The organism is Streptomyces sp. NPDC090032 (assembly GCF_044748025.1).
GTDB lineage: Bacteria > Actinomycetota > Actinomycetes > Streptomycetales > Streptomycetaceae > Streptomyces.
This window is the reverse complement of the sequence record NZ_JBIVFF010000010.1, coordinates 316,761-373,471: the sequence shown is the minus strand read 5'-3', so window position 1 is coordinate 373,471 and position 56,711 is coordinate 316,761. Positions and strand designations below refer to the sequence as shown.

The 56,711-nt window shown below is 71.2% G+C and carries 52 protein-coding genes and 1 tRNA gene (2 of these 53 cut by a window edge); 28 read left to right on the top strand and 25 right to left on the bottom strand.

The genetic code is table 11. The annotated features are described in order from the left end of the window. The 7 genes in view from ACIPWY_RS26195 to ACIPWY_RS26165 are tightly spaced (at most 35 nt apart) and all read left to right on the top strand, a layout consistent with a single transcriptional unit that may run on beyond the window. Positions 1 to 142 carry the 3' portion of an ROK family protein gene (locus ACIPWY_RS26195; protein ID WP_393703861.1) on the top strand. 725 nt of this gene lie to the left of the window's left edge, so the window shows 142 of its 867 coding nt (coding positions 726–867); its start codon lies beyond the left edge, outside the window; the stop codon is at positions 140 to 142. Between the two features lie 35 nt (positions 143 to 177). Continuing rightward, complete coding sequence (locus ACIPWY_RS26190; RefSeq protein WP_393703863.1) at positions 178 to 1,872, top strand: ABC transporter substrate-binding protein; 1,695 nt, start codon at positions 178 to 180, stop codon at positions 1,870 to 1,872. 10 nt (positions 1,873 to 1,882) lie between these two features. Beyond that, positions 1,883 to 2,872 (top strand): ABC transporter permease, encoded by a 990-nt coding sequence (locus tag ACIPWY_RS26185; RefSeq protein WP_362910904.1) that lies wholly within the window; start codon positions 1,883 to 1,885, stop codon positions 2,870 to 2,872. 7 nt (positions 2,873 to 2,879) lie between these two features. Continuing rightward, the gene (locus tag ACIPWY_RS26180; protein WP_362910902.1) at positions 2,880 to 3,803 is read left to right on the top strand and encodes an ABC transporter permease; all 924 of its coding nucleotides are present in this window, start codon (positions 2,880 to 2,882) and stop codon (positions 3,801 to 3,803) included. Then, the gene (locus ACIPWY_RS26175) at positions 3,796 to 4,767 is read left to right on the top strand and encodes an ABC transporter ATP-binding protein (protein ID WP_362910901.1); all 972 of its coding nucleotides are present in this window, start codon (positions 3,796 to 3,798) and stop codon (positions 4,765 to 4,767) included. Before ACIPWY_RS26180 ends, ACIPWY_RS26175 begins: the two co-directional genes overlap by 8 nt. Beyond that, positions 4,764 to 5,750 (top strand): ABC transporter ATP-binding protein, encoded by a 987-nt coding sequence (locus ACIPWY_RS26170; protein ID WP_393703866.1) that lies wholly within the window; start codon positions 4,764 to 4,766, stop codon positions 5,748 to 5,750. The genes ACIPWY_RS26175 and ACIPWY_RS26170 overlap by 4 nt, the downstream gene beginning before the upstream one ends. Continuing rightward, positions 5,747 to 6,961, top strand: a complete 1,215-nt coding sequence (locus ACIPWY_RS26165) for an ROK family protein (protein ID WP_393703868.1) — start codon at positions 5,747 to 5,749, stop codon at positions 6,959 to 6,961. Before ACIPWY_RS26170 ends, ACIPWY_RS26165 begins: the two co-directional genes overlap by 4 nt. A gap of 13 nt (positions 6,962 to 6,974) precedes the next feature. Here the strand turns inward: ACIPWY_RS26165 and ACIPWY_RS26160 are convergent. Further along, positions 6,975 to 7,062, bottom strand: a tRNA-Leu gene (locus ACIPWY_RS26160). Between the two features lie 188 nt (positions 7,063 to 7,250). Here ACIPWY_RS26160 and ACIPWY_RS26155 point away from each other — a divergent pair. The 3 genes from ACIPWY_RS26155 to ACIPWY_RS26145 all read left to right on the top strand — a co-directional run bounded on the left by ACIPWY_RS26155 (position 7,251) and on the right by ACIPWY_RS26145 (position 9,795). Next, on the top strand, positions 7,251 to 8,576 hold the full coding sequence (locus tag ACIPWY_RS26155) for a M20/M25/M40 family metallo-hydrolase (RefSeq protein ID WP_362910895.1): 1,326 nt from the start codon (positions 7,251 to 7,253) through the stop codon (positions 8,574 to 8,576). Between the two features lie 152 nt (positions 8,577 to 8,728). Continuing rightward, on the top strand, positions 8,729 to 8,962 hold the full coding sequence (locus ACIPWY_RS26150) for a chaplin (protein WP_362910893.1): 234 nt from the start codon (positions 8,729 to 8,731) through the stop codon (positions 8,960 to 8,962). 140 nt (positions 8,963 to 9,102) lie between these two features. After that, positions 9,103 to 9,795: a chaplin gene (locus ACIPWY_RS26145; protein ID WP_362910891.1), complete on the top strand. Its 693-nt coding sequence runs from the start codon at positions 9,103 to 9,105 to the stop codon at positions 9,793 to 9,795. Between the two features lie 76 nt (positions 9,796 to 9,871). Here ACIPWY_RS26145 and ACIPWY_RS26140 read toward each other — a convergent pair whose 3' ends face one another. Next, on the bottom strand, positions 9,872 to 10,060 hold the full coding sequence (locus tag ACIPWY_RS26140; protein WP_067429589.1) for a DUF5703 family protein: 189 nt from the start codon (positions 10,058 to 10,060) through the stop codon (positions 9,872 to 9,874). Positions 10,061 to 10,107: 47 nt separating this feature from the next. Between ACIPWY_RS26140 and ACIPWY_RS26135 the strand changes: the two genes are divergently transcribed. After that, a complete protein-coding gene (locus ACIPWY_RS26135; RefSeq protein ID WP_393703871.1) occupies positions 10,108 to 10,809 on the top strand; it encodes a hypothetical protein in 702 nt (233 codons plus the stop codon). A gap of 85 nt (positions 10,810 to 10,894) precedes the next feature. On the opposite strand, the gene ACIPWY_RS26130 is transcribed toward ACIPWY_RS26135, so the two are convergent. Then, positions 10,895 to 13,207, bottom strand: coding sequence for a helix-hairpin-helix domain-containing protein (locus tag ACIPWY_RS26130; protein WP_393703873.1), 2,313 nt, complete (start codon positions 13,205 to 13,207; stop codon positions 10,895 to 10,897). Beyond that, positions 13,204 to 14,187 carry an aldo/keto reductase gene (locus tag ACIPWY_RS26125; protein ID WP_362905752.1) on the bottom strand — a complete coding sequence of 328 codons (984 nt, stop codon included), beginning with the start codon at positions 14,185 to 14,187 and terminating at the stop codon, positions 13,204 to 13,206. Before ACIPWY_RS26125 ends, ACIPWY_RS26130 begins: the two co-directional genes overlap by 4 nt. A 128-nt stretch (positions 14,188 to 14,315) precedes the next feature. Between ACIPWY_RS26125 and ACIPWY_RS26120 the strand changes: the two genes are divergently transcribed. After that, entirely contained in the window at positions 14,316 to 15,371 is a 1,056-nt protein-coding gene (locus tag ACIPWY_RS26120; RefSeq protein ID WP_356289381.1) for an LLM class F420-dependent oxidoreductase, read from the top strand. A gap of 234 nt (positions 15,372 to 15,605) precedes the next feature. Then, a complete protein-coding gene (locus ACIPWY_RS26115; protein ID WP_393703876.1) occupies positions 15,606 to 16,394 on the top strand; it encodes a ferritin-like domain-containing protein in 789 nt (262 codons plus the stop codon). A 17-nt stretch (positions 16,395 to 16,411) separates the two neighbouring features. Here ACIPWY_RS26115 and corA read toward each other — a convergent pair whose 3' ends face one another. Continuing rightward, positions 16,412 to 17,410, bottom strand: a complete 999-nt coding sequence (corA, locus tag ACIPWY_RS26110; protein ID WP_393703878.1) for a magnesium/cobalt transporter CorA — start codon at positions 17,408 to 17,410, stop codon at positions 16,412 to 16,414. Positions 17,411 to 17,472: 62 nt separating this feature from the next. On the opposite strand from corA, the gene ACIPWY_RS26105 reads away from it, so the two are divergent. The 5 genes from ACIPWY_RS26105 (at position 17,473) to mshC (ending at position 21,562) form a co-directional block, all read left to right on the top strand. Next, entirely contained in the window at positions 17,473 to 18,159 is a 687-nt protein-coding gene (locus tag ACIPWY_RS26105; protein WP_362905759.1) for a histidine phosphatase family protein, read from the top strand. Between the two features lie 100 nt (positions 18,160 to 18,259). After that, on the top strand, positions 18,260 to 18,850 hold the full coding sequence (locus ACIPWY_RS26100; protein ID WP_362905761.1) for a DUF3090 domain-containing protein: 591 nt from the start codon (positions 18,260 to 18,262) through the stop codon (positions 18,848 to 18,850). Then, a complete protein-coding gene (locus tag ACIPWY_RS26095; protein ID WP_362905763.1) occupies positions 18,814 to 19,650 on the top strand; it encodes an SCO1664 family protein in 837 nt (278 codons plus the stop codon). Before ACIPWY_RS26100 ends, ACIPWY_RS26095 begins: the two co-directional genes overlap by 37 nt. 149 nt (positions 19,651 to 19,799) lie before the next feature. Then, positions 19,800 to 20,240 (top strand): SRPBCC domain-containing protein, encoded by a 441-nt coding sequence (locus tag ACIPWY_RS26090; RefSeq protein WP_362905765.1) that lies wholly within the window; start codon positions 19,800 to 19,802, stop codon positions 20,238 to 20,240. Between the two features lie 92 nt (positions 20,241 to 20,332). Next, positions 20,333 to 21,562 (top strand): cysteine--1-D-myo-inosityl 2-amino-2-deoxy-alpha-D-glucopyranoside ligase, encoded by a 1,230-nt coding sequence (mshC, locus tag ACIPWY_RS26085; RefSeq protein WP_383887963.1) that lies wholly within the window; start codon positions 20,333 to 20,335, stop codon positions 21,560 to 21,562. A gap of 170 nt (positions 21,563 to 21,732) precedes the next feature. Here the strand turns inward: mshC and ACIPWY_RS26080 are convergent, their stop codons facing one another. From ACIPWY_RS26080 to ACIPWY_RS26020, 13 genes are all read right to left on the bottom strand, one after another. Continuing rightward, positions 21,733 to 22,815: a PAC2 family protein gene (locus tag ACIPWY_RS26080; RefSeq protein ID WP_393703882.1), complete on the bottom strand. Its 1,083-nt coding sequence runs from the start codon at positions 22,813 to 22,815 to the stop codon at positions 21,733 to 21,735. Between the two features lie 183 nt (positions 22,816 to 22,998). Beyond that, positions 22,999 to 23,670: a FadR/GntR family transcriptional regulator gene (locus tag ACIPWY_RS26075; protein WP_362905771.1), complete on the bottom strand. Its 672-nt coding sequence runs from the start codon at positions 23,668 to 23,670 to the stop codon at positions 22,999 to 23,001. A gap of 136 nt (positions 23,671 to 23,806) precedes the next feature. Beyond that, positions 23,807 to 24,835, bottom strand: coding sequence for an aromatic ring-hydroxylating dioxygenase subunit alpha (locus ACIPWY_RS26070; RefSeq protein ID WP_362905773.1), 1,029 nt, complete (start codon positions 24,833 to 24,835; stop codon positions 23,807 to 23,809). A gap of 4 nt (positions 24,836 to 24,839) precedes the next feature. Continuing rightward, entirely contained in the window at positions 24,840 to 25,064 is a 225-nt protein-coding gene (locus ACIPWY_RS26065; protein ID WP_362905775.1) for a recombinase-like helix-turn-helix domain-containing protein, read from the bottom strand. Positions 25,065 to 25,084: 20 nt separating this feature from the next. Continuing rightward, a complete protein-coding gene (locus tag ACIPWY_RS26060; RefSeq protein ID WP_393703885.1) occupies positions 25,085 to 26,029 on the bottom strand; it encodes a PDR/VanB family oxidoreductase in 945 nt (314 codons plus the stop codon). A gap of 15 nt (positions 26,030 to 26,044) precedes the next feature. Beyond that, positions 26,045 to 27,673 carry a thiamine pyrophosphate-binding protein gene (locus ACIPWY_RS26055; RefSeq protein WP_393703887.1) on the bottom strand — a complete coding sequence of 543 codons (1,629 nt, stop codon included), beginning with the start codon at positions 27,671 to 27,673 and terminating at the stop codon, positions 26,045 to 26,047. Positions 27,674 to 27,683: 10 nt separating this feature from the next. Further along, a complete protein-coding gene (locus ACIPWY_RS26050) occupies positions 27,684 to 28,466 on the bottom strand; it encodes an SDR family oxidoreductase (RefSeq protein ID WP_393703889.1) in 783 nt (260 codons plus the stop codon). Positions 28,467 to 28,530: 64 nt separating this feature from the next. After that, on the bottom strand, positions 28,531 to 29,283 hold the full coding sequence (locus ACIPWY_RS26045; RefSeq protein WP_393703891.1) for an SDR family oxidoreductase: 753 nt from the start codon (positions 29,281 to 29,283) through the stop codon (positions 28,531 to 28,533). Then, positions 29,276 to 29,797, bottom strand: coding sequence for a cupin domain-containing protein (locus ACIPWY_RS26040; protein ID WP_362905785.1), 522 nt, complete (start codon positions 29,795 to 29,797; stop codon positions 29,276 to 29,278). Before ACIPWY_RS26040 ends, ACIPWY_RS26045 begins: the two co-directional genes overlap by 8 nt. An 11-nt stretch (positions 29,798 to 29,808) precedes the next feature. After that, on the bottom strand, positions 29,809 to 30,588 hold the full coding sequence (locus tag ACIPWY_RS26035; protein WP_362905787.1) for an alpha/beta fold hydrolase: 780 nt from the start codon (positions 30,586 to 30,588) through the stop codon (positions 29,809 to 29,811). Further along, complete coding sequence (locus ACIPWY_RS26030; protein ID WP_362905789.1) at positions 30,585 to 31,382, bottom strand: aspartate dehydrogenase domain-containing protein; 798 nt, start codon at positions 31,380 to 31,382, stop codon at positions 30,585 to 30,587. The genes ACIPWY_RS26035 and ACIPWY_RS26030 overlap by 4 nt, the downstream gene beginning before the upstream one ends. Next, positions 31,379 to 32,323, bottom strand: a complete 945-nt coding sequence (locus tag ACIPWY_RS26025; RefSeq protein WP_393703894.1) for a VOC family protein — start codon at positions 32,321 to 32,323, stop codon at positions 31,379 to 31,381. The genes ACIPWY_RS26030 and ACIPWY_RS26025 overlap by 4 nt, the downstream gene beginning before the upstream one ends. A gap of 51 nt (positions 32,324 to 32,374) precedes the next feature. Beyond that, positions 32,375 to 33,859 (bottom strand): aldehyde dehydrogenase, encoded by a 1,485-nt coding sequence (locus ACIPWY_RS26020; protein ID WP_393703896.1) that lies wholly within the window; start codon positions 33,857 to 33,859, stop codon positions 32,375 to 32,377. 294 nt (positions 33,860 to 34,153) lie between these two features. Here ACIPWY_RS26020 and ACIPWY_RS26015 point away from each other — a divergent pair, with 294 nt between their 5' ends. Then, positions 34,154 to 35,518, top strand: coding sequence for an MFS transporter (locus tag ACIPWY_RS26015; RefSeq protein WP_362905795.1), 1,365 nt, complete (start codon positions 34,154 to 34,156; stop codon positions 35,516 to 35,518). Between the two features lie 106 nt (positions 35,519 to 35,624). Here ACIPWY_RS26015 and ACIPWY_RS26010 read toward each other — a convergent pair whose 3' ends face one another. Both ACIPWY_RS26010 and ACIPWY_RS26005 read right to left on the bottom strand, forming a co-directional pair. Then, complete coding sequence (locus ACIPWY_RS26010; RefSeq protein WP_393703898.1) at positions 35,625 to 36,755, bottom strand: TetR family transcriptional regulator; 1,131 nt, start codon at positions 36,753 to 36,755, stop codon at positions 35,625 to 35,627. 164 nt (positions 36,756 to 36,919) lie between these two features. Continuing rightward, entirely contained in the window at positions 36,920 to 37,984 is a 1,065-nt protein-coding gene (locus ACIPWY_RS26005) for an XdhC family protein (RefSeq protein ID WP_401535218.1), read from the bottom strand. Positions 37,985 to 38,130: 146 nt separating this feature from the next. On the opposite strand from ACIPWY_RS26005, the gene ACIPWY_RS26000 reads away from it, so the two are divergent. From ACIPWY_RS26000 to ACIPWY_RS25980, 5 genes are read left to right on the top strand one after another with little or no spacing between them, the layout of a single operon-like run. Then, a complete protein-coding gene (locus tag ACIPWY_RS26000; RefSeq protein WP_362905801.1) occupies positions 38,131 to 39,000 on the top strand; it encodes a xanthine dehydrogenase family protein subunit M in 870 nt (289 codons plus the stop codon). Beyond that, positions 38,997 to 39,569 (top strand): (2Fe-2S)-binding protein, encoded by a 573-nt coding sequence (locus tag ACIPWY_RS25995; RefSeq protein WP_393703901.1) that lies wholly within the window; start codon positions 38,997 to 38,999, stop codon positions 39,567 to 39,569. The genes ACIPWY_RS26000 and ACIPWY_RS25995 overlap by 4 nt, the downstream gene beginning before the upstream one ends. A 5-nt stretch (positions 39,570 to 39,574) precedes the next feature. Continuing rightward, entirely contained in the window at positions 39,575 to 41,986 is a 2,412-nt protein-coding gene (locus ACIPWY_RS25990) for a xanthine dehydrogenase family protein molybdopterin-binding subunit (RefSeq protein WP_401535213.1), read from the top strand. A 38-nt stretch (positions 41,987 to 42,024) separates the two neighbouring features. After that, complete coding sequence (locus ACIPWY_RS25985; RefSeq protein WP_401535210.1) at positions 42,025 to 42,654, top strand: SRPBCC family protein; 630 nt, start codon at positions 42,025 to 42,027, stop codon at positions 42,652 to 42,654. Between the two features lie 56 nt (positions 42,655 to 42,710). Continuing rightward, positions 42,711 to 43,247, top strand: a complete 537-nt coding sequence (locus ACIPWY_RS25980) for a MarR family winged helix-turn-helix transcriptional regulator (protein ID WP_401535207.1) — start codon at positions 42,711 to 42,713, stop codon at positions 43,245 to 43,247. Between the two features lie 40 nt (positions 43,248 to 43,287). Here ACIPWY_RS25980 and ACIPWY_RS25975 read toward each other — a convergent pair whose 3' ends face one another. From ACIPWY_RS25975 to ACIPWY_RS25955, 5 genes are all read right to left on the bottom strand, one after another. Next, positions 43,288 to 44,346 carry an LLM class flavin-dependent oxidoreductase gene (locus ACIPWY_RS25975; RefSeq protein ID WP_362905810.1) on the bottom strand — a complete coding sequence of 353 codons (1,059 nt, stop codon included), beginning with the start codon at positions 44,344 to 44,346 and terminating at the stop codon, positions 43,288 to 43,290. Positions 44,347 to 44,470: 124 nt separating this feature from the next. Continuing rightward, the gene (locus tag ACIPWY_RS25970; RefSeq protein ID WP_362905812.1) at positions 44,471 to 46,093 is read right to left on the bottom strand and encodes a glycerol-3-phosphate dehydrogenase/oxidase; all 1,623 of its coding nucleotides are present in this window, start codon (positions 46,091 to 46,093) and stop codon (positions 44,471 to 44,473) included. Between the two features lie 3 nt (positions 46,094 to 46,096). Next, positions 46,097 to 47,641, bottom strand: a complete 1,545-nt coding sequence (gene glpK / locus ACIPWY_RS25965; RefSeq protein ID WP_362905814.1) for a glycerol kinase GlpK — start codon at positions 47,639 to 47,641, stop codon at positions 46,097 to 46,099. Between the two features lie 60 nt (positions 47,642 to 47,701). Continuing rightward, positions 47,702 to 48,493, bottom strand: a complete 792-nt coding sequence (locus ACIPWY_RS25960; RefSeq protein ID WP_401535202.1) for an MIP/aquaporin family protein — start codon at positions 48,491 to 48,493, stop codon at positions 47,702 to 47,704. Positions 48,494 to 48,860: 367 nt separating this feature from the next. Further along, positions 48,861 to 49,625, bottom strand: a complete 765-nt coding sequence (locus ACIPWY_RS25955) for an IclR family transcriptional regulator (protein WP_362905818.1) — start codon at positions 49,623 to 49,625, stop codon at positions 48,861 to 48,863. Positions 49,626 to 49,903: 278 nt separating this feature from the next. Between ACIPWY_RS25955 and metH the strand changes: the two genes are divergently transcribed. The 4 genes from metH to ACIPWY_RS25935 all read left to right on the top strand — a co-directional run. Further along, complete coding sequence (gene metH, locus ACIPWY_RS25950; protein WP_362905820.1) at positions 49,904 to 53,425, top strand: methionine synthase; 3,522 nt, start codon at positions 49,904 to 49,906, stop codon at positions 53,423 to 53,425. A gap of 99 nt (positions 53,426 to 53,524) precedes the next feature. Continuing rightward, a complete protein-coding gene (locus tag ACIPWY_RS25945; RefSeq protein WP_362905822.1) occupies positions 53,525 to 54,220 on the top strand; it encodes an HAD family phosphatase in 696 nt (231 codons plus the stop codon). Positions 54,221 to 54,592: 372 nt separating this feature from the next. After that, complete coding sequence (locus ACIPWY_RS25940; protein ID WP_362905824.1) at positions 54,593 to 56,197, top strand: ABC transporter substrate-binding protein; 1,605 nt, start codon at positions 54,593 to 54,595, stop codon at positions 56,195 to 56,197. A 77-nt stretch (positions 56,198 to 56,274) separates the two neighbouring features. After that, on the top strand, positions 56,275 to 56,711 hold the 5' end (the start) of the coding sequence (locus tag ACIPWY_RS25935; protein WP_362905826.1) for an ABC transporter substrate-binding protein. The gene runs 1,153 nt beyond the window's last position; the window shows 437 of its 1,590 coding nt (coding positions 1–437); its start codon is at positions 56,275 to 56,277; its stop codon lies off the right edge, out of view.

Below are 56,711 nucleotides of genomic sequence, written 5' to 3'. Positions count from 1 at the left end.
CGCGCTGCACGCACCGCTGCGCACCGCCCTGGACGCGGCCGTGCCCTACCCGCCGCAGCTCGCAGTCGCGGCGCACCCGTACGACGCGCCCCTGCTCGGGGCACTCGCGCTGGCCGTCGAGGCCGCGCGCACCGGAACCTGACGCACCCACCCGGCCCACGAAGGGACTGGCAGGACATGAGGCCCACGCGCATCCTCGCCGCAGCGGTCATCGGCGCGCTCGCCGTGACGGCGACGGCCTGTTCGGAGACCAAGCACAAAGGCGGCTCCGACGGGAACGACGCCACACAGAACAGCGGCCCGAAGAAGAAGGGCGGCACGGTCACCATCGCCAACACGGCGGGGCAGACCTGGACCTGCAACTTCAACCCGTTCAACCCGGCCGTCTACAACACCTCCATCGGCTTCGTCTACGAACCCCTGATCTTCGTCAACACCCTCAAGGACCAGGCCGAGACACCGATGCTCGCCAAGAGCTACAAGTGGAACGCGGACAAGACGCAGATCGACTTCACCATCCGCTCCGGCGTGAAGTGGAACGACGGCAAGCCGTTCACCGCCAAGGACGTCGCCTTCACCTTCAACCTCATGAAGCGCGTCAAGTCCACCGACCTGTACGCCCTGTGGACCACGGCCGGACTCCAGTCGGCCACCGCCTCCGGCGACAAGGTCACCCTGAAGTTCGAGAAGGCGGCGCAGCCCTACTTCTACGCGTTCGCCCACCAGGTCGCCATCGTGCCCGAGCACGTCTTCGGTGCCGGCGCCGCCGCCGCGCACCCCGACACCTGGGTGGACAAGAAGCCCGTCGGCACGGGCCCGTTCGAGGTCAACCCCTGCTCGCCGAACAACATCCAGTACACGGCCAATCCCGGCTACTGGCAGCCCGGCAGGCCGTACATCCAGAAGGTCGAGTACCCGGCCTACCTGGACAACGGTCCCGCCAACCTCGACCTCGCCAACGGCAAGGCGCAGTGGGGCAGCCAGTTCATCCCGGGGATCAAGCAGTTCTACCTGGACAAGTCGGCCGACAACCACACCTGGTCGCCGCCCGTCCTGAACGTCAGCATCCACCCGAACCTCGACCCGTCCCACAAGATGACCAGCAACCTCAAGGTCCGCCAGGCGATCTCGCTGGCCATCGACCGGGACAAGGTCTCCAAGATCGGTGTGGGCGGCCAGGAACCGGCCGCGAACCAGTCGGGCATCGTCACGCCGACGTTCGACAAGTATTACGACAAGGCGGCCGTGGAAAAGGCCGGCTTCGACAAGCCCGACCCGGCGCGTGCCAAGAAGCTCCTCGGCGAACTCGGCTACTCCCCGTCCAAGCCGCTCAAGCTGAAGATCATCACGATCACCGGCTATACCGACTGGGACGCCTCCCTCAACGTCATCAAGCAGAACCTGAAGGCCGTCGGCATCGACCTCACGGTCCAGGACCTTGCGCAGCAGACCATGATCGGCCGCCTCTACACAGGCGACTACGACCTCGCGTACTACGCCCAGCAGACCAGCGGCCCCAGCCCGTACTACGAGCTGCGCCAGATGCTGCACTCGGGGAACACCGCCCCGCTCGGCAAGAACGCGACCAGCAACTGGGAGCGCTACAAGAACCCGAAGGTCGACCAGCTCCTCAACGAGTACGCGACGGCGAACGAGACCCAGCAGGTCGACATCGTCAAGAAGGTCGCCCAGTACATGATCGACGACGTCCCGCTGATCCCCGTCGTGGAGTCGGTGGACTGGTTCCAGTACAACACCAAGGACATCGCCGGCTGGCCCACCGAGGACAACCCCTACGCCCAGCCCTCGGCCTACAACTTCCCCGACACGGGCCAGGTGCTCACCCACCTGTACTCCAAGTCGGCCCAGTAGGCGGTGACCTGTGCGGTTCATCCTGCGCCGCCTGGGGTTCTTTCTCCTCACGCTCTGGGCGGCCCTCACCCTGAACTTCTTCATCCCGCGCTTCATGCCGGGCGACCCGGTCGACGCGCTCACCGTGCGCACCCGCGGCCGGGTCTCCCGGGACGCGCTCGAACAGATGCTGACGTCGTTCGGCTTCAAGCCCGACCAGAACATCGCGGTCCAGTACGTCGACTACCTGGGCCACATGTTCACCGGGAACTGGGGGCGCTCCATCGGCCAGACGCTGGGCGAGCCGGTCACCAAGCTGATCGGCGGCGCCCTGCCCTGGACCCTCGGCCTCGTCGGCATCACCACGGTCCTCGCGTTCGTGCTGGGCACGCTCATCGGCACGGTCTCGGGCTGGCGCCGCGGCGGTGCCCTCGACGCGATCCTTCCGCCGATCTTCGTGATCACGTCGGCGCTGCCGTACTTCTGGGTGGGTCTGCTGCTGATCCTGGTCTTCTCACAGGGCACCGGCGGCTGGCTCCCCGCCAACTTCAACTACGACACCACGATCGTGCCCGGCTTCTCCCCGGGCTTCGTCGGGAGCGTGCTCTCCCACGCCGTCCTGCCGGCAGCGACGCTGCTCATCACGACGATCGGCGGCTGGATCCTCACCATGCGCAACAACATGATCACCACCCTGGCCGAGGACTACGTCCGGATGGCCCGCGCGAAGGGCCTGGGGTCCCGCCGCATCATGTACGGCTACGCGGCCCGCAACGCGATCCTGCCCAACCTGGCCGGCTTCGCCATGTCACTCGGCTTCGTCATCTCGGGCGCGATCCTCATCGAGTACGTCTTCAACTACCCCGGCGTCGGCTACCTCCTCTACAACGCCGTCCAGAACGTCGACTACCCGCTGATGCAGGCCCTGTTCATGCTGTTCACCGTCGCGGTGCTGGTGGCTCTGCTGGCGGTGGACATCGCGACCGTATGGCTCGATCCACGAGCCAGGGCGAAGGGGTGAGCCGCCGATGACCACCACCGCCATCACCGCACCGCCCCCCGAGAAGGCCCCCGCCCGCAACCGGACGGGAGGCGGCCTGTGGAAGGCGATCCGCGGCAACCGGAAAGCCATGGCCGGCTCCGTGATCCTGCTCGTGTTCACCGTCGTCTCCGCGTTCCCGGGCCTGTTCACCTCCGTCGACCACCCCGACGAGGCGAACTTCGCCCCCCGCCTCGCCCCGTCCACCGCCCACCTCCTCGGCACCACGGCCCTCGGCCAGGACATCTACTCCCAACTCATCTACGGCACACGGGAGTCACTCGTCATCGCGGTCGTCGCCGGCGCGCTGGCCACTGTCCTGTCCGTGATCATCGGCGTCTCCGCCGCCTACCTCGGCGGCCTCGCCGACGACCTCCTGTCGCTCCTGACGAACGTCGTCCTCGTCATCCCGGCGTTCCCCCTGGTGATCATCCTCGCCAAGTACGCCGGCAAGGGCTCGCTCACCGTGATCCTCGCCGTCCTCGTCTTCACCGGCTGGTCCTACGGCGCCAACCAGCTACGCGCCCAGGCCCTGTCGCTGCGCAACCGGGACTTCCTGGAATCGGCCCGGGTGCGCGGCGAGCGGCGCTCGTACATCGTCGTCTGCGAAGTCCTGCCGACGATGACCTCACTGATCGTCGCCAACTTCCTCGGGGCCGCGCTCTACTCGGTGCTGAGCGCGGCCGGCCTGCAGTTCCTCGGCCTCGGCGACCCGAACTCGCAGAGCTGGGGCACGATGCTCTACTGGGCCCAGAACCAGCAGGCCCTGCAGACCGGCACCCCGCTGTGGTCCATCGCCCCCGGCCTCTGCGTCGCCCTGCTCGGCGTCGCGTTCGCCCTCGTCAACTACGCCTTCGACGAGATCGGCAACCCGGCCCTGCGGCCGGCACGAAGGAGGCGCAGAGATGCCTGAACCCCTGCTGAGCGTCACCGACCTGACCGTCGTCTACGACACCGCGCGCGGCCCCGTCACGGCCGTCGACCACGTCGAACTCTCCGTGGAGAAAGGCCAGTTCACCGCCATCGTCGGCGAATCCGGCTGCGGCAAGTCCACCTTGATGTTCGCCGTCGCGCGGCTGCTCAACCCGCCCGCCCGCATCGCCGGCGGCGCCGTCCGCTTCCGCGGCGAGAACCTCGTCACCCTCGGCGAGCGCGAACTCAACGCCCTGCGCTGGCGCGACTACTCCGTCGTCCTGCAGTCCGCCATGAACGCCCTGAACCCGGTGACGACCCTCGCCGCCCAGTACAAGGACGCCATGGCCGCTCACGGGGCGTACTCGAACGACGAGATCCGCGCCCGCTCCACCGAGGTCCTCGACCTCGTCGGCATCGACCCGGTCCATCTCCACAGCTACCCGCACCAGCTCTCCGGCGGCATGCGCCAACGCGCCATGATCGCCATGGCGCTGCTCCTCACCCCGGACCTGGTCATCATGGACGAGCCGACCTCCGCACTCGACGTCGTCGCCCAGCGCTCCCTCATGGTGCAGATCAAGGAACTCCAGCAACTCCTCGGCTTCGCCGTCGTGTTCGTCACCCACGACATGTCGCTGGTGAGCCACTTCTCCGACCAGCTCCTCGTCATGTACGCGGGCCAGGTCGTCGAACAGGGCCCCACCCGCACCGTCTTCGACCACCCCTCCCACCCCTACAGTCGCGGCCTCCTCGAAGCGTTCCCCTCGATCCGCGGCCCCCGCGTCCCCCTGAAGGGCATCCCCGGCAGCCCACCCGACCTCGCCGCACCCCCGGCCGGCTGCCGCTTCACCCCACGCTGCCCCCTCGTCCACGAGCAGTGCCACGTCACCGAGCCCACCCTGTACGAAGTCGGCGCGGCCCGCTCCCGCTGCCTGCTGCACCTCACGGAGGCCGCGTCATGAGCCCTCTCCTCGAAACGATCGGCCTCACCCGCCACTTCAAGGTCGGCACCGGGCTCACCCGCCGCGTCCTGCACGCCGTCGACGACGTCGACCTCGCCATCGGCGCACGCGAGATCGTCGCCCTCGTCGGCGAGAGCGGCAGCGGCAAGTCCACGCTCGCCCGCCTCGTCGCCCAGGTCCACAAGCCCACCCGAGGCGAAATCCGGTACCAGGGAGAGCCGTTGACCGCCCAGCGCGGCCGCAGGGCCAAGCTCGCCTACCGCGGCGACGTCCCCATGGTCTTCCAGGACCCCTTCGCCTCCCTCAACCCCGCCTACCGCGTGTCCCACGGAATCCTGCGCGGTCTCAGACTCCACCGCCCCGAACTCAGCGCCACGGAGCGGCAGTCGGAGGCCGAACGGGTCGTCGAGGCGGTCGGCCTCACCCCCGCCGCCGACGTCCTGTCCCGCTTCCCGTACGAACTCTCCGGCGGCCAGCGCCAGCGCATCGGCTTCGCCCAGGCCCTCGCCCACCGCCCCAAACTGATCCTCGCCGACGAACCCGTCTCCATGCTCGACGTCTCCATCCGCATCGGCCTGCTCAACGTCATGGCCGACCTGCGCGAGACCGAGGGCGTCTCCATCCTCTACATCACCCACGACATCGCCGGCGCCCGCTACCTCTCCGACCGGATCGCCGTCATGTACGGCGGCCACGTCGTCGAGACCGGCCCCACCGAGGACGTCCTCGCCCACCCCCGCCACCCCTACACCGAGCTGCTCCTGTCCGCCGTCCCCGACCCGCGCGCGCCCCTCGACGTCGACGCGGCCGCCGCCAAGACCGACCCGCCCGTCGTCATCGACCCCACCCCCAGCTGCCGCTTCCGAGCCCGCTGCCCGCTCGCCGTCGACCGGTGCCACCACGTCACCCCCCGCCTGCAACCGGTCGCCGAGGGGCACACGGCGGCCTGCCATGTCACCGCCCCGCCCGAGGGCGCCCGGTGACCACACCCCCCTGGAACCGCCGGCGCCTGCGCAGCAACAACGAATGGCTGCTCCTCGAACGCCTGCGCCTCGAGGGCCCCGCGTCCCGCGCCCAACTCGCCCGTGACAGCGGCCTGTCCAAGCCCACCGTCTCCTCCGCCCTCGCCGCCCTGGAACGCGCCGGCCTCGTCCGCGAGGCCGGCACCCACGCCCAGAGCAGGGGACGCGTCGCCGTCCTCTACGAACCCGACCCGCGTGCCGGCCACGTCCTCGGCATCGACATCGGACGCGCCCGGCTGCGCACGGCGGTGGCCGACCTGACGGGCACGATCGTCTCCCGTACGGAGGTACGCAACCGGGGCCGCAGCGCGGGAGCCGTCGCCGACGCCGCCGTCACCTGCGCCGAACAGGCCCTCGCGGACGCCGGGTTGAGCCGGCTCGACGTCGTGCACACGGCCGTCGGCACCCCCGGCGTCTTCGACCGGCACACCGGCCGGGTCCGCTACGCCGTCAATCTGCCCGGCTGGGGCCGGGCCGGCCTCGTCGAGCGCATGCGCGACCGGCTCGGCACCTCGCTCTCCGTCCACAACGACGCCAACCTCGCCGCCCTCGGCGAGTACACCTTCGGCGCGGGCGCCGACAGCCACCTCTTCGTCTACGTACTGATCGGCACGGGCCTCGGCATGGGCGTCGTCGCCGACGGTGAACTCTTCCTCGGCGCACACGGCGCCGCGGGCGAGATCGGCTTCCTGCCCCTGGACGGCGTACCTGCGTCGGGTGCGGCCCCCCGACGCGGCATGCTGGAGGACGCGGTCTCCGCCGACGCCGTCGTCCGCGCCGCCCGCGCCCTGGGCATGACCGGACCTCTCACCGCCAAGCGCGTCTTCGACGCCGCCCGCACCGGCGACACCGCCGCCCTCGCCGCCGTACGCCAGGAAGGCGAGCGCCTCGCCCTCGCCGTCGCCTCCGTGACCGCCGTGCTCGACCCCGATCTGGTGGTCCTCGGCGGCGGCGTCGGCCGTGGCGCGGACCTCCTGCTGGCCACGGTCGCCGAGACCCTGCACCGCCTCACCCCGCTGCGCCCCCGCGTCGAGCCCAGCAGGACGGGTGCGGACGCGGTCCTGTTCGGAGCGATCACCACGGCCGTGCGCGTCGCCCGCCCGCTGCTCTTCGAGCGCCTGACGGAGAGGGGGCCGACGGAAGGGCCGGAAATGCAAAAAACCCCAGGTTGACTGGGGTTCCTGCTGGTGTCCGAGGGGGGACTTGAACCCCCACGCCCGATAAAGGGCACTAGCACCTCAAGCTAGCGCGTCTGCCATTCCGCCACCCGGACAAGGTGTCTGTCTTCGCGGTGTGTTCCCCGCGGCGACAGAGAGAACATTACCAGGCCCGAAGGGGTGCCCGATCCGGCCACCCCCTCGCTGTGAACGGCGGATGACGACACCCGCCCGCCCTTGGGCGGAGGCCCCCGGGGAGAGAGGATGAGGGGGACCACCAGCAACGACAGTGGAAGGAACAGGCGTGAGCGAGTCGAGCACGGGCAGGACGGTCTCGGGCGAGGACGAGGTCGTCGACCTCTGTCGTGAGCTGATCCAGATCGACACCAGCAACTACGGCGACCACTCGGGCCCCGGCGAGCGCAAGGCAGCCGAGTACGTCGCGGAGAAGCTCGCCGAGGTGGGCCTCGAGCCCAAGATCTTCGAGTCGCACCCGGGCCGGGCCTCGACGGTCGCCCGGATCCAGGGCGAGGACCCCTCGCGGCCCGCGCTCCTGATCCACGGCCACACCGACGTCGTACCGGCCAACGCGGCGGACTGGACCCACCACCCGTTCTCCGGCGAGATCGCCGACGGGTGCGTGTGGGGCCGCGGCGCCGTCGACATGAAGGACATGGACGCGATGACCCTCGCGGTCGTCCGCGACCGGCTGCGCAGCGGCCGCAAGCCCCCGCGCGATATCGTCCTGGCCTTCCTCGCCGACGAGGAGGCCGGCGGCACGTACGGCGCGCGGCACCTCGTCGACAAGCACCCGGACCTCTTCGAGGGGTGCACGGAGGCGATCAGCGAGGTCGGCGGCTTCTCCTTCACCGTCAACGAGAAGCTGCGGCTCTACCTCGTCGAGACGGCCCAGAAGGGCATGCACTGGATGAAGCTGACCGTGGACGGCACCGCCGGCCACGGTTCGATGATCCACAAGGACAACGCGATCACCGAGCTGTCGGAGGCCGTCGGGCGTCTGGGGCGGCACAAGTTCCCGGTGCGGGTCACCAAGACGCTGCGGCACTTCCTCGACGAGCTCGGCGACGCGCTCGGCACCGAGCTCGACCCGGAGAACATGGACGAGACGCTCGCCAAGCTCGGCGGCATCGCCAAGCTGATCGGCGCTTCGCTGCAGAACACCGCCAACCCGACCCAGCTCGGCGCCGGCTACAAGGTGAACGTGATCCCCGGGCAGGCCACCGCGCACGTCGACGGCCGCTATCTGCCGGGCTACGAGGAGGAGTTCCTCGCCGACCTGGACCGGATCCTCGGCCCGAACGTGAAGCGCGAGGACGTGCACGCGGACAAGGCCCTGGAGACCTCCTTCGACGGCGCGCTCGTCGACGCCATGCAGACGGCGCTCCAGGCCGAGGACCCGATCGCCCGCGCGGTGCCGTACATGCTCTCCGCCGGCACCGACGCCAAGTCCTTCGACGACCTCGGCATCCGCGGGTTCGGCTTCGCTCCGCTGAAGCTGCCGCCGGAGCTGGACTTCGCGGGCATGTTCCACGGCGTGGACGAGCGGGTTCCGGTCGACGGGCTCAAGTTCGGTGTGCGCGTGCTCGACCGGTTCATCGACGCCTCCTGACCCGCCGGGCCCGCGCCGCCGGATATTCGGGCGCGCGTACGTACCGGACTGAGAAGAGTGAAAGGAAACATAGGCTCGTAGCCTCATCAGTCCCTCCTCGTTACAGGGGGTGCAGTCCGCGGCTGGGATTGCATTGCCAACAAGGAGGAATAATGATCAAGAAGGTCGTCGCTGCTGCGGCTGCCACTGGTGGCCTCGTGCTCGCGGGTGCGGGCCTCGCCGCTGCCGACGCCGGGGCTCAGGGTGCCGCCGTGAAGTCTCCCGGTGTCATCTCGGGCAACGTCATCCAGGTTCCGGTCCACATCCCGGTGAACGCCTGTGGCAACACGGTGTCCGTGATCGGGCTGCTGAACCCCACCTTCGGCAACGCCTGCGTCAACAAGTGACGTTGTTGTGCATCGCCCCTTGAGGGTCTGAGTCCGTCGGCCCCGGAGTGCGCGCCATGCGCTCCGGGGCCGATTGGGCATTCCGCGCACGCGTATGGATGCCCGTGCGCATTCTGCAAGGCATAAGGCAGGTTAAAGCTATGCGACAGGTCACGCGTAAAGGCCTGATCACCGTGGCGGCCGCGACCGGCGTACTCGCCGTGTCCGGGGGCTACGCACACGCAGACTCCGGTGCCGAAGGAGGCTCGTCGGGATCGCCCGGCGTCCTCTCCGGCAACACGATCCAGCTTCCCGTGGACATCCCGGTCAACGCGTGCGGCAACACCGTCAACGTCGTCGGGCTGCTCAACCCCGCGTTGGGCAACGACTGTGCCAACACGTCGAAGCCCGGAGGCGGCCAGTCCGGCGGAAGCCACCATCACGGCGGCGCCACGGCCGAGGGGGGCACGAGCGATTCGCCCGGTGTCGGCTCCGGCAACCACGTGCAGGTCCCGGTCCATGTACCGGTCAACGCCTGCGGCAACAGCGTCTCGGTCATCGGGCTGCTCAACCCCGCGGGGGGCAACGACTGCGCGAACTCCCCGGGAGTCGACGAGCCGACGCCCCCACCGACCGAGCCGCCGGCACAGCCGAACACGCCTGCGCCGCCGAAGCCGCCGGTGACCCCCAGCACCCCGAACCACCCCGCGCCGCAGACCGTCACCCAGCCCAAGGGTACGGAACAGCTCGCCGAGACCGGCAGCTCGATGCCGCTGGGAACGGTCCTGCCGGCCGGTGCGGGCGCACTGCTCGCGGGCGCGCTGCTCTACCGACGGGCACGGGCAGGCGTGTGACCAGCGCTTGACGCGGTGTGACTGAGCAGGTGCGGAACGGAGCGGGCCCAGCACTCACGGGGCCCGCTCCGCTCATTCACCACGTGGCGCGCAGCTGGCGGATGATCCGCCGACGCAATCGCACCCTGCGGCTGCCGTCGCGCAGCAGGCTCAGGCGGTCCAATTCCCAGTGTCCGTACTCGGCGTGGTCGGTCAGCAGGCGTGTGGCGTCCTTGCGGGAGACCCCGCGCGGGACGTACACGTCGACAAATTCGTATTCCGGCATCGCATCTATTGTGCGGGCACGGGCCGTGTACGGATAGCGTCTGCACTATGTCTGATGCTGCGCAGCCCACCGCTGCCGAGGTACGCGCCGCCGCCGAGGCGGTCAAGGCTGCGCTCGACCGCCACCTGGCGGCTGTCGAGCGCAGGTCGGGTGAGGAAGATCCGGCCGTCTACGAAGCGTTCAACGAACTGGCCGCGGCGGCCGAGGAGTACGACGAGCTCCTCTACGACCGCTATGACGAGGTCACTCCCTTCGAGATTCCCGGTACGGAGGACTCGCTGCCCCCGTACACCGGACCCGAGGAGCCGAACGCCCTGAGCGTGCTCATCCGCCGCGACTACGCCGTGGTGGAGCCGCAGCGACTCCTCGCGCAGGCCCAGCGGGTCGCCGACGTGGAGGCCGACTCGGACCTCGACGACGGCGCCGCGGCGGCCGTCGGAACCATCGGGAACAGCGTGCACGCTGCCCTCGGTGTCCTCTTCGGGGAGTTCGAACCCGACGAAATCGCCTCCCGGCACAAGGAGTTCGGCCTGGAGGAGGGCGACTCCACGCTGTGGGTCACGGCGTCGGACGAACCGGCCGAGCCCGGAGAGTGGCTGGACGCGCCGTTCGACCTGGCCGATCCGCAGCGGGTCGTCTGCCGCTTCGACGTGAGCGCCGTCTTCGACGACGAGCTGGACGGCGACCTGGCGGACGACCGGCCCGACGCGATCGCGGGCGCGAAGGAGGACGAGCTGGAGCCGTCCTGACGCGGTCCGGTGACGGTGTGAGCGAGTGAGCGAGAGGGGTGGGCGGACTACGGTCCGCCCACCCCTCTCGCCTGCCGCTGTGCGCCTACTGCGTCGGTGGGACCTGTGCCCGCAGCAAGGTCTGCAGGCGCGTCGTGCGCGGCTTGGCCGCGACCTCGGCCACGGCGCGCGGCAGGGCCGCGTCAGCGCCGTGCACCACGGAGAGGTGCCGCTCACCGCGGCCGAACGCCGTGTACACCCACGGGCGGCTCAGCGCCTGCGTCGCGTCGCCCGGCAGCACGACCACCGCCGCGGGCCACCGCAGCCCCACGGCCTGGTGCGCGGTCAGCGCCCACCCGTGCCGCACGGTCCGCTCCACCGCGTCCTGCGGTACGACGACCGGGGTCCCGGCGCAGTCCAGGTGCAGGCCCTCCGCGTCCGCCCGCACCACCCGGCCGGGCAGGGTACGGCCAGGGGCCGGTACGTACGCGATCCGGTCGCCCGGGTCGAAGCCGCCGAAGCGGCCGGGGCCGGGGTTGAGGCGCTCCTTGAGGGCCGCGTTCAGCGCGCGAGTCCCGGCGGCGCCCCCGTGCCCAGGGGTGATGACCTGGGTCTGCTCGGAGGGCACGCCGATCGCGCGCGGCACCGAGTCGGCGACCAGCTGGACGGCCCGGTGGATCGCCTCGGCGGCGTCGCGCACCGGCACGATCACCACCTCCTTGCCGGGGGCCTCCACCTGGTTCAGCTCGCCGATGCCGATGCCGGAGACCAGCTCGCCGACCGGGCCGGGGTCCGGGGTCCGGGAGGCGATCTGGGGGCACACGCGGGCGGCGAGGAGATCCGCGAAGACCCGGCCGGGGCCCGCGGACCACAGGACGGACGGGTCGCCGCTGAGGACGAGCCGCGCTCCGTCGGGGAGCGACTCGGCGAGCATCGCGGCCGTCTCCACGTCCAGCTGCGGCGCGTCCAGGACCACGAGCAGGTCCACCGCGAGAGCGCCGTCCCGGTCCCGGCCCGGGCCCTCGGCGCCGGACAGCAGGCCGGACACGGTGACCGCGATGCCCTCGGGGGCGCCGGGACCGAACCGCTCGGCGAGGCGGCGCCGCCCGTCGGCGCTGTGCGCCGCGGCGCACACGCGCAGGCCGAGGCGGGCCGCGGCCTGGACGAGTGCGGCGGGCTCGGCGCGGGCCGCCTCGGCGCCGGTGTGCAGGACGAGTCCGTGTCCGGCGACCGCCCTGATCAGCTCGGCGGTGGAACCGGCGGCGGCCGCCGCGGCCGGCTCCCAGTCCGCGAGAGCTTGTGAACTGTCTTCCTTAGAGAGGGAGTTGACCAGCCGGGCGAGACCGTCGGCGAGGCTCTCCTCGGCGAGCGCGTACCGCTCCAGGCCGACGAGCACCCGGACCGGACGCTCGGCCTCTTCGCCGTCCTCCCCGCCGTCCTCGTCCTCCGCGCTGGTCTCTTGAGCGCTTTCCGGCGCGCGGGCGGGGCCGCCGGGCTCCTCCAGCGCGTCCTGGAAGACCATCGCGTCACCCTCCGCGATGGCGCTCTGCAGCGCCTCGTCCGGGTTCGGCACGTCGCGCTTGCCCAGCGCCTGAACGAGCACCGGCGCGTCCAGGGCGGTGTGCCCGGCGACCGCGGCCTGTTCGAGCAGCCATACCGTGACGGCGCGGCCCCGGCGCTCGTCGTCGGGGCCGCACTCGGCGCCCAGCAGCGCGCGGGCGAACCCGTCCGCCTGCTCGGGGCGTACCCCCGGGAGCCGCAGAAGCTGCCAGGGGTCGTCCCGGAGCGTGCTGTCCGCGCCCTCGCCGAGCGTCGCGGCGGCAGGTGCGGCGAGCGAGGCGGGGGCGCCGCCCTCGGCCAGCACGGCCCGCACGGCGTCGACCGCCTCCGCGGCCGGTTCGGCGGGGCCCGCGGGCGAGGCGGCCGGCGCCCGGCGGACGGGCTCGGCGACGACCTTGCGGGGAGCCGGTGCGGGCGCGCTGAACGCGGCGGCGGGCCGCTCACCGCTCTCGACGGCCCGGACCGCGGCAAGGAGATCGGCGGCCGTGCCGCTCAGCTTCCCCCCGGCCGCGATGGGCCCTTCCTTGGCCGCCTTGCGCTGAGCGATCCGCTCCTGCAACTCACGCTGCGCGGCGGCCTCGGCAGCGGCCTCGGACACGCCTTCGCCTTCGGCGGCGGCTCCGGCCTGATCGGCGGCGGCGCCGGCACCTTCGTCCGTCTCGGCCGGATCAGGGGTGCCGGTCCCTTCCTCGGTGACGGTCTCCTCCGGGCCGGTCTCCTCCGGGCCGGTCTCCTCCGGGCCGGTCTCCTCCGGGCCGGTTTCCTCGGGGCCGGTGGCCTCCGCGCCTTGCCCGGCGCCGGGCGCGTCGGTGTCGGCCGGGCCCGGGTGGCCCTCCGCGGCAGCGGGCTCCGTACTCACAGCGTGCTCCAGTCCTGATCGGGATAGCGGTGCACGGGCGCCGACACGTCGTCGAGCGCCTGGCAGATCTCGTCAGGAAGACTAAGGGCCTCCACTGACAATGCCGCCGTGAGCTGCTGCGAGTTGCGCGGGCCGATGATGGGGGCGGCCACCCCGGGCCGGTCGCGGACCCAGGCGAGGGCGACCTGGAGCGGCGTCACCGCGAGGCCGTCCGCCGCCGTGGTGACCGCGTCGACGATGCGGGTCGCGGCGTCGTCGAGGTAGGGCGCGACGAAGGGCGCCATGTGGTCGGACGCGCCCCGCGAGTCGGCGGGCGTGGCCTTGCGGTACTTGCCGGTGAGGACCCCGCGGCCGAGCGGTGACGACGGGAGCAGGCCGATGCCGAGGTCGAGCGCCGCCGGCAGGACCTCCCGTTCGACCCCGCGCTGGAGCAGGGAGAACTCCATCTGCGTACTCGCGAGCCGGGTGCGTATACCCGGTGCGGCCAGCTGCCAGGTGCCCGCCTTGGCCAGCTGCCAGCCGCAGAAGTTGGAGACGCCGGCGTACCGGGCGCGGCCGCTGCTCACCGCGATGTCGAGTGCCTGGAGCGTCTCGTCGAGCGGGGTGGCCGGGTCGAAGGCGTGGACCTGCCACAGATCGACGTAGTCCGTGCCGAGGCGGGCGAGGGACGCGTCGAGGGCGGCCAGGAGGTGGCCGCGCGAGCCGTCGAAGCGACGGTCCGGGTCGGGCACGCTCCCCGCCTTCGTCGCGATGACCAGATCGCGCCGCGGCACGAGGCCCTCGACGAGTTGCCCGAGCAGATACTCGGCCTCCCCGCCGCCATAGACATCGGCCGTGTCGACGAGTGTGCCGCCCGCTTCCCAGAAGGTCTTCAACAGGTCCGCGGCGTCGTGCTCGTCGGTGTCGCGGCCCCACGTGAGGGTGCCGAGCCCGATCCGGGACACTCGCAGGCCGGTGCGGCCGAGATGCCTCTGCTCCATGGGCGCTGAGATTACTGGCCGGAAGTCGGTTATTGGGGGCCTGTGGACAACCGGCCTTGGCCGACCGCCGAACGGGCGCGCTAGGGTGCCCGGACAAAGGACGTTACTGATCAGTAAGGGGATCGGCCATGGAGCTCGGCATCAACCTCGGTTACTGGGGCGCCGGAATGGACGCGGACAACCTGGCCGTCGCGCGGGAGGCCGACAAGCTCGGCTACGCCGTCTGCTGGGCCGCGGAGGCCTACGGCTCGGACGCGCCCACGGTGCTCTCCTACGTCGCCGCGCAGACCGAGCGCATCGACATCGGCTCCGCGATCATGCAGATCCCCGCCCGCCAGCCCGCGATGACCGCGATGACGGCCGCGACCCTCGACTCCCTGTCCGGCGGCCGTTTCCGCCTCGGCCTCGGCGTCTCGGGCCCGCAGGTCTCCGAGGGCTGGTACGGCGTGAAGTTCGACAAGCCGCTGGCCCGCACCCGCGAGTACGTCGACATCGTGCGCCGCGCGATGAGCCGCGAGCGGCTGTCGTACGAGGGCGAGCACTGGACGCTGCCGCTGCCGGGCGGCCCGGGCAAGCCGCTCAAGCTGACCGTGCACCCCGAGCGCGAGCACATCCCGCTCTACATCGCGGCGATCGGCCCGAAGAACCTGGAGCAGACCGGCGAGATCGCCGACGGCGCCCTGCTGATCTTCCCGGCCGCCGAGCATCTGGAGGAGACCGCCCTGACCCATCTGCGGGCAGGGCGTGAGAAGGCCGGCAAGACGCTGGAGGGCTTCGACGTCGTCCCGACGCTGCCCCTCGCGCTCGGCGCCGACAAGGACGTGCCCGCGCTCGCCGACATGTTCCGCCCGTACACCGCCCTGTACGTCGGTGGCATGGGCAGCCGGAAGCAGAACTTCTACAACCAGCTCGCCCAGCGCATGGGCTACGAGAAGGAAGCCGCCGAGATCCAGGACAAGTACCTGGGCGGCGACAAGGAGGGCGCGGGGGCCGCTGTGCCGCACCAGCTGATCGACTCGACGACGCTGCTCGGTTCCGTGGAGCGGATCGCCGAGCGGATGCAGGCCTACGCGGCTGCCGGGGTGACGACTCTGACGCTGGCCCCCGCCGGCTTCACGCTCGACGAGCGGATCGCGGCCCTGCGGGCCGGCACCGAGGCCCTGGAGCGGGCCGGACTGGCGTAACGCGGGGGAGGGAAAGTTCTGCGGCCGTGGTGGGGGCTCGGGGGTCTTCCCCGCCACGGCCGTCACGGGTAACAACGCCTCATCCGGCGCCTGGTTACGCCCACAACCCTCTCGCGAGGCCCTTCCTTCGGCCGAGTGGCCCCCCACAGCTGTTGCCCGGTCCTGCATGCCGTATTTGACTCGTTTTGGCGGAACCCCGCACGGAACGCGCGGCGCGCACGGAGGTATCCAGAGATGCTGTCGGCCAAGAGTCTGTTCCAGGAGATCCTCGACGACGACGAGTCCTTCCGGCTCTTCTGCTCCATCGCGGCCAGCGGAGAGGCGCAGGGCGGCTGGGAGAACGGCCGGATCGCCGCGCTCGTCCCCCTGAGCGAGCGTGAACTCGCGCCCAAGGTGGCGCGGCACGGAGCCGACGAGGACAAGCACGGACGGATCTTCAACGCGCTGATGAAGAAGCGCGGCCTGCAACCCGTGGACGTCCCGCCCGAGACCGACTACACGATGCTCCTGGAGAAGCACGGCATCGGCCTCGCGCACGAGCAGCTCAAGGCCGACCAACCGCTCACCGTGCGGGACATCGTCACGTATCTCGCCCACAGCCGGGTCACCGAGCAGCGGGCCTCCGAGCAGATGGACCTGCTGCGCAAGCACTTCGCGGACGACCCCGACATCGGCCGCGCGGTGAAGATGATCTCGGCCGACGAGGACAACCACCTCGCGTACTGCCACGAGGAACTCCTGCGGTTCGCGTACGCGGGCCACGGCCGAGACATCCAGCGCATCCTGCGCGATTGTGCCCTGGAGGAGATCCGCGTCTACCGCGACGTCAGCCTCGCCGTGATGGACCACATGGGCCACATCCTGCGCTGGCCGAAGCCCAAGGCGGCCCTGCTCGCCGCGGGCATCCACGCCGTGTACGCGTATGAGCGCCTGGTCGGCTGGCGGCGGATGGTGTCCCTGGAGATGCCCGAGCGGCGCGATGCGCTGGGCGGGCCCGCGACGAGCGCGGTCGAGTTCGCGTAGGCCCCGCGAGGTGTGCGCTACAGCCAGCCGCGCCGCTTGAACGTGCGGAAGAGCAGAAGCTCCAGGCAGACCATCACGAAGATCACCAGCGGATACGACCACAGCCAGTGGAGTTCCGGCATGTGGTCGAAGTTCATGCCGTAGACACCCGCGATCAGCGTCGGGACCGCGACCATGGCGGCGTACGCCGAGATCTTCCGCATGTCGTCGTTCTGCCGCACGCCCATCTGCGCCAGATGCGCCGACAGGATGTCCGAGACGAGCCGGTCCAGGGCGTCGACGGACTCGTTGACGCGCAGGAGGTGGTCGCTGACGTCGCGGAAGAACGGCCGCGCCGATTCGTTCACGAAGGGCACGGGACCGATGGACGGGCCGGTTCCGGACAGCTTGGCCAGGGGGAGCGTCAGCGGGCCCGTGGCCCTGCGGAACTCCAGGATCTGGCGCTTGAACGTGTAGATCCTGGACGCCGTGTTGCGCGAGCCGCCGCTCTCCGGCGAGAACACCTCGGCCTCCAGCCCCTCCATGTCGGTCTGGAGCTCGCTCGCGACCTCCAGGTAGTGGTCGACGGTCGCGTCGGCGATCGAGTACAGGACCGCGGTGGGCCCGTGCCGCAGCACACCGGGATCGGCTTCGAGCCGCTTGCGTACGGCCTTCAGGGGTGCGCCCTCGCCGTGCCGGACGGTCACGACGAACGAGTCGCCCATGAAGAGCATGACCTCCCCGGAGGAGACCTTGTCGCTGTCCGGCTCGTACACGACCGGCTTGAGCACCACGAACAGCGAGTCGTCGTACACGTCCAGCTTCGGCCGCTGGTGCGCCTTGAGCGCGTCCTCGACGGCCAGCGGATGCAGCCCGAACTCGTCGCTGACCCGCGCGAACTCGTCCTCCGTCGGCTCGTACAGGCCGATCCAGACGAAGGAGTGGCCCTCGGTCCTGGCCTCGGCGAGCGCGTCGGAGAAGTCCGAGGGCCCCTCGGTCCTGCGCCCGTCCCGGTAGATGCCGCAGTCGACGATCACGCTTCGCATTCTTCCCAGGGGGCGCCGGGGCCGCATGTCGCGATGGCCATAGGCTGGCGGGCATGCCCACGCTGATTCTCGTCCGGCACGGACGCTCCACCGCCAACACCGCGGGTCTGCTCGCCGGGTGGACCCCCGGTGTGTCCCTCGACGAGCGCGGCGCCGCGCAGGCCGCCGCGCTGCCGGAGCGGCTGGCCGCGGTACCCCTCACCGAGATCGTCACCAGCCCCCTCCAGCGCTGTCAGGAGACCCTGGCCCCGCTCCTCGCCGCCCGCCCGGAACTCACCCCGCACACCGACGACCGCATCGGCGAGTGCGACTACGGCGACTGGTCGGGCCGTAAGCTCGCCGAGCTCGTCGACGACCCGCTGATGGAGGTCGTGCAGCAGCACCCGTCCGCGGCCGCGTTCCCCGGCGGCGAATCCATGCGGGCCATGCAGCACCGGGCCGCGGAGGCCGTACGCGAGTGGAACGCGCGCGTGGAGCGCGACCACGGCCCGGACGCCACCTATCTGATGTGCTCGCACGGCGACATCATCAAGTCGCTCGTCGCGGACGCCATAGGGCTTCACCTGGACCTCTTCCAGCGCATCTCCGTGGAGCCCTGCTCCGTCACCGCGATCCGCTACACCCGGCTCCGCCCCTATCTCGTCCGCCTCGGCGACACCGGCGATTTCGCGTCGCTCGCCCCGCGCGTGAAGCCGGCCGAGGGGGATGCGCCGGTCGGTGGCGGTGCGGGCGCCCCGTGATCGTCCGCCGCAGTAGGGTGAAGCCGTCGCAGTAACCGCAGTTGTTGCCGCGCTCGATCAAGCAGTCGGTCCCAGCAGTCGATTCCAATGGAGACAGGACGTGTCCCGTCAGGTGTTCCTCTACGACCCCCCGGAGCGCTTCGTGGCCGGCACGGTCGGGCTCCCCGGGCGCCGCACCTTCTTCCTGCAGGCCTCGGGCGGCGCCCGTGTGACGAGTGTGGCCCTGGAGAAGACCCAGGTCGCCGCGCTGGCCGAGCGCATGGACGAGCTCCTCGACGAGGTCGTGCGCCGCAGCGGCGGCAACGCGTCGGTGCCCGCCGTCGCGCCCACGGAGATCCACGACACTGCGCCCCTCGAATCGCCCGTCGACGAGGAGTTCCGGGTCGGCACGATGGCCCTCGCCTGGGACGGCGAGGAGGAGCGGATGATCGTCGAGGCGCAGGCACTCGTCGAGCTCGACGCGGACTCCGACGAGGACCTCGCGGAGGCCGAGGAACGGCTGCTCCAGGACGAGGAGAACGGCCCCCCGATGCTGCGGGTCCGGCTCACCGGCGTACAGGCGCGCGCGTTCGCCAAGCGCGCCCTGGACGTCGTGAACGCGGGACGCCCGCCGTGCCCGCTGTGCAGTCTGCCGCTCGACCCGGAGGGACACGTATGCCCGCGTCAGAACGGATATCGGCGAGGAGCGTGACCGTCACGGACACGGACCTCCTCACCAGGGGCGAGCTGGCGGTCCAGGGACGCATCCGCGAGGCGTCGAACGCGGTGCTCCTGTGCAGGGTCACCCACGAGGGCCGCGAGGCGTCCTGCGTGTACAAGCCCGTCGCCGGCGAGCGCCCCCTGTGGGACTTCCCCGACGGCAACCTCGCCCGGCGCGAGGTAGCCGCCTACGAGGTGTCCGAGGCCCTCGGCTGGAGCCTCGTACCGCCGACCGTCCTGCGCGACGGGCCGTACGGCGAAGGCATGTGCCAGCTCTGGATCGACCAGCCCGAGGAGCCCGCCGAGGGCGGTGAGCTGCTCGCTCTCGTGGAGGGCGAGGAGCCGGGCGACGGGTGGAAGGCCGTCGGCTTCGCCGAGGTCGGCGAAGGGCGCACGGCGCTCCTCGTGCACGCCGACGACGTCAGGCTGCGGCGCCTCGCCGTGCTCGACGCGGTGATCAACAACGGCGACCGCAAGGGCGGCCACCTCCTGGTCGACGCCGAAGGGCGTCTGTTCGGCATCGACCACGGCGTCACCTTCAACACCGAGGACAAGCTGCGCACGCTCCTGTGGGGCTGGGCGGGGGAGCCCCTGACCGAGGAGATGACCGAGGCCCTGAAGGCGCTCACGGCCGCTCTGGGGGCCGGTGAGCCCCTCGCGCTGCGGCTCGCGGAGCTGATCACCGAGGCCGAGCTGGACGCCGTACGCGCACGGGTCGACGCGATGCTCACCAGCGGGAAGCACCGGGAGCCCAGCGGGGAGTGGCCGGCCATCCCGTGGCCGCCCGTCTGAGCCGCCTGGCCGACCCGCCCGTCCGAGCCCGATCTTCCGAGCCCGTCCTTCCGGGGCCCTGCGGTCCGCGCCGTCCGGGGGCGCATGTCAGTGGCTGAGGCTACGTTCGAAGAGTCCCCTCAGGGGACCTCTGGAACGGAGGCCACGCCGTGAAACTGATCGTCGAGGACCGGATCGACCGGCCCGTGAAGGACGTGTTCAACTCCATCGTGAGCCCGGAGGAGCTGTCCAGCTTCTTCACGGCGGACGCATCGGCCCCGATGATCCCCGGCACCACGGTGACCTGGCGTTTCGGCCATGTCGACGCGATGTTCGACGTCGAGGTCGGGCCCGTGGAGACGGACCGGCTGATCTCGTGGAGCTGGCTGGGGGGAGACGTGACCATCGAGCTGGAGCGGGCCGACGACGGCGCGGCCACGCTGCTCAGGATCACCGAGGAGCCCATGGGGGAGGGCCTGGAGGGCGCCGCGCGGGCCGTCGGGCAGACCCAGGGGTGGACGTACTTCGTGACGGGGCTCCGGGCCCATCTGCTGCACGGCATCCGCCACTTCGGACTCTCGGGAGCCATCCGTGCCACGGTGGAGGCCTGACATGGCACCGGAAAGGACCGCAAGAGGGCCTTCCAAGCCATTGGACCTGATCCGGTTCGTATGCGGAAGCTCCGTCCGGTTAGGCTCATGGCATGTATGCCTGGCCCGCTTCTGAGGTCCCCGTCCTGCCTGGCAAGGGCCGCGACCTGAGGATCCACGACACCGCGACCGATGGCCTCGTCACCCTCGAGCCCGGTCCCGTCGCCCGTATCTACGTCTGCGGGATCACCCCGTACGACGCGACCCATATGGGTCACGCGGCGACCTACAACGCGTTCGACCTCGTTCAGCGCGTGTGGCTCGACACCAAGCGGCAGGTTCACTACGTCCAGAACGTGACGGACGTCGACGATCCGCTGCTCGAGCGCGCGATCCGTGACGGCGTCGACTGGACCGGACTCGCGGAGCGCGAGACCGCCCTCTTCCGCGAGGACATGACCGCCCTGCGGATGCTTCCGCCGCAGCACTACATCGGAGCCGTCGAGGCGATACCCGGCATCGTGCCGCTCGTCGAACGGCTCCGGGACATGGGCGCCGCCTACGAACTCGAGGGCGACGTCTACTTCTCCGTCGAGTCCGACCCCAACTTCGGCCAGGTCTCCCGCCTGGACGCCGCGGCGATGCGGCTCCTCTCCGCCGAGCGGGGCGGTGACCCGGACCGTCCGGGCAAGAAGAACCCGCTCGACCCGATGCTGTGGATGGCCGCCCGCGAGGGCGAGCCCAGCTGGGACGGCGGCTCACTGGGCCAGGGGCGCCCCGGCTGGCACATCGAGTGTGTCGCCATCGCCCTCGACCACCTCGGCATGGGCTTCGACGTCCAGGGCGGCGGGTCCGATCTGGCCTTTCCGCACCACGAGATGGGCGCCTCGCACGCGCAGGTCCTCACCGGCGAGTTCCCGATGGCCAAGGCGTACGTCCACGCCGGCATGGTCGCGCTCGACGGCGAGAAGATGTCCAAGTCCAAGGGCAACCTCGTCTTCGTCTCGAAGCTGCGGCGCGACGGGGTCGACCCGGCCGCGATCCGCCTCGCGCTCCTCGCCCACCACTACCGGGCCGACTGGGAGTGGACCGACCAGGTCCTGAGCGACGCGGTCGAGCGGCTCGGCCGGTGGCGCGCCGCCGTCTCCCGGCCCGACGGGCCGTCCGCGACGGCGCTCGTCGAGGAGATCCGCGAGGCGCTGACGAACGACCTCGACGCGCCGTCCGCGCTCCTCGCGGTGGACCGCTGGGCCGCCCTCCAGGCGGAGCAGGGCGGTACGGACGAAGGGGCGCCCGGTGTGGTGTCCCGCGCGGTCGACGCCCTGCTCGGAGTGGCCCTCTAGCCACCTCGGTCCGGGGCTGGTCCCGGACCGGCCCCGGGGTGCACATCCCTCAACCGCCCCCGAACTCCACGGAGTTCGGGGGCGGTCACGTCTGCCCGCCCGGCAGCGTCCGCACAGCGAAAGGGCGGTGCACACCGCGTGTGCACCGCCCCTGCTCAGCCGTCTTCGCCCTACTCCGGCGAGTCCTCCGAGGAATCGTCCCGGGACTCCGAGGAATCCTCCCTGGAGTCCGAGGAATCGTCCCCGGAGCCCGAGGACGCGTCCGTGTCACCCGTCCCACCGGGGGTTTCCGTGCCCGGATCGGGGCGCTGGGGCCGCGGCGGTCGGGTGCGCTCGCTCGGGGTGTCCCGCAGGTACGGGGCCGTGTCCCCGCCGTCCGTCGCATGGCCGGCCGGACCGCCCGCAGGGCCGCCGCCGTCCCTGCGCCGCAGGTAGCGCTCGAACTCGCGGGCGATCGCCTCGCCGGACGCCTCCGGAAGGTCCGCGGTGTCCCGGGCCTCCTCCAGCGACTGCACGTACTCGGCGACCTCGCTGTCCTCCGCCGCCAGCTGGTCCACGCCCAGCTGCCACGCCCGGGAGTCCTCGGCCAGCTCACCCAGCGGAATGCGCAGGTCGATGAGGTCCTCGAGGCGGTTGAGCAGCGCCAGCGTCGCCTTCGGGTTCGGCGGCTGCGACACGTAGTGAGGCACCGCCGCCCACAGGGAGACCGCGGGGACGCCCGCGTGCGTGCAGGCCTCCTGGAGGATGCCGACGATGCCCGTCGGACCCTCGTACTTGGTCTCCTCCAGGTCCATGGTGCGCGCCAGGTCCGGGTCGGACGTGACGCCGCTGACCGGCACGGGCCGCGTGTGCGGGGTGTCGCCGAGCAGCGCGCCCAGGATGACGACCAGCTCGACCCCCAGCTCGTGTGCGAAACCGAGCAGCTCGTTGCAGAACGAACGCCACCGCATCGACGGCTCGATGCCCCGGACCAGGACCAGATCGCGCGGCTTGTCGCCGCCGACCCGGACCACGGAGAGCCGGGTCGTCGGCCAGGTGATCTTGCGCACGCCGCCGTCGAGCCACACCGTCGGCCGGTTGACCTGGAAGTCGTAGTAGTCCTCGGCGTCGAGCGCCGCGAACACCTCGCCCTTCCACTCCTTGTCGAGATGCGCGACCGCGGCGGAGGCGGCGTCCCCGGCATCGTTCCAGCCTTCGAACGCGGCCACCATGACCGGGTCGACCAGCTCGGGAACTCCCTCGAGCTCGATCACCCAGCGCCTCCTTCCGACGTTCCCCCAGCGCCCTGATGGCCTGGGGGGACCCCCATCGCGTACCTGCCCACCTTACGGCGTGCGCGAGGGCCATCCGCAGCCCCCTTGAACGGGGGAGTGACCGGATCACTGCCCCGCGATCCGCCCTCGCACTCCCCGTTCACGCCCGTAGCGGAACCCGCGTCAGAGCGTCGAGCGCAGCCACTGCTCCACGCTCGCGATGTGCACCGTCGCCCACGACCGTGCCGCCTCGGCGTCGCCGTCGCGCAGCGCCGCCAGGATCGCCCGGTGCTCGTGCAGGGTCCTGCTGACCGCGTCCTCCTGCGTCAGACCGCGCCAGACGCGGGCCCGGGTCGTCGGGCCCGACAGGCCGTCGAGGAGCGAACACAGGACCGAGTTGCCCGAGCTTTGCACGATGCCGCGGTGGAACTCCAGGTCGGAGGCGACGAGTTCCTCCACCGAGGGCGCGGAGCCGAGGGCGTCCAGCTGGGCGGCGAGCGCGTCGAGCCGCGCCTCGTCGATCCGGGTCGCGGCCATCGCGGTCGCGGCCGGCTCCAGGATGCGGCGCACCGCGAGGAATTCGAGGACGGTGTCGTCGCGGTGGAAGTCGACGACGAAACTCAGGGCTTCGAGCAGGAGTTGGGGGTCGAGGCTCGTGACGTACGTCCCGTCGCCCTGCCGCACGTCGAGGATGCGGATGAGGGACAGCGCGCGGACGGCCTCGCGCAGGGAGTTGCGGGACAGGCCGAGGTCGGCGGCGAGTTCGCTCTCCTTCGGGAGCCGGTCGCCGGGGCGCAGCGCGCCGGAGACGATCATGCCTTTGATCTTCTCGATGGCCTCGTCGGTGACGGCCATGGCGGCCTCCCTGTCCTCGGTTGGAGCGCCACCGTCTGGAGCGCCGATACCTCCGATGTATCGGCCCATTATGTGGGTAGGGCGGGGGCGCGTGGGGCCGGTGCCGGTGTACTCGCACCGGCCCCACGCCAGGACGTCAGCCCGCGGCGCCGGCCTGGGCCTGCGCGGCCGCCCGGTACATGCGGCGCAGGCGCACCACGCCCAGGTCGTGCTGGTAGAGGTTCTCGCGCTGGTCGGCGTCCGCCGGCATGGCCTCCAGCATCACGCGGTCCTGTTCGAGCACCTCCCAGTGGCGCTTCTCGATGAGGGTCTTGTACAGGAAGCGCCAGGTGTCGCGCTGCCAGCCCTCGACCTTTCGGTAACGCCAGAAGAAGACACCGCAGCGCTGCTCGTCGACCGGGCAGACCATGCCGACGATCCCGAACGGGCCGCCGGGACCGGCCGACGGCGGGTACGGGATCGACAGGTCGACCCAGTCGACGCCGGTGTGACACAGCTCGACCCAGTCGAAGTTGACGCCCCGCTGGTCGGTCTTCTCGAAGAAGTAGCCCCGGTCGGTCTCGCGGATGCGGAACTTGGCCGTCGTGTCACCGTCGAACATGGTGTGCGAGTCGTGGTGCAGGAACGCGCCGTGCATCGGGTCGAGGAGGTTCTCGACGGCGTAGCGCCACGGCACGTCCCACTCCGCGTAGCACAGGATCGCGTCGGTGCCGGGGTCGGTGAGCGGCTCGGGGAGCGTCAACTCGGCGGGTTCCGGGTGCTGTTCGTCGCCGAAGTAGGCGAGCACCGCGCCGCCGGCCTCGCGCACGGGAAGAGACCTGACGAGCTTCTTGCCCTCCAGGCTGCAGCCGGGCAGGCCGGGCACCGAGGAGACGGTGCCGTCGCCCTCGACCTCGACGCCGTGGTACCAGCACGCCACCCGGTCGCCGAGGTGCTTGCCGAGGGACAGGGGCGCACCACGGTGCGGGCAGCGGTCCGCGAGCATGGACAGGGTGCCGTCGGAGCGACGGAACAGGAGCCACTGCTCGCCGAGCGCGGTCACCTTGCGCATGGCGCCGGGCGCGACGAACGAGGACGGCACGACGGGGTGCCACTGGTTGCGCAGGCCCGTCGCGTAGATGTGATCGGCGGTGGAAGCCGCCGAAGCGGTCGTCGTGGCGGTCATCAGGTCACGCTCCCAGTCGGTGCATCTCGGCGCGGAACGATTCCTCGGTCCACGGGGCGCCGTCGGGGGCGTGGACCTGACGGACATTCAGTCCGCGGATGACGTCGGTGAGTTCGTGGCCGTCCTTGGTGAAGACCTCTTCGAGGGTGGCGGCCAGCTTGTACTCGTAGGGGGTGGGTTCGTGCGTACGGGACTGGTGGACGTCCAGGTACGGCCAGGTGGTGGTCACACGTGCCTCCAGGGAAGGGGTTACAGGTCGAGGGCCAGGCGGCCGGAGGCGCAGCGCGAGACGCAGATCATCATCGAGGCGCCCGCGGCCCGCTCGGCATCGGAGAGCAGGAAGTCGCGGTGGTCGGGCGTGCCGTCGAGCACCCGGGTCTCGCAGGACCCGCAGATCCCGTCGCGGCAGGAGCTGGCCACGTCCAGGCCGGCGGCCTCCGCCGCCTCCAGGATCGACGTGCCGGCGCCGACGGTGAGCGTGAGCCCGGAGGTGCGGCACTCGACCTCGAAGCCCTCGTCGTCCACGGCCCGCTCGACGACCGGGGCCGCGAACCGCTCGACGCGCAGCCGGTCCGCCGGGCAGAGGGCCTCGATGGCGGCGAGCAGCGGCTCGGGCCCGCAGCAGTAGACGAGCGTCCCGTCCGGCAGCCCGGCGAGAGTGGACGCGAGGTCGATGTGGCCCTGCTCGTCCTGCGGCACCACCGTCAGATCACCGCCCAGCGCGGCGAGTTCGTCGACGAACGCCATCGACGCACGGCTGCGACCGCCGTACACCATGCGCCACTCGGCGCCCCGGCGCGCGGCCTCGCGGGCCATCGCGAGGATCGGCGTCACACCGATGCCGCCCGCGACGAAGACGTAGCCCGGCGCGTCCTGAAGCGCGAAGTGGTTGCGCGGCGCCGACACCGTGACCCGCCCGCCGGGGCGCAGCTTCGTGTGCACATGGCGCGAACCCCCGCGCGAAGACGGCTCGTCGAGGACACCGATGCGGTACGACGTCGGGGTGCGCGGGTCCGAGCACAGGCTGTACTGGCGGACCTGCCCGCCCACGTGGACGTCGAGGTGCGCGCCGGGTTCCCAGGCGGGCAGGGGCTTGCCGTCCGGGTGGGTCAGTTCGACGGACAGGACGCCGTCGGCCTCCCAGGTCATGCGGTGTACGAGGAGGTCCAGGAGGGTCTCGTCGGTTGCGGTCATGGCTGCGGGGCCTCCCTACGTGGTGGGGATCTTCACGGGCGGGGTGAACGGGTTCTTCATCGGGCCGAGCGCCGCGAGGTCGACCTCGACGAGCGTCGGCCCCTCGGAGGCGACGGCCTCGGAGATCACGGGCTCGGCGTGCTCGGCGGCGGCGATCCGCAGATACGGCAATCCGCAGGCCCGGGCGAGGAGTTCGAAGTCGGGCGTGGCGAGGTCGACGCCTGAGCGGCGGTCGCTGTGCCGGTCCTGCATGTTGCGCAGGACGCCGTAGCCGCCGTCGTTGAACACGACGAGGGTCAGGCGCGGGCGCTCCTGGGCGAGAGTGAGCAGCTCGCCCAGGTGCACGGCGAGCCCGCCGTCACCGGCGATGACGACCGTGGGCGCGTCGGGCCTCGCGAGCGCGGCGCCGATACCCATGCCGAGGCCCTGCCCGATGCCGCCGCCGCGCGGGAAGACGTTGTCGCGCGGGTCGTACATGTCGAGGAGCCGGTTGCCCCAGCTGCTGGACGGGATGGTGACGTCGCGGGCGACGACGGCCTCGCGGGGCAGCGCGGCCCGGATCGCGTCGCAGATCGCGGCCTGCGGGCCGATGTTGTCGTGCAGGGTGGCGCGCACCTCGTCGCGGACCGCGGTGACCCGCGCCGTCCAGCCCGGCTCGGCGGGCTTCGCGTACGGGAGCAGCCGCTCCAGCACGTCGGCGGCGTCGCCGTGCAACGCGTGCCGGGCGGGGTACACGCGGCCCAGCGCGTCCGCGTCCAGGTCGATCTGGAGGTGCGCGGCGGGGAGCTGAAGGGCGTAGTCGGCGGTCTCGTTGGACCGGAAGTGGGTGCCGACCGTGAGGAGCACGTCCGCGTCGGCGAGCAGGGCGCGCCCGGCCGGTGTCGTGGCGAAGTTGCCGACGACCTGCGGGTGGTCCTCGGGGACGGCGCCGCGCCCGGAGTTGGACGTCAGGAGAGCGGCGCCGGTCGCGGCGAGCAGGTCCGCGAGCTGGGTACGGGCTCGGGTCGCGCCGCCACCGGCCCAGATCACCGGACGCTCGGCCGAGGCCAACAGGGCGCCCGCCGCCGCGAGTTCACCCTCGTCGGGCGCGGGCACGGCGGCCTCCGTGAGCATCTCCGCAGCGGAGTCGGTCTGGGCCGCGTACTGGAGGTCGACCGGCCACTCCACGCTCGCGGGGCCGCCCGGCGCGGTGAGCGCGGCGCGGGCCGCCTCGCGCAGGATGCGGCCCGCCGCGTCGGCGGACGGCACGGTCGCGGCGTACTTGGAGACCGCCGTCAGCATGCCCAGCTGGTCCTTGGTCTCGTGGATGAAACCGCGCCCGCTGCCCAGGAACTCCGACTCGACCTGCCCGGTGATGTGCAGGACGGACGTGCCGGACGCCAGCGACTCGATGAGCGAGCCGGCCGCGTTGCCCGCGCCCGTCCCGGTCGAAGTGAGGGCGCAGCCGAGCGTGCCGCGGGCCCGGCCGTAGGCGTCGGCCGCGTTGACGGCGGACGCCTCGTGGCGCACGGGCACGAACCGCAGTTCACGGTCGACGGCCTCGACGAGCGGCAGGTTGTGCACGCTGACGATCCCGAAGACCGTGTCGATGCCCAGTTCCCGCAGGACGGCGACGAGGAGATCGCCTCCGGTGTCGTAACGCATGGTGGTCTCCTCAGAGGATGGAGCGGCCGACGCCGCCGCAGACGTCGATGCTGGTTCCGGTGATGTACGAGGCGCGGGGCGAGAGCAGCGCGACGATCGCGTACGCGACCTCCTCGGCCCGGCCGAGCCGCCCGAGCGCGATCCCGCGGTCGGCGGCCAGCTCCGCCTGCCAGTCCTCGTAGGACAGCCCGGACTCCGCGGCGGCGTGCCGGCGGGTCCACTGGCCGGTGTCGACGAGGCCGAGACAGACCGAATTGACGCGGATCCCCTCGGGGGCGAGTTCGGTGGCCAGGGACTTGGAGAGGTTGAGGATGCCGGCGCGGGCGGCGCTCGTCGTGATCAGCCGGGTCTCGGGCTGCTTGGCGAGGACGGCGTTGACGTTCACGACGGACGCGGCGCCGGATGCGGCGAGGTGGGCGCGGGCGGCGTGCAGCGGGTTGAGGACGCCGGAGAACTTCAGCTCCAGCTCGTCGCGCCAGTCGTCAGCGGTCGACTCGTCCAGGGTCTTCATACGGGACTGGCCCGCGTTGTTGACGAGCCCGTCCAGGCCCCCGAACGTGTCGGCGGTGTGGCTGACGAAGTCCCGTACCGCCGTGGCGTCCCGGACGTCGCAGACGCCGGTCAGGAGGCGGTCGCTGCCGAGGCGCGCCGCCGCCTTCGCGAGGCGGTCGGCGTCACGGCCGCAGGTCGCGACACGCGCGCCTTCGTCCAGAAGGGCGCGGACCGTGGCCAGGCCGACGCCCGAGCTGCCGCCGGTGACCAGGACGGTCCGGTCGGCGAGGCCCAGATCCATAACTCTGCACTCCAGTGGGTCAATTCAACTAGTTCGGCATGTTCGGTCAGTTCGGCTATTCCGGTCAGTTCATCGTGAAGCCGCCGTTGACGGCGATCACTTGTCCGGTGAGATAGCGGGACTCCTCGCCGAGCAGGAAGGCGACGAGACCGATGAGGTCGGCGGGCTCCTGCGGCCGCGAGATGGCCCGGCCCGAGCGGTACAGCTCGTGCCGTTCCTCGGGCACGGTCTCGGTGGCCTCGCACTCGGTGAGGCCGGGCGCGACCGCGTTGACGGTGATGCCCTTGTCGCCGAGTTCCCTGGCCATCGCCCGGGTCAGCGCGATGACCGCGCCCTTCGAGGCGATGTAGTGGGCGAGGCGGGGGGAGCCGTAGAGCGCGGCGTCCGAGGCGACGTTCACGATCCGGCCCGGTGAGCCGAAGAGCGGGTACAGGGCCTTCGACACCAGCCAGGGGCTGCGGGCGTTGACCGCCATCAGGCGGTCCCACACCTCGACGTCGATGTCCTGGAACTCCTTGCCCCCGACGCCGTTGGCGAGAGCCGCGTTGTTGACCAGGCCGTACAGCGGCCCCAAGTCCCTGACGCGGTCGGCGAGTTCGTCCACCGAGTCGGGGTCGGCCACGTCGCAGCGCACGAAGTGGGCGTCGAGCCCGTCTCCTCGCAGCCCCTCGACGGCGTGGGTCCCGCGCTCGGCGTCGAGCTCGGCGACCACGACGCGGAAGCCGTCCTCGGCGGCCCGGCGGGCCATGGCCAGTCCCAGGCCACGGCCCGCCCCGGTGACGACGACGGTGCCGGCGCCCCCTGAGAGGTCAGTCACGGGTGACGCCGTGCATCGGCGAGTGCTCCGGGTAGCTCGGCACCTGCGGCTTCTGCGTGCCGATGACGACGCAGAACAGGGCGTCGGTGTCGCCCTCGTTCTTCAGGGACCGGGCCACGCCCGCCGGGACGACGATCATGTCGCGGTAGCCGAGGGTGCGGTACTCGACCTCGTCGGCGCCGCGGTGGATGCCGACGCGGACCTGGCCCTCCAGGACGAAGAAGGCCTCCTCGACGTCGTGGTGGGTGTGCTCGGGGCCCTCGGCGCCGGGCGGGAGCAGCATGTTGGAGAACGTGAAGCCGCCGGACGGGAGGATCCGGGAGTCGTTCTCGTGGTTGCCGGTGGCGCCGGAGCCGACGTAGCGGATCTGGCCGCGGCGGTACTGCGGGCCTGCCTTCTCCTGGAACGAGAGCGTGTCGAAGTCCGCGACACGGGACTCCTTGGTGGCGATGAGCGAGTCGGTGTACTTGCCGAGGTCGCTGCCGTTGTCGTAGTCGGTGGTGGTCAGAGGCATGGCGGGGACTCCTACTCGGGGATGCGGGCGGTGATGCGGAGGTGGGACAGGACCCACGCGTCGAAGCGCGCGGGCTGTTCCTGGTTGGCCAGGTGACCGGCGTCCTTGACGATCACGTAGGCGGTCTTGTGGAGGGCGCCGGCGAGGACCTGAGAGGCCTCGACGCCGGTGACCTGGTCCTGGTCGCCGCACAGGACGAGGGTGGGCGCGGCGATCTCGGGCAGTTCGGGCCGCAGGTCGGCCGAGGCCATGGACTCGGCGGCGTAGGCGTAGCCGGGCAGCCGCACGGACGTGGCCATGGTGTCGACGACGCGCTGTACGAGTCCCTCGGGCGCCCCGCCGGACACGAGCCGCGGCCCGCGCTTCTCGGCGAAGGCACGAGGTCCGAGCTCGGCCAGCTCGGCTGCCCGCGCCCGCATGCCCTCGGCCTTGGCGGGGTCCGTGCCGGAGCCCGCGCTGGAGTCGGCGACGACGAGGGACTCGACCAGATCCGGGTGGCGGGCCGCGAGCCGCAGCGCGATCACCCCGCCCCAGGAGACACCGAGGACGTGCGCGCTGGAGCCGCGCTCCCGGATGACCTCGGCCGCCGCGTCCGCGAACCCGTCCAGGTCCAACGGCCCTTCCGGATCGGGTGACTTGGCATAGCCGGGTGCGTCCCAGGCCACGACCCGCGCGTACGCGGACAGCTCTGCGAGCTGCGGGGCGAACGCCGCCGACGAGGAGCCGATGCCGTGCAGGCACAGCAGCAGGGGGCCGTGGTCGCCCGCCTCCTCGACATGGACGGCGCTCACAGGATCTGCCCCGTCCGCCCGGCCAGCGCCGCCAGGCTGCGCAGCACCGCGTACGGCACGACCTGGCTGGTCGCGGGGTTGCCCGGGTCCGGCAGGTGCGCGACGTCGAAGCGGTACGCGCCGTGCGCGCCGGACGCCTCGACGACGTGCCGCGTGTGGCGGGCGCCGGGATCGGCGACGACCCGGACCCGCACAGCGTCCAGGTCGCCGACGGCGAGGGCGACCGAGGCGGCCACGTTCGTCGACTTGGGGAACTTCACGGGGACGTCGCGCGCCGTGCCGGACATGACCTCGACGGGCCCGGTCGCCGTCCTCAGCCTGGACAGCAACTCCTCGTCCATCCAGGGCTGTTCGAGGGTGGACGGCAGCTTGGTGGTGGTGAGTCGCACCTCGTCGAGGGGACCGAGGGAGCGCACCGCCTGGAGGAGGTCGAGCCCGCCGACCGCGCCGCCGGTGAAGTACACCCGGCCGGGACCCGCCGCGAGCAGCCGCTTGGCCAGCTCGTCGTCGGTCAGCGCCCCGGTCGACGCGACGAGCAGATCCGTGCCGGAGGCGAGGACCCGCTCACCCCACTCCCGTACGACACCCTGGCCCGCGGCCTCCACGATCAGGTCGCAGCGCTCCAGGGCCTCGTCGAAGCTGAGCTGCGGGGCGGGCGCCGTGTCGCCGAGGGGGCGGTTGTCGATGATGCACGTCAACTCGGCACCGGATACCCGCTGTTCGGCGAGTGCGGTGCCGACGACGCGGCCGATCGCGCCCCAGCCGACGAGGCCCACCTTGCGTACCGTGCTCATGCGGAGACCTCCTGGGAGACAGACGTGTGCGGGCCGGGGTCCGGGGAGCCGGCCATGTGGCAGCGGATCTCCTTCGACGGCGGGCCCGCCGTGCCCCACAGGTCGGACAGCTCGGGCACGCGCCGCCACACCCGCGCGATCCAGGCGTCCTCGACGATCTGCGCGACCTCGGACGTGTACTCGCACACGAGGCCGGACGGGTCGGTGAAGTAGGAGAAGGTGTTGTTGCCGGGACCGTGGCGGCCCGGGCCCCACTGCGGGTCGATGCCGTGGTGCTTGAGCCGGCCGAGCCCGCGCATGAAGTGGTCGACCGAACTCATCTCGTACGCCACGTGGTTGAGGGAAGCCCACTCGGCCTGGTTGAACGCGATGCAGTGGTGGTCGGCATTGCAGCGCAGGAACGCCATCTGGTGCTCGGACCAGTCGGAGACGCGCAGGCCGAGGACGTCGCAGTAGAACGCGACGGAGGCGTCGATGTCGGCGGTGTTCAGGACGGCGTGCGTGACGCCGACCGGGACGGCGGCGTCCCTGCCGCGCGGCGCGACCGCCTCGACCTGTGCGCTGATCTCCACGAGCCGCCGCTCGGGGTCGGTGAAGCGCAGGCCGTAGCCGCCGCCCACCTGGTCGAGCGGTCCGGGGCCGAAGACCGGGGTGATCCCGCGCGCCTCCAGGCGCCGGGCCGCCTCGTCGACCTCGGCGGGCGTGGCGACGGCGAACGCGAGCCGGCCGAGGCCCGTGCGGTCCGCACGGGTCAGGTGCAGGACGTGGTGCTCCTCGCCGGTGCCGCGCAGCCAGGCCGCCGCGCCGCGCTCCGCCTCGACGGTCTTGAGGCCCCAGACCTCCTCGTAGAAGTCGGCGGCCTCGGTGAAGGCGGGGGTGAGCAGCTCGACGTAGCGCAGGGAGCGCAGGCGGGCGACGGGTCCTGGTGAGGGGTGGGGCATGAGTGTCTCCAGACGACGGGGCGCGGTCGGTTGGCCCAGGGGAGGGGCGGGTCAGCCGGCCCAGGGCAGAGGTGCGTCCGAAGTGCCCCAGTACAGGGACTTCTGGCGCTGGTAGGCGCGGATGGCGTCGCGGCCCTTCTCCGTACCGAGACCGCTGTCCTTCATCCCGCTGAACGGGGTGGACGCGCTGAACTGCTTGTACGTGTTGATCCAGACCGTTCCCGCCTCGATCCGGCGGGCCAGGCGCCACGCGGCCCGGTGGTCGCGGGTCCAGATCCCGCAGGCGAGCCCGTAGACGGAATCGTTGGCCTGGCGGACCAGGTCGTCCTCGTCGTCGTAGGGCAGGGCGACCAGGACGGGCCCGAAGATCTCCTCCTGGCAGGTCCGGGAGGTGTTGGGGAGTCCGTCGAGGACGGTGGGCAGGTAGTACGCGCCGTCCCGGTACGCCTCCCCCTCGGGCGCCCGGCCGCCGCACAGCACCCGGGCGCCCTCGGAGCGGGCCAGATCGACGTAGGCGGCGACGGAGTCCCGGTGCCGGTGGTGGACCAGCGGCCCGACCTGGGTGCCGGGGTCGGTGCCGGGACCGACGCGCAACTTGCTCACCCGCTCGACGAGTTCGGCGAGGAAGCTGTCGTAGATCTCGCGTGCGACGAAGAGCCGCGAACCGGCGATGCAGGACTGCCCGCTGGAGGAGAAGATCCCGAACATCACGCCCGCCAGGGCCTGTTCGACGTCCGCGTCGGCGCGCACGATCGTCGGCGACTTGCCGCCGAGTTCGAGGGAGGCGGGGATCAGCTTCGAGGCCGCCACCGCCGCGATGGACCGGCCGGTCTCCGTGCCGCCGGTGAAGCCGATCCTGGTCACCAGGGGGTGGTGCACGATCGCGTCCCCGACGACCCGGCCGCTGCCGGGCAGGACCGACAGCAGGGCGGTCGGCAGTCCGAGTTCGCCGAGCGCCTGGTGGATCAGGCGCCCGAGCGCGAGGGAGACCAGCGGGGTCCAGGCGGCGGGCTTCAGCAGGACGGCGTTGCCGGCGGCGAGGGCGGGCGCGATCTTCTGCGCGTCGCTGGCGACCGGCGAGTTCCAGGGGTTGATCGCGCCGACGACACCGATCGGCTCGTACACGCTCATCGTCACGTACGGGCCGCGGGGCGGGGTGAGGGTCTCCTCGGCCGTCTCCAGGGCCGCCGCCATGTACCGGAAGGTGCCGGCCGCGCTGAGCGCGAGGGCCTTCGTCTCGGTGAGGGTCTTGCCGGTGTCGGCGGTCTGGAGGGCCGCGAGCTCGCCGGCGGCCTCCTCGGTCAACTCCGCGATGCGGTAGAGGAGTCGGGCCCGCTGGTGGGGGAGGAGGTCGCGCCAGGCCGGGTCCGCCACGGCGAGCGCGGCGGCCTGCGCGGCCTCGTCGACCTCGTCGGCGGACGCGGAGTGGACGGTGGCGAGCACCTCTCCGGTCGCCGGATCGACGGTCTGGACCGGCTCGCCCGCGCCGCGTCGCCACTGGCCCGCGATCAGGATGTCGGTGGGGTGGTGAGGCACGGGCGGGACCTCCAGGGTCGACGGCCTACGGGTGCAGGGAAGGGCGTTGAGGGGGGTGAACGTGCAGCGCGGCGATGCCTAAGCGCTGAAGTGCTAGAAATCTAAGGGCTTAAATAATTTCCCGCAAGACCCCTCGGCGAAGTTGGCCGTGAGACGCTGCACGAGGTCGGTTACGTGAGGGTGACGGTGAGGTCACTTCCGATGTATCTAAGTCATTAATCATTGACCCCTTAGATAAGTCCTCTTAGTGTCTGCGCAACTCCTCTGTTCGCGTTGTCGCGGAAGGACCCCCTCATGACGACTGTGGCCGGCAAGCCAGGCCTCGGCTCGATAGCAGCCCGACTCGAACGACTCCCGCAATCCCGCTGGCACGTGAAGGTCCGGTTCCTGATCGGCGCCGTGACGTTCTTCGAGGCGTTCGACCAGCTCCTTGCCGCGTCCGCGCTGCCCGTCCTGATCAAGGACTGGCACCTGAGCACGGGCCAGGCCACCTTCGCGGTGACCACGGGCTCCGTCGGCATGCTGCTGGGCGCCCTGGTTGCCGGGTGGCTGGGCGACCGGATCGGCCGGGTGCGGACCGTGGCCCTCGGCGTCGCCGTCACCGCGCTCGGGAGCCTCGCCGTGGCCTTCTCGAACGGCATCGAGCTCTTCTCGCTCTTCCGCTTCGTCCAGGGCCTCGGCATCGGCGGAGTCGTCCCCGTGGCGGCCACGTACATCAACGAGATCGCCCGCTCCGACAAGCGCGGACGCTTCGTACTGATCTACGAGATGATCTTCCCGGCCGGTCTCGCCGCGGCCACCCTCGTCGCCGTGTGGGTGGTGCCGAACCTCGGCTGGCGCGCGATGTTCGTGATCGGCGCCCTGCCCGTCCTGCTCGCCGCCGCCCTGCCCAAGCACGTCGCCGAATCACCGCGGTGGCTGCTCTCCCAGGGCCGCACCGAGGAGGCCGAGCGGGCCATCGCACGGATCGAGGAGGAGGTCGCCGCCGCCACCGGGGAACCCCTGCCGCAACCGGCCGCGGACCGGGCGGAGGAGACCTCCCGGGGCCGCCTGCGCGAGCTGTTCACCGGCCGCTACCTGCGCCGCACGACCGTGGTCTCCGGGCTCTGGTTCGTCGCGTACTACGTCAACCACGGCATCTCCACCTGGCTGCCGTCGCTCTACACCAAGAACTTCGGGCTCGACCTGACCACCGCGCTCGTCTACACGCTGCTCAGCAATGTGACGGGACTCCTCGGCACCCTCGCCATCGCCCTCGTCATCGACCGCGTGGGCCGGCGCCCCGCCCTCGTGGCCGCGCTCGGCGGCACCACCTTCACTCTCGCGACGCTCGCCCTGGTCGGCGTGACATCGGGCAGCCAGGTCGCGATCTTCGCCTCCTGCACGACGTTCTTCGTGTACGCGATCAACGCGGGCCTCTACCTCTACTCGCCCGAGCTGTACCCGACGCGCAACCGCGCCAAGGGCGCCGCGTTCGGCGGCCTGTGGAACCGCCTCGGCGTCATCCTGGGCCCGATCACGGTCGGCGCGATCATCGGCGGGGGTGGCAGCCTGACCCTTGTCTTCGCCCAGCTCGCCGGGGTGGCCGCGGTGGGTGCGGTGATCGCGCTGTTCGCGGTGGAGACGAAGGGGAAGACGCTGGAGGAGCTCAACTCCTGAGGGAGGGACGGGTATTCGGCGTCGGTCTGTCGCGCGGGGGTGCGAGGGGGGCCGGCGCCGTTCGCGTGCCCGCCGTGCGGGCTCGGCTCTGATCCGCCGTGCGGGATCAGCCCTGTCCCTCCGTCATCGACCGTCCCAAGCCGTCCAGCAGCGCCGCGAGTTGCCGCTGTTCGCCCGGCACCAGCCCCGCGAGCAGCTCCCGTTCGTGTGCGCGGCGCTCCTCGGCCACCCGGCCGACCAGGTCGGCCCCGGCCGGGGTGAGGCGGAGATGGACGATGCGGCGGTCCTGGCCGTCACGTTCGCGTTCGATGAGGCCGGCCTCCACGAGGCGGTCGGCCTGCTGGGTGACACCACCCGCGCTGACCGCGCCGGCCGCGGCGATCTCGCCCATCGTGCGCCGGTACGGGGCGCTCGTCGCGTGCAGCGCGGACAGCACTTCGAAGGCGGCCAGGCTGATGCCGTGCCGCTTCACGACGCGGCCGATCAGGGTCCGGTAGTGCGCGGCGCAGGCGTTGAGCGCGGCGAACACGGCGGGGCCGGACGCGCCGGGGGCCTCGCGCACAAGCGGGCGGGGGGCTGCCGCGGGATCCGGCTCCGGGGCCCGCCGCTCCGGGATCCGCCCGGTCAGCGCCGCTGTCAGGACGTCCGCGAGGACGGGCTCCAGGGTGCCCGTCGGCACCGACGTGGCCGGTTCGTGGGCGAACAGATAGCGCTCCATGATCACGCCGAAGAGGATGCTGCGGATCATGGCGATCCGTGCGTCCGCCGCGTCGCAGTCGCCGAGCAGCCGCCGCAGGGGCTCGCTCACCTGCCGGTCGAGGATCGTGGACAGCAGCTCGGCGCTGGGGGGATGGCTGAGCCCCGAGCGGATCAGCGCCGGCCAGGGGTCGTGCGCGGGGAGCCGGTCCCAGCGGTCGAGATAGTCGTGGGCGAGTGCGTGCGGCAGCTCCTCCCGGCCGACCGAGGGGTCGTCGAGCACGCCCTCGGTGACCCCGGTCCCGCCGCCGACCACCTCGCGGAACAGTCCGTCCTTCGAGCCGAAGTACGCCATGACCAGGCCGGGGGTGACGCCCGCCGCAGCGGCGATGGCCCGGATGCCGACCCCCTTGTAGCCCTGGGCCGCGAAAAGCCGACGGGCCGCCTCCAGCACGGCGCTGCGACGCCCCTCGGGGTCGTGGGAGCGGCCGCGACGGGGCTCGGGGGCGGTCCGGTCCGGGGTGCTGTGCTCTGCGTCCACGTGCCTCAGATTAAACGAGTGTTCAGAATGGGGTGTTCGGGCCGGTCGTGGCGGGCGACCGCCCGGGCCGTCGCCTTCACCCGCCACTGCCGACCTGCCTGCCCGGAGCACCCTCGCGGGGCGCGACCGGAACGGCCGTTCAAAAACGCCCGTTCAAAAATGGCTCACGACGCGTGCACCGGCCCCGCGAGGCCGCTCAGCGCCCGCCCGCTGCCGCCCCGCCGCACCGCGATGAGCTCCGCGGCGATGGACACGGCCGTCTCCTCCGGCCCGCGCCCGCCGAGATCGAGGCCGATCGGAGAGCGCAGTCGAGCGAGTTCGGCCTCGCCGAGTCCGGCGGCCCGCAGCCGTGCCAGCCGGTCCTCGTGGGTGCGCCGGCTGCCCATGGCGCCCACGTACCCGGCCCGGCTGCGCAGCGCCAGTTCGAGGACGGGCACGTCGAACCGGGCGTCATGGGTCAGCACGCACACGGCGGTGGCCGCGTCCACCTGGTCCTCGTGGGCCGCGAACCAGCGGTCCGGCCAGTCCACGACGACCTCGTGCGCGTCGGGGAAACGGGCGGCCGTCGCGAAGGCCGGGCGGGCGTCGCACACGGTCACCCGGTGTCCGAGCAGCGCTCCGATCCGTACGAGGGGGCGCGCGAACTCAACCGCCCCGCACACCAGGAGGTGCGGCGGCACACCGAAGGCCTGCACGAACAGTTCCCGCTCGGGCGCGCACGACGGGTCCGAGCCCGGCTCGCCGACGCATATGAGGCCGCTCGTGCCGCGGGCGAGCAGCGCTTCGGCCGCCTGAGCCGCAGCCCGGTCGAGCCGTGCGTCGCCCAGCGTCCCGCTCACCCCGGACGCACCGGCGGCGAGGCTTCCCGGCCCGCCCTCCGCCGGCGTCACCAGCGCCACCGGGACATGGGACGCGAGGTCGGCGGCCACCCGGGCGAGCGGTGCGTCGCCGGTGACCTCGCGTATCAGCACCTCTATGGTTCCGCCGCAGGTCAGACCCACCGAGAAGGCGTCGTCATCGCTGACCCCGTACGTCTCGCGGGCGGGCCCCGCACCGGCGAGGACGTCCTCCGCGACCGCGCACACCGCGGCCTCCACGCAGCCGCCGGAGACGCTGCCGACGACGCGGCCGTCCTCGGCGACCAGCATCGACGTGCCCGCAGCGTGCGGGGCGGAGCCCCAGGTGTGGACGACCGTCGCCATCGCAAGCGGGTCGTGGAGGCCTGCCACGCGGCTGCCTGGTCGATCACGTGTCGCATGTCGCTCACCTCGAGCACATCGAATCGGCTGCACCCTCTTGCCAAGAAGAAACTTTAGTGTAAATCATTTTAGGCATTAGATAGATGCGTCAACCCGAGAGGCCTGGTGGAAGCCGGTTGAAACCGACACCCTTTGACTACAGCGCTCCAGGCAGCGTCGCCGAGGTGCTCGCCCTCCTCGCCGACGAGGAGCGGGAGGCCAAGGTCCTGGCCGGCGGCCAGTCCCTGATCCCCATGCTCAACATGCGCCTCGCCCGCCCGGGACTGCTCGTCGACATCACGCGGGTCCCCGGCCTCGACCGCCTCCACGTCGACGCGTCGGGCGCCCTGCGCATCGGCGCCGCCGTCCGCCAGTCCCGGGCCGCGGACGACCCCGCGGTGCACGACGGGTGGCCCCTTCTCGCGGCGGCGATCCGGCGCATCGGGCACCCGCAGATCCGCCACCGCGGCACGGTCTGCGGCAGCCTCGCGCACCACGACCCCGCCGCCGAACTGCCGACCGCAGCGCTCGCCCTCGACGCCCGCTTCGTGATCGCCGGACCCGGCGGCACCCGTACCGTCGGCGCCGCCGACTTCTTCGTGGCCACTTTCCAGACCGCCGTGGCACCGGACGAGCTCCTCACCGAGGTCGTCCTGCCGCCGCGGGCCGGTGACGGCTGGGCCTTCGAGGAACTCGCCCGCAGACATGGTGACTTCGCCACCGTCGGCGTCGCGGTCACCCTGCGCCGGGCGCCGGACCGGCGCACGGTCGCAGCCGCCCGCGCGGTCTTCTGCGGCGCGGGCCCCGTCCCCGTCCGCCTGGCCGCCGTCGAGGAGGCGCTGACCGGGACCGACGCGGGAGCGGCGGCCCTCGACGCGGCCGCGTCCGCCGCGCTCGCCGGGCTCACGCCCGCCGACGACGTCCACGCCACGGCCGCCTACCGCCGCGAGGCCGCCGCCCATCTCCTCGTCCGTGCCTGCACCCTCGCCTGGGAGCGCTGCTCATGACCACCGACCTCGCCACCCCCGACCCGGCGACGGCCACCCACGCCGCCCCGCCGCCGCTCGCCGAACCCTCCGGCTGGCACGAGATCCGCCTCACCGTCAACGGCGCGCCCGTGACCGCCCAGGTGGAGTCCCGGCTGCTGCTCAGCGACTTCCTGCGGGACCGGCTGCGCCTCACCGGCACCCACGTCGGCTGCGAGCACGGCGTCTGCGGTGCCTGCACCGTCCTCGTCGACGGGGAGCCGGCCCGCTCCTGCCTGACCCTGGCCGTGCAGTGCGCGGGCGCCGAGCTGCGCACGGTCGAGGGCCTCGCCCCCGGTGACGCCCCGCTCACCCCCGTGCAGCGGGCGTTCCACGAGTGCCACGGGATGCAGTGCGGCTTCTGCACCCCCGGATTCGTGATGACGGCGACCGCGCTGACCGAACAGCCCGAGCGGCCCGACGCGGCTGATGTCACCGACGCCCTCAGCGGACACCTGTGCCGCTGCACGGGCTACCGCAACATCCGCCGTGCCGTGTGCCAGGCGCTGGACGAGCGCTTCGCCGGCGGCCCCGCCGGGCGGGGGGAGTGACCCGTATGTCCCACGGACCATCCCACGCATCCCAGCAGCCCGCGCCGGACGGCGGCCCTTGGACCGGCCGCCCCGTTCCGCGCGTCGAGGACGACCGCCTCCTGCGGGGCGACGGCCGCTACGTCGACGACGTCGCCCTGCCCGGCGCCGCCGAGGCCGCCTTCCTGCGCAGCCCGCACGCCCACGCCCGCATCCGGTCGGTCGACGTCACCGCCGCGCTCGCCGCCCCCGGGGTCGTCGCCGTCTGGACCGGCGCCGACGTCGCCCACCTGCCCGCCATGCTCAACAGGGAGGAGCTGCGCACCCCGCCCGGCCTCGCCGAACTCCTCGACCCGTACGTCGCGATCACCCCGATGCCGCTCCTCGCCACGGACAGGGTCCTCTACGTCGGCCAGCCCGTCGCGGTCGTCCTGGCCGAGAACCGCTACCTCGCCGAGGACGCCCTCGAACTCGTCGACGTCCGCTACGCGCCCCTGCCCGTCCTCGTCGACCCCGACCACGCGCTGACCGACGGCGCGCCGCTGCTCCACGACGAGCTGCGCGACAACACCGCCGTCGCCGTGGCCACCAAGGTGGGCGACCCCGACGCGGCGTTCGCCTCGGCCCACACCGTCGTCAGTGAGGAGTTCCGGGCCCACCGCTATGTCGCCTCGCCCATCGAGACCCGCGCGGTCTCGGCCCAGGTCGACCCGTACAGCGGCGAGTTGACCGTCTGGTCCAACACCCAGACCCCGCACCGGGTGCGGGAGGCCACGGCGCACACGCTCGGCCTCGACGCGGAACGCGTCCGCGTCATCGCCACCGATGTCGGCGGCGGCTTCGGACAGAAGGGCATCCTCTACGTCGAGGAGATGCTCGTCCCGTACGCGGCCCGCGTCCTGGGCCGCCCCGTGCTCTGGCGCGAGGACCGCAACGAGAACCTGACGGCCTCCTCGCACGCCCGAGAGCAGATCCACCGCATCGAACTGGCCGCGGACGCACAGGGCCACCTCCTCGCCGTACGCGACCGCATCACCGTCAACTTCGGCGCGTACAACATGACCGGCCTGGTCGTGCCCTACAACTCGGTGTGCCACCTCCTGGGGCCGTACCGCGTGCCGCACGTGGACATCGACGTCGTCGGCGTCCTCACCAACACCACCTTCGCCACTCCCTACCGGGGAGCGGGCCGCCCCGAGACCGTCTTCGCGAAGGAGCGTGCGATGGACCGCCTCGCCGTCGAACTCGGCCTCGAACCCGCCGAGTTGAGGGCCCGCAACCTCGTGGGTCCCGACGAGATGCCCTACGCGACGGGCCTCGTCGACCGCTCCGGCAAGCCGCAGTCGTACGACTCCGGGGACTTCCCCGAGCTGCTGCGGCGCGCCGTCGCCAAGGCCGATGTCGACGGGGTGCGCGCCCGGCAGCGTGAGGGCGCCCGCGACGGCAGGCTCGTCGGGGTCGGCTTCGCGATGTACATCGAGGCGACGGGACTCGGCCCGTTCGAGACCGCGCGCATCGACATCGCGCCCAGCGGCCGGGTCAAGCTGGCGATCGGCGCGCCTTCCCAGGGGCAGGGACATCGCACGTCCATGGCGCAGATCGCCGCCGACGCGATCGGGGTGCCCTTCGACGTCGTCGACGTGGTGGGCGGGGACACCTCCGCCACGCCCTTCGGTGTCGGCACCATCGCCAGCCGGGCCCTCGTCAACGCGGGCAACGCCACGCACCGGGCCGGCCGCCTCGTCCGCGAGAAGATCATCGAGGCCGCGGCCCGTCGGCTCGGTGTCCCCGCCGACGCCCTCGACCTGCGCGAGGGCGTCATCATGTCCAAGACCGCCGAGGAGCCGGCCCTCACCCTGGCCGAACTCGCCGGCCGGGCCCCCCTCCCCGGCACCCCCGAGCCCACCGACGGCCGGCACGGCACCGAGCTCAGCGAGACCGTGCACTTCCGCCCGCCCGGCTTCGCCGTCTCGAGCGGCGCGCACGCCGTCGTCGTCGAGGTCGACGAACACACCGGCGAGACCGAGATCCTGCACTACGTGGCCGTCCACGACGCGGGCGTCATCGTCAACCCGATGATCGCCGAGGGCCAGGTCACCGGCGGTATCGCCCAGGGCATCGGCGGCGCGCTCTACGAGGAGATGGTCTACGGCCCCGACGGCCAGCCCCGTACCGGCACCTACATGGACTACCTGGTGCCGACCTCGTCCGAGATACCCGACCTCGACCTCGACGAGATCCACTCCCCGAGCCCGATGAACGACCTCGGCGTCAAGGGTCTCGGCGAGGGCGGCGCCATCGCCCCTCAGGCCGTCATCGCAAACGCCGTCGAGGACGCGCTGCGCCCCTTCGGCGTGGTGGTCCGGCGCGGCCCCCTCTCACCCAGCCGCGTACGCGACCTGCTCCGCGAGGCCGGCCGGCCCACGGCCGCCCGCTGACCCGGCGCCGCTCCACCCCGACGATTGGACACCCACCCATGCGACTCGACCACTCCTTCACCGTCCCGGCCGCGCCGGACGACGCGTGGAAACTCTTCCTCGACCTCGGCCGAGTGGCCCCCTGCATGCCGGGCGCCGTGCTCGACACCCTCGACGGCGACGCGTTCACCGGACGCGTCAAGGTGAAGGTCGGCGCCGTGCAGATGAGCTACCGCGGCGAGGGCACCGTGACCCGCGACGAGAGCGGCCGCTCGATGGTCCTCGACCTCAGCGGCAGCGAGACCCGGGGCGCGGGCACCGCGTCCGCCACCGTCACCGCGTCGCTCACCGCCGACCCGGCCGGCACCCGGGTCCGCGTCCGCACCGACCTCGACATCACCGGCCGCCCCGCCCAGTTCGGCCGCGGCATCATGACCGAGGTGGGCGACCGCATCGTGCGGCAATTCGCCGACCGCCTGGAGGAGTTGCTGAGGGAACCGGCCACCATGGAACCGGCGGCGGCGCTCTCGTCCCCGGCCCGCGAGCTCGAGGCGGTGGATCTCGGCGCGGCCGCGCTGCCCGTCCTCCTTCGGAAGGCCGCGGTCCCGGCCGCGGCCGTGCTCGTCACGATCGCCGTGATCCGCCTCTTCGCCCGACGCGCTTCCACCCCCCGATCCCTTCAGGGGTAGGATTTTCAGGGGCGTAGGACATCGCGTCACGCCCGGGAGCGGCCGAGGGGACGGGGATGACTGAACGGAAGACGGCACGGCGTGATGCCGTGGCGGAGGTCATCGAGGACTGGGCGCGTGAGCGGCCCGAGCTGGACACGGCCCCGCTGGAGGTCCTCGCCCGGCTGCACCGCTCGTTCCTGCGGTACAACACCAAGCTCATCGCGTCGATAGAGCGGCACGGGCTCTCCGTCGCCGGGTTCGACGTGCTGACCGCGCTGCGCCGCTCCGGCGCGCCGTACCGCCTGACCGCCGGACAGCTCGCCGACCAGGGGCTCGTCTCCTCGGCCGGGGTCACCCTGCGCATAGACCGCCTGGAGAAGGACGGCCTGATCGTCAGGGAGCGCGACGCGGACGACCGCAGGGTCGTCCACTCGCGACTCACGGACGCCGGGCTCGCCACGGTCGACGAGGTGTTCACCGAGCACCTGGACAACGAACGCCGGATGCTCGGCGAGCTCTCCCCGGCGGAGTGCCGCCAGCTCGCCCGGCTGCTGCGCAAGCTGGAGAACTCCATCCTCGCCTCGGACACCCCGGACGAAGCGGTCTCCTAGAGACGACGCGGCTTCCGGAGGCTTTTCGGAACGCGGGCGCTCACTCCCACAGGGAGCTGGGCGCCTCCTTCCTGATCACCGGTGCGATCTCCTCGGCGAACCGCTGGAGCGTCTCGACCTGCTCGGCCGTCCCCTGCCCGAAGGCGTCGACGGTGATCGACTGGAGGTCGTGCCGGTACACCTCGTGGTAGCCGAGGATCTTGTCGATGATCTGCTGCGGCGAACCGATCAGCTGGGGCCCGTCCGCGATGGCGTCCTCGATCGTGCGGAACGGCGTGTTGTAGCCCGCCCTGCCGTCCAGATGCGGCCTGAAGGACTGGGCGACCTTCGCCTCGTACAGCTCCTTGAAGCGCGCCACCGCCCGCTCGTGCGAGTCGGCGATGAGCAGGCCGCCCGAGCCCGCCGCGACATGCGCCCGCGCCGGATCGTGCCCGTACGCCTCGAACCGCTCCCGGTAGTGGTCGATGAGCTTCGCGTAGGCCGCCCGCGGCTGGATGGCGTTGGCCGTGAACAGCGGGTCGCCGTGCCTGGCCGCCAGCTCGGGGGAGTTGAGCGAGGTCGCCGAGCCGTGCCAGACGCGCGGCGGTCCGTCGTACGGGCGCGGCACCGTCGTCACGTTCCTCAGGGCGGGCCTGAACTCGCCCTCCCAGTGGACGCGTTCCTCGCTCCACAGCCGCCGGAGGAGCTCGTACTTCTCCTGCTGGAGGTCCCACTGGCGCGCCTCGTCGAGCCCGAACAGGTCGAAGTGACCGGCCTCCGCGCCCTTGCCGATCACCAACTCGACGCGTCCGCGCGAGAGTTGGTCGAGCGTCGCGTAGTCCTCGGCGACCCGCACCGGATCGAGGATCGCGACGACCGTCACGCCGGTCAGCAGCCTGATGCGGGACGTACGGGCGGTCAGCGCGCCGAGCACCACCGTCGGGCTCGACGACAGGAACGCCCCCGCGTGCCGCTCGCCGACCGCGTAGGCGTCGTAGCCGAACTCCTCCGCCGCGACACCGACGTCGACGACCTGCGCCAACCGGTCGGCGGCGGACGGGAGTTCACCGGTGAGGGGGTGCGGCGCATGGCCGATGATGGACAGGACCTGGAACTTCATGTCCCCACTCTCGCGCCCGGGCGTTGCGGGCGTATGTACGCGGTGTGGCAGCGCACCGGGACATGCGAGAGGGGCGGCTCCCCCCGTGGCAGCCGCCCCTCAAGTCAGTGAAGTCCAGGGGGACCTACTTCTTGTCGAGCACGTCCTGGACCTTGGCCCGCACGTCGTCCGTGGCCAGGCCCCGGATCGTCAGTGTGGTGCGGCGGCGCAGCACGTCGTCCGCCGTCTCGGCCCACTCGTGGTCGCGGGCGTAGGCGACCTGCGCCCAGATCTCCGGGGCGTCCGGGTGGACCCGCTCGCCGAGCTCCGGGTTCTCGTTGGCCATCCGCGCGATGTCGAAGGCCAGCGAACCGTAGTGCGTGGCCAGGTGCTTGGCCGTGTCGGCCGCCATGCGCGGACCGGGGGCCGGGTTGTCGACCAGGAGGCGGTGAGCGACGGCGCGCGGGTTGGCGACACCGGGCAGCGGCATCCGCTTCGGCAGTTCCCTGACCGGCTCGAAGTCCTCGCCCAGCGGCCGGCCCGGCAGGGACTCCAGCTTCTTCATGACCGTGCGGCCGATGTGGCGGAACGTCGTCCACTTCCCGCCGGCCACGGACAGCATGCCGCCGCGGCCCTCGGTGACGACCGTCTCGCGCTTGGCCTTGGACGTGTCGCCGGGCCCGCCGGGCAGCACGCGCAGACCCGCGAACGAGTACGTGATCAGATCCCGCTTCAGCTGCTGGTCCCGTACGGAGAAGGCCGCCTCGTCCAGGATCTGGGCGGTGTCCTTCTCGGTGACCGACACGTCGCGCGGGTCACCCTCGTACTCCTCGTCGGTCGTGCCGAGGAGCAGCATGTCCTCCCACGGCAGGGCGAACGTGATGCGGTACTTGTCTATCGGGGTCGCGAGCGCGGCCTTCCACGGCGAGGTGCGCTTGAGGACGAGGTGGGCGCCCTTGGAGAGGCGGATGGAGGGGGCCGCCTTCGGGTCCTCCATGGCGCGCAGGTGGTCGACCCAGGGGCCGGTCGCGTTCAGCACGAGGCGGGCGTTCACGCCGAACTCCTCGCCGTCGACGCGGTCCTTGAGGTCAGCGCCCGTGACCCGGCCCCGGGTGAAGCGCAGGCCCGTGACCTCGGCGTGGTTGAGGACCACGGCGCCGGAGTCGACGGCCGCGCGGACCGTCATCAGGGCCATGCGCGCGTCGTTCATCTGGTCGTCGCCGTACACGGCCACGGCCTTGAGGTTCTCCGTCCGCAGCTCGGGCACGTCCTGCTGCGCCTTCGCGGGGGAGAGCAGGTGCCCGACACCGTCACCGAACGCCGACAGGGCGCTGTACGCGAACACGCCCGCGCCCAGCTTCGCGGCGCCGTGCGGGCCGCCCTTGTAGACGGGCAGGTAGAAGGTGAGCGGGTTGGCGAGGTGCGGTGCCACCTGACGCGACACCGCACGCCGCTCGAAGTGGTTCTCCGCCACCAGCTTCACCGCGCCGGTCTGCAGGTAGCGCAGACCGCCGTGCAGGAGCTTGGAGGAGGCGGAGGAGGTGGCGCCGGCGAAGTCACCGGCGTCCACCAGGGCCACCCGCAGTCCCGACTGCGCGGCATGCCAGGCGGTGGAGATGCCCAGGATTCCGCCGCCGATCACCAGGAGGTCGTACTGCGCCTTGGAGAGCTGTTCCCGGGTCTCGGCGCGGCTCGCTGCTTTGAACGACGCAGTCGAGCCGACGGCCGGATGCGTCCCGAGGGCAGGGACGCTCTGCAGGGTGGTCATGTCTTACTCCTCGCCACTTTCGTCGAGCCAGCCCATGGAGCGTTCGACGGCCTTGAGCCAGCTCTTGTACTCACGGTCGCGCTTCTCCGCGGCCATGTTGGGGGTCCACTCGGCGGCCCTGCGCCAGTTGGCGCGCAGCTCGTCGGTCGAGGACCAGAAGCCGACGGCGAGACCGGCGGCGTAGGCGGCGCCGAGGCAGGTCGTCTCGGCGACCATCGGGCGCACCACGGGGGCGTCCACGAAGTCCGAGAGCGTCTGCATCAGCAGGTTGTTGGAGGTCATGCCGCCGTCGACCTTGATCGCCGCGAGCTCGACGCCGGAGTCCTTCGTCATGGCGTCGGTGATCTCACGGGTCTGCCAGGCGGTGGCCTCGAGCACGGCGCGCGCGAGGTGCGCCTTGGTGACGTACCGGGTCAGGCCGGCGATCACACCGCGGGCGTCGGAGCGCCAGTACGGGGCGAACAGACCGGAGAAGGCCGGTACGAAGTAGGCGCCGCCGTTGTCCTCGACCGACGACGCGAGCGTCTCGATCTCGGCGGCGGTGGAGATCAGGCCCATCTGGTCGCGCATCCACTGCACCAGCGAACCGGTGACGGCGATCGAGCCCTCCAGGGCGTAGACCGCCTTCTGGTCGCCGATGCGGTAGCCGACGGTGGTCAGCAGGCCGTTGTACGAGTTGACCGGCTTGTCGCCGGTGTTCATCAGCAGGAAGGTGCCGGTGCCGTACGTCGACTTGGCCTCGCCCTCGGAGAAACAGGTCTGGCCGAACAGGGCCGCCTGCTGGTCGCCGAGCGCGGACGCGACGGGAATGCCGCCGAGGAGGTCGCCGAGCCGGCCGCCGGTGACCTCGCCGTACACCTCGGCGGAGGAACGGATCTCCGGCAGCATGGCCAGCGGGACGCCGATCGACTCGGCGATCTTCGGGTCCCACTCCATGGTGTGCAGGTTCATCAGCATGGTGCGGGAGGCGTTGGTCACGTCGGTGACGTGGTGGCCGCCGTCGACACCGCCGGTCAGGTTCCAGATGACCCAGCTGTCCATGGTGCCGAAGAGGATGTCGCCCGCCTCGGCGCGCTCGCGCAGCCCCTCGACGTTGTCGAGCAGCCAGCGGGCCTTGGGGCCGGCGAAGTAGGAGGCCAGCGGGAGGCCCGTCTCGCGGCGGAAGCGGTCCTGGCCCACATTGCGCCCGAGCTCCTTGCACAGGGCGTCGGTGCGGGTGTCCTGCCAGACGATGGCGTTGTGGACGGGCTCACCCGTGTTCTTGTCCCACAGCAGCGTCGTCTCGCGCTGGTTGGTGATGCCGATGGCCTTGATGTCGTCGCGGGTGATGCCGGCCTTCGTGACGGCCCCGGCGACGACCTCCTGGACGTTGGTCCAGATCTCGGTCGCGTTGTGCTCGACCCAGCCCGGCTTCGGGAAGATCTGCTCGTGCTCCTTCTGGTCGACGGAGACGATCCGGCCGTCCTTGTCGAAGACGATGCAACGGCTGGAGGTGGTGCCCTGGTCGATCGCTGCGATGAACGGGCCCGCGGTGTGTGCGTCGGTCACGGTCTGCTCCTGGAAGTGCTCGGTGCGGCTCTGGCGGAGGTTGCGTAGGGGGTCTGTCGCCTACTTGAAGGCGATGTTGTAGAGACCGCCCGCTATGGCGCCGCCGATGAGGGGGCCGGCGACCGGGATCCAGGCGTACGTCCAGTCGGAGCCACCCTTGTTCGGCAGGGGCAGCAGGGAGTGCACGATGCGGGGTCCGAGGTCGCGGACCGGGTTGATCGCGTAGCCCGTGGGCCCGCCGAGGGAGAGGCCGATGCCGACCACGACGAACGCGGTGACCATGGCACCGAGGACGCCCAGGCCGTTGCCCCCGTCGTTCAGGCCCTGCGTGAGGATGGCCAGGACGAGCACGACCGTGGCGATGATCTCCGTGACGAGGTTCTGCGCGACGTTCCGGATCTCAGGACCGGTCGAGAAGATGCCGAGCACCGGGCCCGCCTTGGGCGAGGCCTTCTCCTGGATCATGCCTTCCTCGGCCGGCGGGGCGGAGAGGATCTCCGGGTCGGTCAGATGCGCGTGGAACTGGCCGTAGTACGTCGCCCAGACCAGCAGGGCGCCGATCATCGCGCCCAGGAGCTGCGAGCCCAGGTAGATCGGTACGTCGCTCCACTTGGTGCCGCCCTCGATGGCGAGACCTATGGTGACCGCCGGGTTCAGGTGGGCGCCTGACACGCCCCCTGCCAGGTAGGCACCGGTCAGTACCGCGAAGCCCCACCCGAAAGTGATCGCGAGCCAGCCGGCGTTGCGCGCCTTGGAGCGCTTCAGCGTGACGGCGGCGCACACGCCACCGCCCAGCAGGATGAGTACGGCGGTACCGATGGTCTCGCCGATGAAGATGTCGGAGCTGGACACCCGCGACTCCTTTGTCCTTCGTCCAGGGGAAGCCGAACCCCGGGTCCCTCTCCGGTGGTTCGCGCCCTCAGGTGAGGGCGTTTCCGGCCCTGGCTTGCCACACTCTAACGCCTATTGCCGGTAGGTGTTCGACAATGCCGACCGATGGACGCGAGTCTCACCCCGGGGTTACTCGCTAGTCAAGGGTTCTGTTATCGAAAACTCGATCGTTATTGATCGAATCGGGCTATCGGTTCCGTGTCTGGACTGCGCGTTCGTCGATGGTGGCCCGTAAAGGTGCGGCATGCATGTTGAAACGGCGAAGGCCCCGCCGGGAAGCGGGGCCTTCGGTCCGTACGGATGACGCCGGCGAAGCGGCGCGGGGCGCTCAGAAGCGGCTGGCGCCCAGGTCGCGGGAGACGGCGCGGGCGCAGTCCCGCACGGCGGCGACGAGCTCGGGGCGCAGCTCCCCCTCGGCACACACACGCTCCACGGCGCCGGTTATGCCGACCGCGCCGACGGGCATGCGCCGCCGGTCGTGGATCGGGGCCGCGACGGAGGCGACACCCTCCCAGGTCTCCTCGACGTCGTCCGCGTACCCGCGCGCGCGGGTCAGGTCGAGGACGGTCTCGAACTCCACGAGGTCGCTCACCGTCCGCCCCGTGAACACTTTGCGGTCCACCTCGACCACCTCGCTGTGCGCCACCGGGTCGTAGGCCGACAGGACCTTGCCGAGCGCCGTGGAGTGCAGCGGCTGCATCGCCCCGACCTCCAGGACCTGACGGCTGTCGTCGGGCCGGAAGACGTGGTGCACGATCAGTACGCCCTGCTGGTGCAGGACGCCGAGGTAGACGCTCTCGCCGCTGGAGCGCGCCAGGTCGTCCGCCCACACCAGGGCGCGCGCCCGCAGCTCGTGCACGTCGAGATAGCTGTTGCCGAGGCGCAGCAGCTCCGCGCCCAGCTGGTAGCGGCCCGACGCGGCGTCCTGCTCGACGAAGCCCTCGTGCTGAAGCGTGCGCAGAATGCCGTGCGCCGTGCCCTTGGCCAGGCCCAGCGCGGAGGCGATGTCCGAGAGGCCGAGCCGGCGCTCACCGCCCGCGAGGAGCCGCAGCATGGCGGCGGCCCGCTCGAGTGACTGGATGTTCCGTGCCATCCCAGCCCTTCCTCCCTCGATCCTCTCGCCGAGCAACGTTCGACAATGCTGAACACTATCGGTCGTTGCCGACCTCGTGCGAATACGCGAGGAGCCTATATTTCGCACCGTTTGGCTCGACGCCCCGGTTCGGGACCCACCCGCACCACGCGCCACATGGCCGTTCCGGCCAGTGGACGCCTCCGCGGAGAAACCACCGGCCCGGCTACCCTGACCGGGTGCGCCTCCTCCATGGGAGCCGCAAAGCCGACAGCCGTCGCACCTCAGGGAGCACTTTCATGGCCTCGTTGCCAACGCCCGATCCGACCACCGACCCCGCCGGCCGGACCCGAGCCGATGCCCTCCGTGAAGCCCTGGCCACCCGCGTGGTCGTGGCCGACGGCGCGATGGGCACGATGCTCCAGGCACAGGACCCCAGTCTTGAGGACTTCCAGGACCTCGAGGGCTGCAACGAGATCCTGAACGTGACCCGCCCCGACATCGTCCGCTCGGTCCACGAGGAGTACTTCGCGGTCGGCGTCGACTGCGTCGAGACGAACACGTTCGGCGCGAACTTCGCGGCCCTGGGCGAGTACGACATCCCCGAGCGCGTCTTCGAGCTCTCCGAGGCCGGCGCGCGCATCGCCCGCGAGGTCGCCGACGAGTTCACCACGAGCACCGGACAGCAGCGCTGGGTCCTCGGCTCCATGGGCCCCGGCACCAAGCTGCCCACCCTCGGTCACGCCGCGTACACGACACTGCGCGACGCCTACCAGCAGAACGCCGAGGGCATGATCGCCGGCGGCGCCGACGCGCTCCTCGTCGAGACGACGCAGGACCTGCTCCAGACCAAGGCCTCGATCATCGGCGCCCGCCGCGCCCTCGACGCCACCGGCGCGAACCTCCCGCTGATCTGCTCGGTCACGGTCGAGACCACCGGCACGATGCTCCTCGGCTCCGAGATCGGCGCGGCACTGACCGCCCTGGAGCCCCTCGGCATCGACATGATCGGCCTGAACTGCGCCACCGGCCCGGCCGAGATGAGCGAGCACCTGCGCTACCTCGCCCGCCACTCCCGCATCCCGCTGTCCTGCATGCCCAACGCCGGCCTGCCCGTCCTCGGCAAGAACGGCGCGCACTACCCGCTGACCGCTCCCGAGCTGGCCGACGCCCAGGAGACGTTCGTCCGCGAGTACGGGCTCTCCCTCGTCGGCGGCTGCTGCGGCACCACGCCCGAGCACCTGCGCCAGGTCGTCGAGCGCGTCCGCGGCCTCACCCCCACCGTCCGCGAGCCGCGCCCCGAGCCGGGCGCCGCCTCGCTCTACCAGACGGTCCCGTTCCGCCAGGACATCTCGTACATGGCGATCGGCGAGCGCACGAACGCCAACGGCTCCAAGAAGTTCCGCGAGGCCATGCTGGAAGGCCGCTGGGACGACTGCGTCGAGATGGCCCGCGACCAGATCCGCGAGGGCGCGCACATGCTCGACCTCTGCGTCGACTACGTGGGCCGCGACGGCGTCGCCGACATGGAGGAGCTGGCCGGCCGCTTCGCCACCGCCTCCACGCTGCCGATCGTCCTGGACTCCACCGAGGTCGACGTCCTGCGGGCGGGCCTGGAGAAGCTCGGCGGCCGCGCGGTCATCAACTCCGTCAACTACGAGGACGGCGACGGCCCCGAGTCGCGCTTCGCGAAGGTCACGCGCCTCGCGCAGGAGCACGGCTCCGCCCTGATCGCGCTGACCATCGACGAGGAGGGCCAGGCCCGCACCGTCGAGCACAAGGTCGCCATCGCCGAGCGCCTCATCGACGACCTCACCGGCAACTGGGGCATCCACGAGTCGGACATCCTCATCGACTGCCTCACCTTCACCATCTGCACCGGCCAGGAGGAGTCGCGCAAGGACGGCATCGCCACCATCGAGTCGATCCGTGAGCTGAAGCGCCGTCACCCCGACGTGCAGACCACGCTCGGTCTGTCGAACATCTCCTTCGGCCTCAACCCGGCCGCCCGCATCCTCCTCAACTCGGTCTTCCTCGACGAGTGCGTGAAGGCGGGCCTCGACTCGGCGATCGTCCACGCGTCGAAGATCCTGCCCATCGCCCGCTTCACCGAGGAGGAGGTGCAGACGGCCCTCGACCTGATCCACGACCGTCGCGCCGAGGGCTACGACCCCCTCCAGAAGCTGATGGCGCTGTTCGAGGGCGCCACCGCGAAGTCCCTCAAGGCCGGCAAGGCCGAGGAACTGGCCGCACTGCCCCTGGACGAGCGCCTCAAGCGCCGCATCATCGACGGCGAGAAGAACGGCCTGGAGGCCGATCTCGACGAGGCGCTGCAGACCCGCCCCGCCCTCGAAATCGTCAACGAGACGCTCCTGGACGGCATGAAGGTCGTCGGCGAACTCTTCGGCTCCGGCCAGATGCAGCTGCCGTTCGTCCTCCAGTCCGCCGAGGTCATGAAGAACGCGGTGGCCTATCTGGAGCCGCACATGGAGAAGTCCGACGCCGAGGGCAAGGGCACCATCGTCCTGGCCACCGTGCGCGGCGACGTCCACGACATCGGCAAGAACCTCGTCGACATCATCCTGTCGAACAACGGCTACAACGTCGTCAACCTCGGCATCAAGCAGCCCGTCTCCGCGATCCTGGAAGCCGCCGAGGAGCACAAGGCCGACGTCATCGGCATGTCCGGACTCCTCGTCAAGTCCACCGTGATCATGAAGGAGAACCTGGAGGAGCTCAACCAGCGCAAGATGGCGGCCGACTTCCCCGTCATCCTCGGCGGCGCGGCCCTGACGAGGGCCTACGTCGAGCAGGACCTCCACGAGATCTACGAGGGCGAAGTCCGTTACGCCCGCGACGCGTTCGAGGGCCTGCGCCTCATGGACGCGCTCATCGCCGTCAAGCGGGGCGTCCCCGGCGCCACCCTCCCCGAGCTCAAGCAGCGCCGGGTCAAGGCCGGCGCCGTACAGATCGAGGAGCGGCCCGACGAGGAGCCCGCGCGCTCCGACACGTCGACCGACAACCCGGTCCCCGAGCCCCCGTTCTGGGGCACCCGCGTCATCAAGGGCATCCAGCTCAAGGAGTACGCGTCCTGGCTGGACGAGGGCGCCCTCTTCAAGGGCCAGTGGGGCCTCAAGCAGGCGCGCACCGGCGACGGGCCCACGTACGAGGAGCTGGTGGAGACCGAGGGCCGCCCGCGTCTGCGCGGCTGGCTGGACGAGCTGCACACCAAGAACCTGCTGGAAGCGGCCGTCGTCTACGGCTATTTCCCGTGCGTGTCCAAGGGCGAGGACCTGATCATCCTCGACGGGCAGGGCAACGAGCGCACCCGCTTCACCTTCCCCCGCCAGCGCCGCGGCCGCCGCCTGTGCCTCGCGGACTTCTTCCGTCCCGAGGAGTCGGGCGAGACCGACGTCGTCGGCCTCCAGGTCGTCACCGTCGGCTCCCGGATCGGCGAGGAGACCGCCAAGCTCTTCGAGTCGAACTCGTACCGCGACTACCTCGAACTGCACGGCCTGTCCGTCCAGTTGGCCGAGGCGCTCGCCGAATACTGGCACGCGCGGGTCCGTTCGGAGCTGGGCTTCTCCGGTGAGGACCCGGCCGAGATGGAGGACATGTTCGCGCTCAAGTACCGCGGCGCCCGCTTCTCGCTCGGTTACGGAGCGTGCCCGGACCTCGAGGACCGCGCCAAGATCGCGACGCTCCTGGAGCCCGAGCGCATCGGCGTCCACCTGTCCGAGGAGTTCCAGCTCCACCCGGAGCAGTCCACGGACGCGATCGTCATCCACCACCCCGAGGCGAAGTACTTCAACGCGCGCTGACCTGATCGAGTCGTACACTGGTCGGTCCAGTGCAGGCCGGTTGCCTTCCCGTCAAAAGGAGGCGGCCGGCCTTCTCGTCCCTCACGGAGGTGTGCCCGGATGACCAGTACGGTCCCCGCTCTCGGTACCCGAACGGCCGAAGGCTCCGCCCTGCAGGCCGTGCTCCTCGACATGGACGGCACTCTGGTGGACACCGAAGGCTTCTGGTGGGACGCCGAGGTCGCCGTCTTCGGCTCGCTGGGGCACGTGCTCGACGAGGCGTGGCGCGAAGTCGTCGTCGGCGGTCCCATGACCCGCAGTGCCGGATTCCTCATCGAGGTGACCGGCGCGGACATCACGCTGCCCGAGCTGACCGTGCTGCTCAACGACGGCTTCGAGGAGCGCATCAGCCGCACCCTGCCGCTCATGCCGGGCGCCGCGCGCCTCCTCGCCGAACTCGCCGCCCACGAAGTGCCCACGGCCCTCGTGTCCGCCTCGCACCGGCGCATCATCGACCGGGTCCTGAGCTCGCTCGGACCCGAGTACTTCGCGCTCAGTGTCGCGGGTGACGAGGTCGAGCGGACGAAGCCGCACCCCGACCCGTATCTGCTCGCCGCCGCGGGCCTGGGTGCGGATCCGGCCAGATGCGCTGTCATCGAGGACACCGCGACCGGTGTCGCCGCCGCCGAGGCGGCCGGCTGTCACGTCGTCGCCGTACCCTCCGTGGCCCCCATCGCACCCGCCCACCGGCGCACCGTCGTCCCCTCGCTCGAACACGTCAACCTGCCTTTCCTGCATGGGCTGATGGGCCTCTGAAACCCTCGATAACGCCCCTCGCGCGTGGCCGAAAAACAATGCCAGGCAACCCAGTTGAGCGTGTGAGCTTTCCCACTCGACGTGGGGTCGACAGGTGTGTGGACCTATGCTGCGACCCCACCCCCCGCGCCACCCTGAGTGACCTTGTGTCCCGATTGGTCGGACCCTGAGCCGAAGCGACCCCTGTGGGGTTATCGGTGCGTCCACACCCGGTTTCGCAGCGTGATGAACCCATGGCTCCGGCGCCTTCGGATCACCTCGCCATGCGCATTAATGTCGTCGCGAGAACATCGCCGTACCCCCTTGTGTCCCGTCGGCACCACCCCCTGTTGCCGGGCCCACAGGATCGACAAGCTCTGGAGAACTTCGAGCATGAACCGCAAGACTTTGGTGTTGCCGGCCGTCATCGGCCTGCTCGCGCCTGTGCTCGCCGCGTGCGGCGGGTCCGACAGCGGGGGCAAGGACGGCGACCCGATCGCCGTCGGCACCACCGACCGGTTCGTGGCCTCGAAGGCGGTCCCGGCCCCGTTCGACCCCGCGTACGCGTATGACGCGGGTTCCTGGAACGTGCTGCGCCAGACCATCCAGACCCTGATGGCCATGCCGCGCGGCGGCGGCGAGCCGGTCCCCGAGGCCGCACAGACCTGCGGCTTCACCGACACCGGCAACGAGCGCTTCTCCTGCACCCTGCGCAAGGGCCTCGCGTTCGCCGACGGCACCCCCGTCACCGCCTCGGACGTGAAGTTCTCCATCGACCGGGTGCTCGGCATCAAGAGCGACAGCGGCTCCTCCGCACTGCTCTCGAGCATCGACACGATCGAGACCAAGGGCCGCAGCGAGGTCATCTTCCACCTGAAGAGCCCCGACGCCACCTTCCCGTACAAGCTGGCCACACCCACCGCCGGCATCGTCAACCCCGACGACTACACGAAGGGGAAGCTGCGCAACGGCTTCGCGGTCGACGGCTCGGGCCCGTACACCCTTGACGCCAAGGTCAAGAACAACACCCTCGTCAAGGCCGTCTTCACCAAGAACCCCCACTACAAGGGGCAGTTGAAGCCGAAGAACGACCAGGTGGAGCTCGTCTCCTTCGCAGACGCGCCCGCCATGGGCAAGGCCCTCGAAAAGGGCGACGTCGACATGATGACGCGCACCATGTCGCCGGAGCAGATCAAGCAGCTCTCGGACAACCCGAGCAAGAACATCAACCTGGTCGAGATGCCGGGCATGGAGATCCGCTACCTCGGATTCGACACCAGCGCGCCCGTGGTCAAGAGCAAGGCCGTCCGCCAGGCCATGGCGCAGATAGTCGACCGCGGCCAGCTCACGGCCGACGTCTACGGCACCTCCGCCGAACCGCTGTACTCGCTCGTGCCCGCCGGCATCACCGGCCACACGAACTCGTTCTTCAACAAGTACAGCGAGCCGAGCGTCTCCAAGGCCGCCTCGATCCTGTCCCGGTCCAACATCACCACCCCGGTGAAGCTGACCCTGCACTACACGACCGACCACTACGGCCCCGCCACCAAGCGGGAGTTCGAGGTGCTCAAGAAGCAGCTCAACTCCAGCGGCCTGTTCGACGTCGACATCAAGGGCGACGCCTGGGACACGTACCGCTCGTCCGAACTCAAGGGCAAGTACGACGTCTACGGCCTGGGCTGGTTCCCCGACTTCCCCGACGCCGACAACTTCATCGCGCCGTTCCTCGACAAGGACAACTTCCTCGCGTCCCCCTACGCGAACAGCACCATCCGGGACCAGCTTATCCCCGAGTCCCGTCGTGAGGCCGACCGGCTGACCGCCTCCAAGAGCCTCACGAGCATCCAGAACATCGTCGCCGACGACGTGCCGGTCCTTCCCCTGTGGCAGGGCAAGCAGTACGTCGCCGCACGCGACGACATCACCGGAGTCGAGTGGGCGCTCAGCTCCTCCTCGATCCTTCAGCTCTGGGAGCTCGGCCGCGGCGTGAGCGGCTGATCCCAGCGCGAGCCGGCCTTCCCCTCCAGGACGGCCGGCTCGCCCGATTTCCGCACCACTGACGACAAGGCACGTACGTGAGAATGCGCAACCAGTGGCTGATCCTGCCCCTCGGGACGGGACTCACCGCGGCTCTGCTGGCGGGCTGTGGCACCGACGAGTCGGACGCCGCCGGGCAGGGCGAAGCCGTGGTCATGGGAATGTCCGACGACATTCAGGCCACCGATCCGGCGTCCGGCTACGACCCGGGGTCGTGGCTGCTGTTCAACAACGTGTTCCAGTCACTCCTGAGTTTCCCCAAGGGCAGCACCGAGCCGGAGCCCGAAGCGGCCAAGGAGTGCTCCTTCACGGACACCGGCACCCGCGTCTACTCCTGCACCCTGCGCGACGGCCTCACCTTCAGCAACGGCCACAAGCTCACCTCGAAGGACGTCAAGTTCTCCTTCGACCGCATGATGAACATCGCTGACGAGGCCGGCCCGGCGATCATGTTCCCCATGCTCGACAAGGTCGA

Bases quoted from the DNA above. Each gene is read 5' to 3' on its own strand.
- metH (WP_362905820.1), top strand. From the start codon at position 49,904: ATGGCCTCGTTGCCAACGCCCGATCCGACCACCGACCCCGCCGGCCGG.
- ACIPWY_RS26120 (WP_356289381.1), top strand. From the start codon at position 14,316: ATGGAGCTCGGCATCAACCTCGGTTACTGGGGCGCCGGAATGGACGCG.
- ACIPWY_RS26170 (WP_393703866.1), top strand. From the start codon at position 4,764: ATGAGCCCTCTCCTCGAAACGATCGGCCTCACCCGCCACTTCAAGGTC.
- ACIPWY_RS26025 (WP_393703894.1), bottom strand. From the start codon at position 32,323: ATGCCCCACCCCTCACCAGGACCCGTCGCCCGCCTGCGCTCCCTGCGC.
- ACIPWY_RS26125 (WP_362905752.1), bottom strand. From the start codon at position 14,187: ATGGAGCAGAGGCATCTCGGCCGCACCGGCCTGCGAGTGTCCCGGATC.
- ACIPWY_RS26145 (WP_362910891.1), top strand. From the start codon at position 9,103: ATGCGACAGGTCACGCGTAAAGGCCTGATCACCGTGGCGGCCGCGACC.
- ACIPWY_RS26055 (WP_393703887.1), bottom strand. From the start codon at position 27,673: ATGCGTTACGACACCGGAGGCGATCTCCTCGTCGCCGTCCTGCGGGAA.
- ACIPWY_RS25955 (WP_362905818.1), bottom strand. From the start codon at position 49,625: ATGGCACGGAACATCCAGTCACTCGAGCGGGCCGCCGCCATGCTGCGG.
- ACIPWY_RS25980 (WP_401535207.1), top strand. From the start codon at position 42,711: ATGACTGAACGGAAGACGGCACGGCGTGATGCCGTGGCGGAGGTCATC.
- ACIPWY_RS26150 (WP_362910893.1), top strand. From the start codon at position 8,729: ATGATCAAGAAGGTCGTCGCTGCTGCGGCTGCCACTGGTGGCCTCGTG.
- ACIPWY_RS26180 (WP_362910902.1), top strand. From the start codon at position 2,880: ATGACCACCACCGCCATCACCGCACCGCCCCCCGAGAAGGCCCCCGCC.
- ACIPWY_RS26095 (WP_362905763.1), top strand. From the start codon at position 18,814: ATGCCCGCGTCAGAACGGATATCGGCGAGGAGCGTGACCGTCACGGAC.
- ACIPWY_RS25970 (WP_362905812.1), bottom strand. From the start codon at position 46,093: ATGACCACCCTGCAGAGCGTCCCTGCCCTCGGGACGCATCCGGCCGTC.
- ACIPWY_RS26075 (WP_362905771.1), bottom strand. From the start codon at position 23,670: ATGGCCGTCACCGACGAGGCCATCGAGAAGATCAAAGGCATGATCGTC.
- ACIPWY_RS25945 (WP_362905822.1), top strand. From the start codon at position 53,525: ATGACCAGTACGGTCCCCGCTCTCGGTACCCGAACGGCCGAAGGCTCC.
- ACIPWY_RS26060 (WP_393703885.1), bottom strand. From the start codon at position 26,029: ATGACCGCAACCGACGAGACCCTCCTGGACCTCCTCGTACACCGCATG.
- ACIPWY_RS26015 (WP_362905795.1), top strand. From the start codon at position 34,154: ATGACGACTGTGGCCGGCAAGCCAGGCCTCGGCTCGATAGCAGCCCGA.
- ACIPWY_RS25975 (WP_362905810.1), bottom strand. From the start codon at position 44,346: ATGAAGTTCCAGGTCCTGTCCATCATCGGCCATGCGCCGCACCCCCTC.
- ACIPWY_RS26040 (WP_362905785.1), bottom strand. From the start codon at position 29,797: ATGCCTCTGACCACCACCGACTACGACAACGGCAGCGACCTCGGCAAG.
- ACIPWY_RS26135 (WP_393703871.1), top strand. From the start codon at position 10,108: ATGTCTGATGCTGCGCAGCCCACCGCTGCCGAGGTACGCGCCGCCGCC.
- ACIPWY_RS26190 (WP_393703863.1), top strand. From the start codon at position 178: ATGAGGCCCACGCGCATCCTCGCCGCAGCGGTCATCGGCGCGCTCGCC.
- mshC (WP_383887963.1), top strand. From the start codon at position 20,333: ATGTATGCCTGGCCCGCTTCTGAGGTCCCCGTCCTGCCTGGCAAGGGC.
- ACIPWY_RS26105 (WP_362905759.1), top strand. From the start codon at position 17,473: ATGCCCACGCTGATTCTCGTCCGGCACGGACGCTCCACCGCCAACACC.
- ACIPWY_RS26140 (WP_067429589.1), bottom strand. From the start codon at position 10,060: ATGCCGGAATACGAATTTGTCGACGTGTACGTCCCGCGCGGGGTCTCC.
- ACIPWY_RS26175 (WP_362910901.1), top strand. From the start codon at position 3,796: ATGCCTGAACCCCTGCTGAGCGTCACCGACCTGACCGTCGTCTACGAC.
- ACIPWY_RS25940 (WP_362905824.1), top strand. From the start codon at position 54,593: ATGAACCGCAAGACTTTGGTGTTGCCGGCCGTCATCGGCCTGCTCGCG.
- ACIPWY_RS25990 (WP_401535213.1), top strand. From the start codon at position 39,575: ATGTCCCACGGACCATCCCACGCATCCCAGCAGCCCGCGCCGGACGGC.
- ACIPWY_RS25995 (WP_393703901.1), top strand. From the start codon at position 38,997: ATGACCACCGACCTCGCCACCCCCGACCCGGCGACGGCCACCCACGCC.
- ACIPWY_RS26115 (WP_393703876.1), top strand. From the start codon at position 15,606: ATGCTGTCGGCCAAGAGTCTGTTCCAGGAGATCCTCGACGACGACGAG.
- ACIPWY_RS26070 (WP_362905773.1), bottom strand. From the start codon at position 24,835: ATGACCGCCACGACGACCGCTTCGGCGGCTTCCACCGCCGATCACATC.
- ACIPWY_RS25985 (WP_401535210.1), top strand. From the start codon at position 42,025: ATGCGACTCGACCACTCCTTCACCGTCCCGGCCGCGCCGGACGACGCG.
- ACIPWY_RS26030 (WP_362905789.1), bottom strand. From the start codon at position 31,382: ATGAGCACGGTACGCAAGGTGGGCCTCGTCGGCTGGGGCGCGATCGGC.
- ACIPWY_RS26050 (WP_393703889.1), bottom strand. From the start codon at position 28,466: ATGGATCTGGGCCTCGCCGACCGGACCGTCCTGGTCACCGGCGGCAGC.